47 protein-coding genes, 1 tRNA gene and 1 pseudogene (2 of these 49 cut by a window edge) are annotated in these 57,671 nt (G+C 60.9%); 23 read left to right on the forward strand and 26 right to left on the reverse strand.

The window, feature by feature from the left end; genetic code table 11:
- The 3 genes from KVQ74_RS10460 to KVQ74_RS10470 all read right to left on the reverse strand — a co-directional run.
- Nucleotides 1-1,651: the 5' portion of an ABC transporter ATP-binding protein/permease gene (locus KVQ74_RS10460; protein WP_217830995.1), read on the reverse strand. The gene continues 77 nt to the left of window position 1, outside the view; only the first 1,651 of its 1,728 coding nucleotides appear in the window; the start codon lies at nucleotides 1,649-1,651; its stop codon lies off the left edge, out of view.
- 96 nt (nucleotides 1,652-1,747) lie between these two features.
- Nucleotides 1,748-2,308, reverse strand: a complete 561-nt coding sequence (locus KVQ74_RS10465; protein WP_217830996.1) for a response regulator transcription factor — start codon at nucleotides 2,306-2,308, stop codon at nucleotides 1,748-1,750.
- Entirely contained in the window at nucleotides 2,301-3,563 is a 1,263-nt protein-coding gene (locus KVQ74_RS10470; RefSeq protein WP_217830997.1) for an ATP-binding protein, read from the reverse strand. The genes KVQ74_RS10465 and KVQ74_RS10470 overlap by 8 nt, the downstream gene beginning before the upstream one ends.
- Before the next feature lie 228 nt (nucleotides 3,564-3,791).
- Between KVQ74_RS10470 and KVQ74_RS10475 the strand changes: the two genes are divergently transcribed.
- The 10 genes from KVQ74_RS10475 to KVQ74_RS10520 all read left to right on the forward strand — a co-directional run bounded on the left by KVQ74_RS10475 (nucleotide 3,792) and on the right by KVQ74_RS10520 (nucleotide 17,312).
- Nucleotides 3,792-4,508: an SIMPL domain-containing protein gene (locus KVQ74_RS10475; RefSeq protein ID WP_217830998.1), complete on the forward strand. Its 717-nt coding sequence runs from the start codon at nucleotides 3,792-3,794 to the stop codon at nucleotides 4,506-4,508.
- Nucleotides 4,509-4,693: 185 nt separating this feature from the next.
- Nucleotides 4,694-6,295: an ABC transporter substrate-binding protein gene (locus KVQ74_RS10480; RefSeq protein ID WP_217830999.1), complete on the forward strand. Its 1,602-nt coding sequence runs from the start codon at nucleotides 4,694-4,696 to the stop codon at nucleotides 6,293-6,295.
- A gap of 260 nt (nucleotides 6,296-6,555) precedes the next feature.
- Nucleotides 6,556-8,178, forward strand: coding sequence for an ABC transporter substrate-binding protein (locus KVQ74_RS10485; RefSeq protein WP_217831000.1), 1,623 nt, complete (start codon nucleotides 6,556-6,558; stop codon nucleotides 8,176-8,178).
- A gap of 300 nt (nucleotides 8,179-8,478) precedes the next feature.
- A complete protein-coding gene (locus KVQ74_RS10490) occupies nucleotides 8,479-10,077 on the forward strand; it encodes an ABC transporter substrate-binding protein (protein ID WP_217831001.1) in 1,599 nt (532 codons plus the stop codon).
- Between the two features lie 178 nt (nucleotides 10,078-10,255).
- The gene (locus KVQ74_RS10495; RefSeq protein WP_217831002.1) at nucleotides 10,256-11,671 is read left to right on the forward strand and encodes an OprD family porin; all 1,416 of its coding nucleotides are present in this window, start codon (nucleotides 10,256-10,258) and stop codon (nucleotides 11,669-11,671) included.
- 77 nt (nucleotides 11,672-11,748) lie between these two features.
- Nucleotides 11,749-13,344 (forward strand): ABC transporter substrate-binding protein, encoded by a 1,596-nt coding sequence (locus KVQ74_RS10500; protein WP_217831003.1) that lies wholly within the window; start codon nucleotides 11,749-11,751, stop codon nucleotides 13,342-13,344.
- A 73-nt stretch (nucleotides 13,345-13,417) separates the two neighbouring features.
- Nucleotides 13,418-14,428, forward strand: a complete 1,011-nt coding sequence (locus tag KVQ74_RS10505) for an ABC transporter permease subunit (protein ID WP_217831004.1) — start codon at nucleotides 13,418-13,420, stop codon at nucleotides 14,426-14,428.
- 10 nt (nucleotides 14,429-14,438) lie between these two features.
- A complete protein-coding gene (locus KVQ74_RS10510; RefSeq protein WP_217831005.1) occupies nucleotides 14,439-15,365 on the forward strand; it encodes an ABC transporter permease subunit in 927 nt (308 codons plus the stop codon).
- A gap of 10 nt (nucleotides 15,366-15,375) precedes the next feature.
- Complete coding sequence (locus KVQ74_RS10515) at nucleotides 15,376-16,344, forward strand: ABC transporter ATP-binding protein (RefSeq protein WP_217831006.1); 969 nt, start codon at nucleotides 15,376-15,378, stop codon at nucleotides 16,342-16,344.
- A complete protein-coding gene (locus tag KVQ74_RS10520) occupies nucleotides 16,344-17,312 on the forward strand; it encodes a peptide ABC transporter ATP-binding protein (RefSeq protein WP_217831007.1) in 969 nt (322 codons plus the stop codon). The genes KVQ74_RS10515 and KVQ74_RS10520 overlap by 1 nt, the downstream gene beginning before the upstream one ends.
- A 141-nt stretch (nucleotides 17,313-17,453) precedes the next feature.
- On the opposite strand, the gene KVQ74_RS10525 is transcribed toward KVQ74_RS10520, so the two are convergent.
- Nucleotides 17,454-17,714: a hypothetical protein gene (locus KVQ74_RS10525; RefSeq protein ID WP_217831008.1), complete on the reverse strand. Its 261-nt coding sequence runs from the start codon at nucleotides 17,712-17,714 to the stop codon at nucleotides 17,454-17,456.
- A gap of 332 nt (nucleotides 17,715-18,046) precedes the next feature.
- Here KVQ74_RS10525 and KVQ74_RS10530 point away from each other — a divergent pair, with 332 nt between their 5' ends.
- Nucleotides 18,047-19,042: an Ig-like domain-containing protein gene (locus KVQ74_RS10530; protein ID WP_217831009.1), complete on the forward strand. Its 996-nt coding sequence runs from the start codon at nucleotides 18,047-18,049 to the stop codon at nucleotides 19,040-19,042.
- A gap of 119 nt (nucleotides 19,043-19,161) precedes the next feature.
- On the opposite strand, the gene KVQ74_RS10535 is transcribed toward KVQ74_RS10530, so the two are convergent.
- Nucleotides 19,162-20,745 (reverse strand): peptide chain release factor 3, encoded by a 1,584-nt coding sequence (locus KVQ74_RS10535; protein ID WP_217831010.1) that lies wholly within the window; start codon nucleotides 20,743-20,745, stop codon nucleotides 19,162-19,164.
- A 356-nt stretch (nucleotides 20,746-21,101) separates the two neighbouring features.
- Here KVQ74_RS10535 and KVQ74_RS10540 point away from each other — a divergent pair, with 356 nt between their 5' ends.
- The 6 genes from KVQ74_RS10540 to KVQ74_RS10565 all read left to right on the forward strand — a co-directional run bounded on the left by KVQ74_RS10540 (nucleotide 21,102) and on the right by KVQ74_RS10565 (nucleotide 26,657).
- The gene (locus KVQ74_RS10540; protein WP_217831117.1) at nucleotides 21,102-21,791 is read left to right on the forward strand and encodes an ABC transporter permease; all 690 of its coding nucleotides are present in this window, start codon (nucleotides 21,102-21,104) and stop codon (nucleotides 21,789-21,791) included.
- Between the two features lie 20 nt (nucleotides 21,792-21,811).
- On the forward strand, nucleotides 21,812-22,705 hold the full coding sequence (locus KVQ74_RS10545) for a glycine betaine ABC transporter substrate-binding protein (protein ID WP_217831011.1): 894 nt from the start codon (nucleotides 21,812-21,814) through the stop codon (nucleotides 22,703-22,705).
- Between the two features lie 12 nt (nucleotides 22,706-22,717).
- Entirely contained in the window at nucleotides 22,718-23,410 is a 693-nt protein-coding gene (locus tag KVQ74_RS10550; protein ID WP_217831012.1) for an ABC transporter permease, read from the forward strand.
- 222 nt (nucleotides 23,411-23,632) lie between these two features.
- Nucleotides 23,633-24,790, forward strand: coding sequence for an osmoprotectant ABC transporter ATP-binding protein OsmV (locus KVQ74_RS10555; RefSeq protein WP_217831013.1), 1,158 nt, complete (start codon nucleotides 23,633-23,635; stop codon nucleotides 24,788-24,790).
- Nucleotides 24,791-24,820: 30 nt separating this feature from the next.
- On the forward strand, nucleotides 24,821-25,204 hold the full coding sequence (locus KVQ74_RS10560) for a hypothetical protein (RefSeq protein WP_217831014.1): 384 nt from the start codon (nucleotides 24,821-24,823) through the stop codon (nucleotides 25,202-25,204).
- Between the two features lie 289 nt (nucleotides 25,205-25,493).
- Entirely contained in the window at nucleotides 25,494-26,657 is a 1,164-nt protein-coding gene (locus KVQ74_RS10565; RefSeq protein WP_217831015.1) for a type III PLP-dependent enzyme, read from the forward strand.
- A 77-nt stretch (nucleotides 26,658-26,734) separates the two neighbouring features.
- Here the strand turns inward: KVQ74_RS10565 and KVQ74_RS10570 are convergent, their stop codons facing one another.
- On the reverse strand, nucleotides 26,735-27,436 hold the full coding sequence (locus tag KVQ74_RS10570; protein ID WP_217831118.1) for a tetratricopeptide repeat protein: 702 nt from the start codon (nucleotides 27,434-27,436) through the stop codon (nucleotides 26,735-26,737).
- A gap of 57 nt (nucleotides 27,437-27,493) precedes the next feature.
- Nucleotides 27,494-28,174 carry a Fe2+-dependent dioxygenase gene (locus tag KVQ74_RS10575; protein WP_217831016.1) on the reverse strand — a complete coding sequence of 227 codons (681 nt, stop codon included), beginning with the start codon at nucleotides 28,172-28,174 and terminating at the stop codon, nucleotides 27,494-27,496.
- A 207-nt stretch (nucleotides 28,175-28,381) separates the two neighbouring features.
- On the opposite strand from KVQ74_RS10575, the gene KVQ74_RS10580 reads away from it, so the two are divergent.
- Together KVQ74_RS10580 and KVQ74_RS10585 are read left to right on the forward strand one after the other, a co-directional pair.
- Entirely contained in the window at nucleotides 28,382-30,703 is a 2,322-nt protein-coding gene (locus tag KVQ74_RS10580) for a TonB-dependent receptor (RefSeq protein ID WP_217831017.1), read from the forward strand.
- 157 nt (nucleotides 30,704-30,860) lie between these two features.
- Nucleotides 30,861-33,389: a PepSY domain-containing protein gene (locus KVQ74_RS10585; protein ID WP_217831018.1), complete on the forward strand. Its 2,529-nt coding sequence runs from the start codon at nucleotides 30,861-30,863 to the stop codon at nucleotides 33,387-33,389.
- Between the two features lie 196 nt (nucleotides 33,390-33,585).
- Here KVQ74_RS10585 and KVQ74_RS10590 read toward each other — a convergent pair whose 3' ends face one another.
- The 4 genes from KVQ74_RS10590 to ptsP form a co-directional block, all read right to left on the reverse strand.
- Nucleotides 33,586-35,127 carry an alkaline phosphatase D family protein gene (locus KVQ74_RS10590; protein ID WP_217831019.1) on the reverse strand — a complete coding sequence of 514 codons (1,542 nt, stop codon included), beginning with the start codon at nucleotides 35,125-35,127 and terminating at the stop codon, nucleotides 33,586-33,588.
- A 124-nt stretch (nucleotides 35,128-35,251) separates the two neighbouring features.
- Nucleotides 35,252-36,985, reverse strand: coding sequence for a PTS fructose-like transporter subunit IIB (locus KVQ74_RS10595; protein ID WP_217831020.1), 1,734 nt, complete (start codon nucleotides 36,983-36,985; stop codon nucleotides 35,252-35,254).
- A gap of 11 nt (nucleotides 36,986-36,996) precedes the next feature.
- Complete coding sequence (pfkB, locus tag KVQ74_RS10600; protein WP_217831021.1) at nucleotides 36,997-37,938, reverse strand: 1-phosphofructokinase; 942 nt, start codon at nucleotides 37,936-37,938, stop codon at nucleotides 36,997-36,999.
- Nucleotides 37,938-40,799 (reverse strand): phosphoenolpyruvate--protein phosphotransferase, encoded by a 2,862-nt coding sequence (gene ptsP, locus KVQ74_RS10605; protein ID WP_217831022.1) that lies wholly within the window; start codon nucleotides 40,797-40,799, stop codon nucleotides 37,938-37,940. The genes pfkB and ptsP overlap by 1 nt, the downstream gene beginning before the upstream one ends.
- A 305-nt stretch (nucleotides 40,800-41,104) precedes the next feature.
- Between ptsP and cra the strand changes: the two genes are divergently transcribed.
- Nucleotides 41,105-42,100 (forward strand): catabolite repressor/activator, encoded by a 996-nt coding sequence (gene cra / locus KVQ74_RS10610; protein ID WP_217831023.1) that lies wholly within the window; start codon nucleotides 41,105-41,107, stop codon nucleotides 42,098-42,100.
- 3 nt (nucleotides 42,101-42,103) lie between these two features.
- On the forward strand, nucleotides 42,104-42,880 hold the full coding sequence (locus KVQ74_RS10615) for a TatD family hydrolase (RefSeq protein WP_217831024.1): 777 nt from the start codon (nucleotides 42,104-42,106) through the stop codon (nucleotides 42,878-42,880).
- Here the strand turns inward: KVQ74_RS10615 and KVQ74_RS10620 are convergent, their stop codons facing one another.
- From KVQ74_RS10620 to KVQ74_RS10640, 6 genes and pseudogenes are all read right to left on the reverse strand, one after another.
- Nucleotides 42,881-43,270, reverse strand: a complete 390-nt coding sequence (locus tag KVQ74_RS10620) for a hypothetical protein (protein WP_217831025.1) — start codon at nucleotides 43,268-43,270, stop codon at nucleotides 42,881-42,883.
- A 148-nt stretch (nucleotides 43,271-43,418) separates the two neighbouring features.
- Nucleotides 43,419-44,348 carry a methyl-accepting chemotaxis protein gene (locus KVQ74_RS29510; RefSeq protein ID WP_404822668.1) on the reverse strand — a complete coding sequence of 310 codons (930 nt, stop codon included), beginning with the start codon at nucleotides 44,346-44,348 and terminating at the stop codon, nucleotides 43,419-43,421.
- Nucleotides 44,325-45,416: pseudogene (locus KVQ74_RS29515) on the reverse strand (methyl-accepting chemotaxis protein); the annotation flags it as partial. The pseudogene KVQ74_RS29515 and the gene KVQ74_RS29510, both read right to left, overlap by 24 nt.
- A 236-nt stretch (nucleotides 45,417-45,652) precedes the next feature.
- Nucleotides 45,653-46,492 (reverse strand): regulatory signaling modulator protein AmpE, encoded by an 840-nt coding sequence (gene ampE / locus KVQ74_RS10630; RefSeq protein WP_217831027.1) that lies wholly within the window; start codon nucleotides 46,490-46,492, stop codon nucleotides 45,653-45,655.
- Nucleotides 46,489-47,049: a 1,6-anhydro-N-acetylmuramyl-L-alanine amidase AmpD gene (gene ampD, locus KVQ74_RS10635; RefSeq protein WP_217831028.1), complete on the reverse strand. Its 561-nt coding sequence runs from the start codon at nucleotides 47,047-47,049 to the stop codon at nucleotides 46,489-46,491. The genes ampE and ampD overlap by 4 nt, the downstream gene beginning before the upstream one ends.
- A 64-nt stretch (nucleotides 47,050-47,113) precedes the next feature.
- Nucleotides 47,114-49,291, reverse strand: a complete 2,178-nt coding sequence (locus KVQ74_RS10640) for a DUF1631 domain-containing protein (RefSeq protein ID WP_217831029.1) — start codon at nucleotides 49,289-49,291, stop codon at nucleotides 47,114-47,116.
- A gap of 313 nt (nucleotides 49,292-49,604) precedes the next feature.
- On the opposite strand from KVQ74_RS10640, the gene nadC reads away from it, so the two are divergent.
- Nucleotides 49,605-50,453, forward strand: coding sequence for a carboxylating nicotinate-nucleotide diphosphorylase (gene nadC, locus KVQ74_RS10645; RefSeq protein WP_217831030.1), 849 nt, complete (start codon nucleotides 49,605-49,607; stop codon nucleotides 50,451-50,453).
- 51 nt (nucleotides 50,454-50,504) lie between these two features.
- Here nadC and KVQ74_RS10650 read toward each other — a convergent pair whose 3' ends face one another.
- Nucleotides 50,505-50,810: a DUF6388 family protein gene (locus KVQ74_RS10650; RefSeq protein ID WP_217831031.1), complete on the reverse strand. Its 306-nt coding sequence runs from the start codon at nucleotides 50,808-50,810 to the stop codon at nucleotides 50,505-50,507.
- A gap of 275 nt (nucleotides 50,811-51,085) precedes the next feature.
- Between KVQ74_RS10650 and KVQ74_RS10655 the strand changes: the two genes are divergently transcribed.
- On the forward strand, nucleotides 51,086-51,589 hold the full coding sequence (locus KVQ74_RS10655; RefSeq protein WP_217831032.1) for a hypothetical protein: 504 nt from the start codon (nucleotides 51,086-51,088) through the stop codon (nucleotides 51,587-51,589).
- A gap of 160 nt (nucleotides 51,590-51,749) precedes the next feature.
- Here KVQ74_RS10655 and KVQ74_RS10660 read toward each other — a convergent pair whose 3' ends face one another.
- The 8 genes from KVQ74_RS10660 to infB form a co-directional block, all read right to left on the reverse strand.
- Nucleotides 51,750-52,364 carry an acyltransferase family protein gene (locus KVQ74_RS10660; RefSeq protein WP_217831033.1) on the reverse strand — a complete coding sequence of 205 codons (615 nt, stop codon included), beginning with the start codon at nucleotides 52,362-52,364 and terminating at the stop codon, nucleotides 51,750-51,752.
- Nucleotides 52,294-52,911 carry an acyltransferase family protein gene (locus KVQ74_RS29520; protein WP_217831034.1) on the reverse strand — a complete coding sequence of 206 codons (618 nt, stop codon included), beginning with the start codon at nucleotides 52,909-52,911 and terminating at the stop codon, nucleotides 52,294-52,296. Before KVQ74_RS29520 ends, KVQ74_RS10660 begins: the two co-directional genes overlap by 71 nt.
- Nucleotides 52,912-53,195: 284 nt before the next feature.
- Nucleotides 53,196-53,271 (reverse strand) — tRNA-Thr (locus tag KVQ74_RS10670).
- Between the two features lie 129 nt (nucleotides 53,272-53,400).
- The gene (gene pnp / locus KVQ74_RS10675) at nucleotides 53,401-55,506 is read right to left on the reverse strand and encodes a polyribonucleotide nucleotidyltransferase (RefSeq protein ID WP_217831035.1); all 2,106 of its coding nucleotides are present in this window, start codon (nucleotides 55,504-55,506) and stop codon (nucleotides 53,401-53,403) included.
- A gap of 206 nt (nucleotides 55,507-55,712) precedes the next feature.
- A complete protein-coding gene (gene rpsO, locus KVQ74_RS10680; RefSeq protein WP_003221553.1) occupies nucleotides 55,713-55,982 on the reverse strand; it encodes a 30S ribosomal protein S15 in 270 nt (89 codons plus the stop codon).
- A gap of 140 nt (nucleotides 55,983-56,122) precedes the next feature.
- Nucleotides 56,123-57,040, reverse strand: coding sequence for a tRNA pseudouridine(55) synthase TruB (gene truB / locus KVQ74_RS10685; protein ID WP_217831036.1), 918 nt, complete (start codon nucleotides 57,038-57,040; stop codon nucleotides 56,123-56,125).
- A gap of 4 nt (nucleotides 57,041-57,044) precedes the next feature.
- Entirely contained in the window at nucleotides 57,045-57,446 is a 402-nt protein-coding gene (gene rbfA / locus KVQ74_RS10690; RefSeq protein WP_217831037.1) for a 30S ribosome-binding factor RbfA, read from the reverse strand.
- Nucleotides 57,447-57,606: 160 nt separating this feature from the next.
- Nucleotides 57,607-57,671, reverse strand: partial view of a translation initiation factor IF-2 gene (gene infB / locus KVQ74_RS10695; RefSeq protein ID WP_217831038.1) — the 3' portion only. It continues 2,464 nt past the right edge of the window; only the last 65 of its 2,529 coding nucleotides appear in the window; its start codon lies beyond the right edge, outside the window — the gene reads right to left on this strand; the stop codon is at nucleotides 57,607-57,609.

The following is a 57,671-nucleotide window of genomic DNA, read 5'->3' on the forward strand; positions in this document are numbered from 1 at the left end:
TGCGGTGGCCGACGCTGACGATGCTCAGCCCCGGCAACTGATCGATCAGCGCCTGATACAGCGTCGCTTCGTCTTCCTCGTCCATCGCCGACGTCGCTTCGTCCATGTACAGCCAGTGCGGCGCGTAGAGCAGCGCCCGGGCGAAGGCCAGTCGTTGCTGCTCACCCGGCGACAGCATGCGCTGCCAGTGATTGGCCTCATCCAGACGCGTAACCAGATGCGGCAGGCGGCAAGTTTCCAGCACTTGTGCATAACGCTCCGGCGCGTAGGTGTCGCCCGGCTGTGGATAACTCAGCGCTTCACGCAAGGTGCCGATCGGCAGATAGGGCTTCTGCGGCAAGAACAGGTAGCGCGCCGCCGGCAGCCGGATATTGCCATGCCCCGCCGGCCACAAATGGCCCATCGCGCGCAGCAGGGTGGATTTGCCGCTGCCGGAGCGACCGCTGAGCATGACGCGCTCACCCGCCTCGACGGTCATGTCGGCGTTGGTCAGCAGATGACGACCGTCGGCCAGATCCAGCCCCAGGTTGTGCACCTTCAATTCGCTGCCCTGGTTCTGCACGTCGATGGCCGGTGCGCGCTCTTCATTGTCGCTCATGGCCTGGCGGAAACTCAGCAGACGGTCACACGTGGCACGCCATGCGGCCAGATCCGAATACGCGCTGATGAACCAGCTGAAGTTCTCTTGCACGTTGCCGAATGCCGAGTTGATCTGCATCAGCTCACCCAGTTCGATCTTGCCCGACAGGTAACGTGGCGCGGCGACGATGAACGGGAAAATGATTGCGATCTGGCCGTAGCCGGAGGTGAAGAACGTCAGGCGCTTGGACACCCGCATGATGTCCCAGAAGTTGTGCCAGACCAGCCCGAAGCGGCTGCTCAAGCGGCGAGTCTCATTCGGTTCGCCGTTGTACAGGGCGATGCTCTCGGCGTTCTCGCGCACTCGCACCATGGAGAAACGCAAGTCGGCTTCGAAGCGTTGTTGTTGGTTGTTCAGACCGATCAGGCGTCGGCCGATCAGGTGCGTCAGCCAACTGCCGACCGCCGCATACAGCAGCGCACACCAGAACATGTAGCCGGGAATCTCGACCCCGAACACTTCGATGCTGCCCGACACGCCCCACAGGATGATCGAGAACGACACCAGGCTGACCACGGTGCGGATCAGTCCCAGGCCAAGGCTCAAGGTGTTGGCGGTGAAGGTGTTGAGGTCTTCGGAAATCCGCTGGTCGGGGTTATCGGTGTAACCGCCCTGCTCCAGCTGATAATAGTTTTTGTGACCGAGCCAGCGTTTGAAGTGGTTCTCGGTGAGCCACGCCCGCCAGCGGATGGTCAGCATCTGCGTCAGGTACAGCCGGTACACCGCGCCAAGGATCGCCACCGTGGCGATGCCGCAGAAATACAGGATCAACTGCCAGAACGCTGCCTCATCCTTCTTTTGCAGGGCGTTGTAGAAATCCTTGTACCAACTGTTGATCCACACCGAAATGGCAACGCTGAACAGCGACAGCGCAATCACGGCGATCAGCAGCGTCCAGGCCTTGCCCTTCTCTTCGCTGCGCCAGTAAGGCGTGGTCATCGCCCACACTTTGCGAAAAAACTGCCCGCGCACAGCATCGTTGACCGCGGAATATTCAGCGTTCTGATTCATGGAAAAGGCTCGATAAAGAAAAGAACAGACACGCACCGATCATAGTTGATCGGTGCGTTTTATCGCGAGGGCTGGCGATAGCCGTTCAGCGCAGGTTCAGCGACGAACCGGGCGCTTCTGCAGTTTGCGCTGCAAAGTGCGGCGGTGCATGCCCAGGGCGCGGGCAGTGGCGGAGATGTTGCCTTCGTGTTCGGTCAGCACGCGCTGGATGTGTTCCCATTGCAGGCGATCCACCGACATCGGGTTTTCCGGCACCAGGCTGTCGAGGTCGGCGTGCTCGGAAAGCAGCGCCGCCAGGACGTCGTCGGCATCCGCCGGTTTGCACAGGTAGTTGCACGCACCGCGCTTGATCGCCTCGACGGCGGTGGCAATGCTCGAATAACCGGTGAGGATCACCACGCGCATTTCCGGGTCCAGCTCCAGCAGCTTCGGCAGCAGGACCAGACCGGAGTCGCCGTCCATCTTCAGGTCGAGCGCGGCGTAATCCGGCAGATCGGCCTGGGCCAGCGTCAGGCCCTCCTCGGCGGAACTGGCGGTGCTGACGCGAAAGCCGCGACGGGCCATGGCACGGGCCATCACCCGGGTGAAGGTCGCATCGTCGTCGACCAGCAGCAAATGCGGCAGTTCTTCGCCTTCGACTTGGATTTCGTCACTCATGTTGGTCTCCTCGGGCGCCGTGGGGCAGACGCAGCTCGGTGAGCGTGCCGCCTTCCTCATGACTATAGAGTTTCACTGAGCCGCCGGCGCGTGTCACGCTGGCCTTGCTCAAAAACAGGCCCAGGCCGAAACCTTTGCCCTTGGTGGTAAAAAACGGTTTGCCGATCTGCTCGGCGATGGCCAGCGGCACTCCGGCACCGTGGTCGCGGATGCTGATGGTCAGGTCTTCGGCGCTCCAGTCCAAGGTCACCTGGAGATTTTCCGGACAGGCGTCGGCGGCGTTGTTCAGCAGGTTCAACAAGGCCTGGGTCAGATCCGGTGGCGGCGCCATGCGCGGCACGGTGCCCTGGCCCAGACGCTGGAAGCGGTAACTGGCCTCGGGGCGCATCAGGTGCCAGCGGTTGAGCGCCTCGTCGAGCCAGTCGGTGACGTCCTGCATTTCCACCGCCAGACGCCGGTTGGCCTCGGCGGCACGCACCAGTTGCTGCAGGGTCTGCTTGCACAGCTTGACCTGATCCTGCAGCACCTTCAGATCGTCTTGCAGCATCGGGTCGGGATGATCCTGCTGCATCTCTTTGAGCAGCACGCTCATGGTCGCCAGCGGCGTACCCAGTTCATGGGCGGCGCCGGCGGCCTGGGTGGCAACGGCGAGCAACTGCTGATCGCGCAGGCCTTCTTCGCGGCGGATCGCGCGCAACTCTTCCTGACGGCGCAGTTCCTCGGCCATGCGCGCGGCGAAAAACGTGATCACCGCCGCCGCGAGGGCAAAGCTCAGCCACATGCCGTAGATCTGCAGATTCTCCCGAGCGACCGGCAAGGTTTCCAGCGGATAGAAGTGCGTCAGCATCAGGGTATACAAGGCCAGCGCGATACCGGACAGAATCACCGAATAGCGCCATGGCAGCGTCACCGCAGCAATGGTCAGCGGCACCAGATAATACGAAACGAACGGGTTGGTCGAGCCGCCGGAGAAATACAGCAGGGCACTGTGGATAAACAGATCGCAGGCCAGTTGCAGCGCGTATTCGAGCTCGGTGACCGGCCATGAGGTGCGCAGACGCACGGCGGTGAACACACAAAGCAGAATCGAACAGCCGAGGGTCATCACCAGTTGCACCCACGGCAACGGCAACAATTGCAGCCAGTAGGCCAGGCCCACGGAACCGGCCTGCGCGGCCAGCACCAGCGTGCGGATAAAAGTCAGCCGCCAGAGGTTCTGGCGAGTGGCGGAAGTCAGTTGTACGGGGGCGAGCATGAGCTCTCCTGATGAGCGCTCCAGGCGGATCGCACGGAGTATAACCAAGCCGCGCGCCCGAGAGGCGAAAGTGCGTCAAACGACCACACCGGCGTGTGCAAGGAAAAAGCACGGCGCTCGCCATCTGTATAGAAGTTGTAACTGGGCGAACCGGATCATAGACGCTAGAGTCTGATGGTTTCACGCAGGCCCCCGAACCATCACCTGCGCCCATATCAAGGAGCTTTCATGCACACATTTCGCCGCAGCGCCGCCCTTCTCGCCCTGACCGTCGGCAGCGTCGCCAGCCTGCCGGCCCTGGCCGCCGATGATCTGCACTACAACCAGATCGCCCTGCGCGCCGAAGTCAGCAAGGAAGTGGCCCGCGACCTGATGATCGTGACCCTGTACACGGAAGAGCAAAACGCCGACCCGGCCAAACTCGCCGCCGACATCAGCACCACCATGAACAAGGCGCTGGCCCAGGCCAAGCAGGTTAAGGACATCACCCTGCGCCAGGGCAGCCGCAACAGCTACCCGATCTACGACACCAAGGGCCAGAAAATCACCGGCTGGCGCGAACGCGCTGAACTGCGTCTGGAAAGCGCCGACTTCGCCGCCCTGTCGAAACTCACCGGCGAACTGCTGACCGACCTGAAGATGGGCGGCATGGACTTCGCGATCGCCGACCCGACCCGCAAATCCAGCGAAGACGCCCTGCTCAAGGAAGCCGTGACCGCCTTCAAGGCCCGCGCTCAACTCGCCACCGACGCCCTCGGCGGCAAGGGCTACAAAATCGTCAGCCTGAACCTCAACAGCAACGGTTATCCACAACCCTACATGCGTGCCCCCATGATGATGAAAGCGGCGGGCATGGACGCAGCCCCGGTGACACCGGATGTAGAAGCCGGCACCAGCCAGGTGAGCATGACCGCCGACGGCTCGATTGAAGTGCTGATGCAGTGAGTTGATTCGAGGTGAATGAAAAACCGGCGATCCGCGAGGGTCGCCGGTTTTTTTGTGGCCTTGGGAAGCGGCTCTCCCCCACACATATACCGAGATAGACACTCCCCCAAGAAAAACGATATTTCCGCCCGCCCCGAAATCCCCGCTACTCTCAAAAAAAACCAACACCAAAACCCGGGGACTCAATGGAAAGCTTCACCCTGAAATCGCTGCTACTCGCCCTCGCCTTCACCGCCATGACCCCTCTGGCACACGCCGCCACAACCCTTGTGTACTGCTCGGAAGCCAGCCCCGCCGGCTTCGATCCCAGCCAATACACCAGCGGCACCGACTTCGATGCCTCCGCCGAAACCGTCTTCAACCGTCTCACCCAATTCAAACGTGGCGGCACCGACATCGAACCCGGCCTGGCAACCCGCTGGGACGTCTCCGCCGACGGTCTGCAATACACCTTCCACCTGCGCCAGGGCGTGAAATTCCACACAACGGACTACTTCACCCCGACCCGCGAGTTCGACGCCGATGACGTACTGTTCACCTTCCAGCGCCTGCTCGATCCGGAAAACGCCTTTCGCAAGGCCTACCCCGCCGAGTCGCCGTACTTCACCGACATGGACCTGAACACCACGATCAAATCCGTGGAAAAAATCGACGACCACACCGTGCGCTTCAACCTGAACAACGTCGACGCCGCGTTCGTGCAAAACCTCGCCATGAGTTTCGCCTCGGTGCAGTCGGCCGAATACGCCGCGCAACTGCTCAAGGAAGGCAAGGCCGCCGATCTCAACCAGAAACCGGTTGGCACCGGCCCGTTCGTGTTCAAGCGCTACCAGAAGGATTCGCAGATCCGCTATGCGGCGAACAAGGCCTACTGGAAACCCGAGGACGTGAAGATCGACAACCTGGTGTTCTCGATCACCCCGGACGCCGCCGTTCGCCTGCAAAAGCTCAAGACCGGCGAATGCCAGGTCAGCGGCTACCCGCGCCCGGCCGACATTGAAGTCATGGAGCAGGACCCGAACCTGCGCGTGTTGAAGCAGGCCGGATTCAACCTCGGCTTCCTCGCCTACAACACCACCCATCCTCCGCTGGATCAGCTCAAGGTCCGTCAGGCCCTGGACATGGCCATCGACAAACCGGCGATCATCAAGGCCGTCTATCAGAGTGCCGGCCAGTTGGCGCAAAACGCCCTGCCGCCGGCGCAATGGTCGTTCGATCCGAACATCAAGGACGCCCCATACGACCCGGTGAAGGCCAGGGCGCTACTCAAGGAGGCCGGGGTTGCACCGGGTACAACCATCAACCTCTGGGCGATGACCGTGCAGCGCGCCTCGAACCCGAATGCGCGGATGTCGGCGCAGATGATCCAGCAGGATTGGGAAAAGATCGGCATCAAGGCCAACATCGTCAGCTACGAATGGGGCGAGTACATCAAGCGTGCCAAGAACGGTGAACACGACGCGATGATCTACGGCTGGACCGGTGACAACGGCGACCCCGACAACTGGCTGGGCGTGCTTTACAGCTGCGCGGCGGTGAAAGGCAGCAACTACGCCAAATGGTGCGATCCGGCCTACGACAGACTGGTGCAGCAAGCCAAGGTCTCCACCGATAAAGCGCAGCGGGTAAAACTGTATCAACAGGCGCAACTGATCCTTAAACAACAGGTGCCGATCACGCCGATCGCCAACTCCACGGTGTTCCAGCCGCTGCGCAAGGAAGTCACCGACTTCCGTATCAGCCCGTTCGGTCTCACCCCGTTCTATGGTGTGGGTATAAATAAGTAACACCCAGCCCCAACCGGGAGCATTTCGCGTCCCGGTTGCACCTTTTTAGGGCACTGCTTGCACCGTAAAAACCGTCCGCAAACGGTTAAATGCGTCAAAAGTTATACAGATGCGACATTAAGGTACGTTCGTGCCACGGTTTAGGGCCACCAGTCGCTCTGGATCTTGCATTGGGTATAGCCCCTGCATAAGTATCCGCAGGCACGACTCACGAGGTCGTACCTCACTATTAAAAAATGACAACAAATCATGAGGCCAACATGCTTAAACACGCGGTCATTCCGTTCTTAGTCGGCGCAGGCTTGTTAGCCTCCGCACCTTTCGCCACCGCCGCGACTAACCTGGTGTTCTGCTCCGAAGGCAGCCCGGCCGGTTTCGACCCAGGCCAGTACACCACCGGAACCGACTTCGACGCCTCCGCCGAAACCATGTTCAACCGTCTGACCCAGTTCGAGCGTGGCGGCACCGCCGTGATTCCTGGGCTGGCGACCAGTTGGGACATTTCCCCGGATGGCCTGAGCTACACCTTCCACCTGCGTGAAGGCGTCAAGTTCCACACCACCCCGTATTTCAAGCCGACTCGTGAGTTCAACGCCGACGACGTGCTGTTCACCTTCAATCGCATGATTAACAAGGATGACCCGTTCCGTAAGGCGTACCCGACCGAATTCCCGTACTTCACCGACATGGGGATGGATACCAACATCACCAAGATCGATAAAGTCGACGACCACACCGTCAAGTTCACCCTCAAGGAAGTTGATGCCGCGTTCATCCAGAACATGGCCATGAGCTTCGCCTCCGTCCAGTCCGCCGAATACGCTGCCCAACTGCTCAAGGAAGGCAAGGCTGCCGACATCAACCAGAAGCCGATCGGCACTGGTCCGTTCGTGTTCAAGAGCTATCAGAAAGACTCGAACATCCGTTACACCGGCAACAAGGACTACTGGAAGCCTGAAGACGTCAAGATCGACAACCTGATCTTCGCCATCACCACCGACCCGTCGGTGCGTATCCAGAAGCTGAAGAAGAACGAGTGCCAGGTCACCCTGTTCCCGCGTCCGGCCGACCTCGCAGGGCTGAAAGCCGATCCGGCGCTGAAGATGCCTGACCAGGCCGGTTTCAACCTGGGCTACATCGCCTACAACGTGATGGACAAGGTCAAGGGCAGCAACGAGCCGAACCCGCTGGCTGACCTGCGCGTTCGCCAGGCAATGGACATGTCGGTCAACAAGCCGCAGATCATCGACTCGGTTTACCAGGGCGCCGGCCAACTGGCCGTCAACGCCATGCCGCCGACCCAGTGGTCCTACGACACCACCATCAAGGACGCCAAGTACGATCCTGAGAAAGCCAAGGAGCTGCTCAAGGAAGCCGGCGTCAAGGAAGGCACCGAGATCGTTCTGTGGGCGATGCCGGTACAGCGTCCGTACAACCCGAACGCCAAGCTGATGGCCGAAATGCTCCAGTCCGACTGGAAGAAGATCGGTCTGAACGTGAAGATCGTCAGCTACGAGTGGGGCGAGTACATCAAGCGCTCCAAAGGTGGCGAGAACCAGGCCATGATCATTGGCTGGAGCGGTGACAATGGTGATCCGGACAACTGGCTTAACGTGTTGTTTGGTTGTGACGCGCTGAGCGGCAACAACTTTGCCAAATGGTGCGACAAGAAATTTGACGGCCTCGTCAAAGACGCCAAGCGCACCACCGATCAGGCCAAGCGCACCGAGCTGTACAAGCAGGCGCAACACGTCCTCAAAGATGCTGTTCCATTCACACCTATCGCTCACTCGACGGTGTATCAACCCATGCGCGCCAACGTGCAGGATTTCAAGATCAGCCCATTCGGCCTGAACTCCTTCTACGGCGTCAGCGTCAAGTAAAAGAGGCAGCGGCGACGCTCTCAACGTCGCCGCTGTTTTTTGCCGATCTGTTAGGAATTTACTTACATCCTTTTCCACTCGATCTGACCGAGTCGGTATAGGACGTGTTGCCTTTTCCTACGAGTCTTTAGGACTCAGCGCATTTACTGCCAGCCCCACGGCCCCTACCGTCGGGAGTCTGACCAGTCACTGCGTGGACTATCGGTTTTCGCCGTGCGTATCGGTTTGAATTCGCTGCAGCCACAACGTCCCCGGAAGGGACCGCGGTGCATCGAAAAACACTAAAAAAGAGGGAGCGTCATGCGCCATACCTTGATTTGTTCCGCATTGCTGGGCGCCGGCCTGTTGGCCGCCACGTCCGCCAGTTTCGCCGCCGGCAAAAGCCTGGTGTTCTGCTCCGAAGGCAGCCCGGCCGGGTTCGATACCGCGCAGTACACGACGGCGACCGACAACGACGCCGCCGAGCCGCTGTATAACCGCCTGGCAGAGTTCGAAAAAGGCGCGACCAATGTCGTACCAGGCCTGGCAACGCGTTGGGATATTTCCGAGGATGGCCTCACGTACACCTTTCACCTGCGTGAAGGGGTGAAATTTCATACAACGCCGTACTTCAAGCCTACACGCGAATTCAACGCCGACGACGTGCTGTTCACGTTTAACCGCATGCTCGATCCGCAACAGCCATTCCGTAAGGCTTATCCCACCGAGTTCCCGTATTTCAACGGGATGAGCCTGAACAAGAACATCGCCAAGGTCGAAAAGACCGGGCCGCTGACCGTGGTAATGACGCTCAATACCGTCGACGCCGCGTTCATCCAGAACATCGCCATGAGCTTCGCCTCCATCCTGTCCGCCGAGTACGCCGACAAGCTGCTGGCTGAAGGCAAGCCGAGCGACATCAACCAGAAACCGGTCGGCACCGGCCCGTACGTGTTCAAGAGCTACCAGAAAGACTCGAACATTCGTTACACCGGCAACAAGCACTACTGGGACCCGAGCCGGGTCAAGCTCGACAACCTGATCTTCGCGATCAACACCGATGCGTCGGTGCGCGTGCAGAAACTCAAGGCCAACGAGTGCCAGATCACCCTGCACCCGCGTCCGGCCGATATCGAGGCGCTGAAGAACGATCCGAAGCTGCAACTGATCACCAAGCCTGGGTTCAATCTGGGCTACATCGCCTACAACGTGCGCCACAAACCCTTCGACCAGCTCGAAGTGCGTCAGGCGCTGGACATGGCGGTGAATAAACAAGGGATTCTCAACGCCGTTTACCAGGGCGCCGGTCAGTTGGCAGTCAACGGCATGCCACCGACCCAGTGGTCCTACGACGACACGATCAAGGACACCGCCTACAACCCGGAAAAGGCCAGGCAGTTGCTCAAGGCCGCCGGCGTCAAGGAAGGCACCGAGATCACCCTGTGGGCGATGCCGGTGCAACGTCCGTACAACCCCAACGCCAGATTGATGGCCGAAATGCTCCAGGCCGACTGGGCGAAGATCGGCCTGAAAGTGAAGATCGTCAGCTACGAATGGGGCGAGTACATCAAGCGCATCAAGAACGGCGAGCACGACGTCAGCCTGATCGGCTGGACCGGTGACAACGGCGACCCGGACAACTGGCTCGGCACGCTGTACAGCTGCGACGCCATTGGCGGCAACAACTACTCCATGTGGTGCGATCCGGCTTACGACAAGCTGATCAAGCAGGCCAAGGTCGTGACCGACCGCGACCAGCGCACCGTGCTCTACAAACAGGCCCAGCAGTTGCTCAAGCAGCAAGTGCCGATGACGCCTGTCGCTCACTCGACGGTCAACCAGCCGCTGAGCGCCAAAGTCGAAGGGTTCAAGGTGAGCCCCTTCGGCCGCAACGTTTTTTCGGGTGTCAGCATCGATTAAACAAAAAACCGATTAGCCGCAACGCTGAGGGGGCCGTCTACCCCCTCACGCAAGCGCTTTGCCGAAATTCGCCAATCAGGCATTTTGCAAACGTTTGCGATGTGTGAATGAGTTCTAAACCAAATAGCCGGGCAATCAAAAAAGACCGGTATAAAAAGAAAGTAAAGGAGCTTCACCCATGAAACTGAGCAGCACCGCGATATTGGCCTTGGCCATCAGCAGCATCACCGCCACGGCTTACGCGGAAAACCAGAGCCAGGCGTTCACCCCGGTGACCGTCAACGACAAGAGCGCCCAGGCCGAAGCCACCGGCTTCCTCGAAGGTCAGTCGATCAGCGGCACGACCCGTAACTGGTACGCCAACGAGCAACTCAAGCGCGGCGGCAAGTTCACCTACCGCAAGGACGGCGTAGCCACTCCAACCGATCGCCGGATCAACTGGGTGCAAGGCACCATCGTCAAGTACAACTCGGGCTTCACCGAAGGCACCGTCGGTTTCAGCACCGAAGTGGCGGCGTACAACGCCATCGCCCTGGAGCGTGATCGCGAGAACCTGGCTTCCAACAACGGCGGCGCGCCGGGCACCCGTCCAGGCGCCGGCAACAACCGTACCCTGACCAAGGAAGGCGGCGACGCTCAAGGCCAGTGGAGCAAACTGGGCCTGGCCAACGTCAAGGCCCGTATCTCCAACACCACCCTGACCGCCGGCCGCATGAACTTCAGCAGCCCGCAGGTCGACGTGATCGGCAACCGTGCGCTGCCATCGAGCTTCGAAGGTATCGCGATCCACAGCGAAGAGCTGAACAACCTGTCCTTCGACCTGGCCACCTTCGACCGCGTCTCGCCACGTACCGAAGAAAGCCTGAGCAAGTTCCGCTCCGAGTACGGCAACATCGACGCTGAAGCCGACCATGTGAACACCGCCGGTATCTCCTACCAGCCACTGGAAAGCCTGAAAACCAGCCTGTGGGCGACCCAGGCCGAAGACCTGTGGAACCAGTACTACTTCGGCGCCACCCACGAGCTGGGTGACAGCCAGGTGCTGAGCCTGACCACCGGCCTGAACTACTACAAGACCGTCGACGAAGGCAAAAAGAAGCTGGGCGAAATCGACAACGACACCTACTCCCTGTCGTTCGGCCTGACTCACCAGGCCCACAGCCTGACCTTCTCGTACCAGGAAGTGAACGGTAACGAGTACTTCGACTACCTGCACGAAACCAACGGCATCTACCTGGCCAACTCCCTGCTGTCGGACTTCAACGGTCCAAACGAGAAGTCCTTCCAGGTGGCTTACGGTCTGAACATGGCCGAATACGGCGTGCCGGGCCTCAAGTTCAACATCTACCAGGCTCGCGGCTGGGGCATCGACGGCACTCACTACAAGGGTGGCGGCTATGACGGCGTGCAGGCGATGGACGGCGAAACCCACTACGAATACGGCATCGGTGCTTCCTACGCCGTACAGAGCGGCCCTCTGAAGGCGACCACCGTGCGCGCGACCTACACCGCCCACCGCGCCAGCGAGAACCAGGCTGACGGCAGCATCAACGAGTTCCGTCTGGTGACCACCGTTCCATTCAACATCCTGTAAAAACCCACGCCGACGGCTGACTCAGTGACGAGTCGGCCGTTCGGCTTTTGTCTTCAACCGATTGCAGAGGGTTCTTGATGAAAATGCTTCCCCTACGTGCGGCCATCGCGGCCGCGTTGCTGAGTGTCGCCGTCGGCGTCTCGGCCAAACCCTTGGTGGTCTGCACCGAAGCCAGCCCGGAAGGCTTCGATATGGTCCAGTACACGACTGCAGTCACAGCCGATGCGGTGGCCGAAACCATCTTCAATCGACTGGCGGACTTCAAGCCCGGCACCACTGAGGTGATTCCGGCGCTGGCCGAATCCTGGGACATCAGCGATGACGGCCTGACCTACACGTTCCACCTGCGCAAAGGCGTCAAGTTTCACACCACCGAATATTTCAAGCCGACCCGCGACATGAATGCCGACGACGTGGTCTGGAGCTTCCAGCGTCAACTGGACCCGAATCACCCGTGGCACAAGCTGTCGAGCGTGGGCTTCCCGTACTTTGAAAGCATGGGCTTCAAGGAACTGCTGAAAAACGTAGAAAAAGTCGACGACAACACGGTCAAGTTCACCCTGACCCGCCGCGAAGCGCCATTCCTGGCCGACATCGCAATGGCGTTCTCCTCGATCTACCCGGCCGAATACGCCGACCAGTTGCTCAAGGCCAACAAGACCGGCGACCTGAACAACAAGCCGATCGGCACCGGCCCGTTCGTCTTCCAGCGTTACAACAAGGACGCCCAGGTACGGTTCAAGGCCAACCCGGACTACTTCCGTGGCAAGCCACCGGCCGAGGCGCTGATCCTGGCGATCGCCACCGACAACAACGTGCGCCTGCAGAAACTCAAGGCCAACGAGTGCCAGATCGCCCTGTATCCGAAGCCGGATGATATTCCGAGCATCAAGAAAGACAGCAACCTGAAAGTCGCCGAGCTGGACGCGATGACCGTCTCGTACATCGCGATGAACACCCAGCACAAGTACATGAGCGACGTGCGCGTGCGCAAAGCCATCGACATCGCCTTCGACAAGGAAGCCTATGTCAACGCGCTGTTCGGCAAGGGCAACGCCACCGTGGCGGTCAACCCGTACCCGCCGACCCTGCTGGGCTACAACCACGAGCTGAAAAACCCGCCACGCGACCTCGACAAGGCACGCGCGCTGCTCAAGGAAGCCGGGGTTCCGGACGGCACCGTGTTTACCCTGTTTACCCGTAACGGCGGCGGCCCGACCAACCCGAACCCGATGCTCGGCGCGCAGATGATGCAGGCCGACCTGGCGAAAGTCGGGATCAAGGTCGACATCCGCGTCATGGAATGGGGCGAGATGCTTAAACGCGCCAAAAACGGCGAACACGATATGGTGTCGGCCGGATGGGCGGGCGATAACGGCGACCCGGATAACTTCCTGACGCCTATGCTCAGTTGCGAAGCCGCGAAGAACGGCGAAAACTACGCTCGCTGGTGCAACGACAAATTCCAGGCACTGCTGGATGAAGCACGGGCTAAAGTAGATCCGGCCGAACGCGCCAGTCTCTACGAACAGGCCCAGGTGCTGTTCAATCAGGACCAGCCATGGATCAGCATGGCCCATACCCGGATGTTCACTGCAATGCGCAACAATGTAGAGGGCTACAACATCAGCCCTCTGACAACCAATAACTTCGCCACTACCCAGGTGAAGTAGATAAGAAACTCCCGGCCTCCCTGACCCCAGGGTCGCCGGGCACGCCTAACCGGCTGATGAGGTAGCACACAAGATGTTTAGTTTTATTGCCCGCCGACTGGGGTTGTTGATCCCCACGTTTTTCGGCATCACCCTGCTGACCTTCGCGTTGATTCGCATGATTCCCGGCGACCCCGTGGAAGTGATGATGGGCGAACGTCGGGTCGACCCCGAAATGCACGCTCAGGCAATGGAACGCCTTGGTCTGAACAAGCCGCTGTACGCCCAGTACCTGGACTACATCGGCAAACTGGCCCACGGCGATCTCGGTGAGTCCCTGCGTACCCGCGAGAGCGTATGGACCGAGTTTACCTCCCTCTTCCCCGCGACCCTGGAACTGTCCATGGCCGCGCTGCTGTTCGCCGGCGTCATCGGCCTGCTGGCCGGGGTGATCGCGGCACTCAAGCGAGGATCCCTGTTCGACCATGGGGTGATGGGCATCTCCCTGGCGGGATACTCGATGCCGATCTTCTGGTGGGGCCTGATCCTGATCATGTTCTTCTCGGTCAGCCTGGGGTGGACCCCGGTTTCCGGACGGCTCGACCTGCTCTACGACATCGAGCCACGCACCGGTTTCATGCTGATCGATACCCTGCTGGCCGATGACGCCGGCGCGTTCCTCGACGCCCTGCATCACCTGATCCTGCCGGCCATCGTGCTGGGCACCATTCCGCTGGCGGTGATCGCGCGGATGACCCGTTCGTCGATGCTCGAAGTGCTGCGCGAAGACTACATCCGCACCGCCAAGGCCAAAGGCCTGTCGCCGTCGCGCGTGGTGTTCGTCCACGGCCTGCGCAACGCGCTGATCCCGGTACTGACCGTGGTCGGTCTGCAAGTCGGCACCCTGCTGGCCGGCGCGGTCCTGACCGAAACCATCTTCTCCTGGCCCGGCATCGGCAAATGGCTGATCGAAGCCATCGGCGCCCGGGACTACCCTGTCGTGCAGAACGGCATCCTGCTGATCGCCTGCCTGGTGATCCTGGTCAACTTCGTAGTGGACATCCTCTACGGCTTTGCCAACCCACGCATCCGTCATCAGCGCTGAGGTCAATACCATGAGCACTCCAACATCCTCAGTAGCCACCGCCGCCCCGAGCGCGGATCAAAGCCTGCTGTACCCATCGCCGTACAAAGAGTTCTGGCAAGCCTTCGCGAAGAACAAGGGCGCGGTTGCCGGCCTGCTGTTCATGCTGCTGGTGGTTTTCTGCGCGATCTTCGCACCGTGGGTCGCCCCGCATAACCCGAGCGAGCAATACCGTGACTTCCTGCTGACGCCACCGGCGTGGCTGGAAGGCGGTCAGATGCAGTTCCTGCTCGGCACCGATGAACTGGGCCGTGACCTGCTGTCGCGGCTGATCCAGGGTTCGCGCCTGTCGCTGCTGATCGGCCTGTCGTCGGTGGTGATGTCGCTGATTCCGGGGATCCTGCTGGGTCTGTTCGCCGGTTTCTTCCCGAAAATGCTCGGCCCGACCATCATGCGCCTGATGGACATCATGCTGGCCCTGCCGTCGCTGCTGCTGGCCGTGGCGATCGTCGCCATCCTCGGCCCAGGCCTGATCAACACCGTGATCGCGATCGCCGTGGTGTCCCTGCCGTCCTATGTACGTCTGACCCGCGCCGCCGTCATGGGCGAACTGAACCGCGACTACGTGACCGCCGCGCGCCTGGCCGGCGCCGGTCTGCCACGCCTGATGTTCATCACCGTGTTGCCCAACTGCATGGCACCGCTGATCGTTCAAGCGACCCTGAGCTTCTCCTCGGCGATCCTCGATGCCGCCGCCCTGGGCTTCCTCGGCCTGGGCGTCCAGCCGCCAACCCCTGAGTGGGGCACCATGCTGGCCTCGGCCCGCGACTACATCGAACGCGCCTGGTGGGTCGTGAGTCTGCCTGGTTTGACCATTTTGCTCAGCGTGCTGGCAATCAACTTGATGGGCGACGGCCTGCGCGATGCGCTGGACCCGAAACTCAAGAACGCCGCCTGAGGAGATTCCCATGTCATTGCTAGAAATCAAGAATCTCAACGTTCGCTTCGGCGACAAGAACGCCACCCCGGTGGTCGACGGCCTCGACCTGAAAGTCGACAAGGGCGAAGTGCTGGCCATCGTGGGCGAGTCCGGTTCCGGCAAATCCGTGACCATGATGGCGCTGATGGGCCTGATCGAGCACCCTGGGATCGTCACCGCCGACGCCCTGAGCTTCGATGGCAAGAACATGCTCAAGCTGAGCAACCGCCAGCGTCGGCAGATCGTCGGCAAGGACCTGGCGATGGTGTTCCAGGACCCGATGACCGCGCTGAACCCGAGCTACACCGTCGGTTTCCAGATCGAAGAAGTGCTGCGCCTGCACCTGAAAATGTCCGGCAAGCAAGCGCGCAAACGCGCCATCGAACTGTTGGAAAAAGTCGAAATCCCGGGCGCCGCCAGCCGTATGGACGCCTACCCGCACCAACTGTCCGGCGGCATGAGCCAGCGCGTGGCGATTGCCATGGCGATTGCCGGCGAGCCGAAGCTGCTGATTGCCGACGAACCGACCACCGCACTCGACGTAACGATCCAGGCGCAGATCATGGATCTGCTGCTGGCCTTGCAGAAAGAGCAGAACATGGGCCTGGTGCTGATCACCCACGACCTCGCCGTGGTGGCCGAAACCGCCCAGCGCGTGTGTGTGATGTATGCCGGGCAGGCCGTTGAAGTCGGCCAGGTGCCGCAACTGTTCGACATCCCGGCGCACCCGTACAGCGAAGCGCTGCTCAAGGCGATTCCGGAACACAGCCAGGGCGCTGAGCGCCTGGCAACGCTGCCGGGCATCGTTCCCGGCCGTTACGACCGCCCGCAAGGCTGCCTGCTGTCGCCGCGTTGCCCGTACGTGCAGGACAGCTGCCGCGCGCAGCGTCCGACCCTTGACCCGAAAAGCCACAGCCTCGCCCGCTGCTTCTACCCGCTGAACCAGGAGGTGGCGTAATGGCCGTCGTACTTACCGCCCGCGACCTGACCCGTCACTACGAAGTCTCACGTGGCCTGTTCAAGGGCCACGCGACCGTGCGCGCCCTCAACGGCGTGTCGTTCGAACTGGAAGCCGGCAAGACCCTCGCCGTCGTCGGTGAGTCGGGCTGCGGCAAATCCACCCTGGCCCGCGCGCTGACCCTGATCGAGGAGCCGTCGTCCGGCTCGCTGAAGATCGCCGGCCAGGAAGTCGCCGGCGCCGACAAGGCCCAGCGCAAGCAACTGCGCAAAGACGTGCAGATGGTGTTCCAGAGCCCGTACGCCTCGCTCAACCCGCGGCAGAAAATCGGCGATCAACTGGCCGAGCCGCTGCTGATCAACACCAACCTGAGCGCTGCCGAACGTCGCGAGAAAGTCCAGGCGATGATGAAGCAGGTGGGCCTGCGTCCCGAGCACTACCAGCGTTATCCGCACATGTTCTCCGGCGGTCAGCGCCAGCGGATCGCCCTGGCCCGCGCGATGATGCTGCAACCCAAGGTGCTGGTGGCGGACGAACCGACCTCGGCGCTGGACGTGTCGATCCAGGCGCAGGTGCTGAACCTGTTCATGGACATGCAGCAGGAGTTCAACACCGGTTATGTGTTCATCTCCCACAACCTGGCCGTGGTGCAACACGTGGCCGATGATGTGATGGTGATGTACCTCGGTCGCCCGGTGGAAATCGGCCCGAAGGAAGACATCTACGCCCGTCCTCTGCATCCGTACACCCAGGCGCTGCTGTCGGCGACCCCGACCATCCACCCGGATCCGGACAAGCCGAAAATCAAGATCGTCGGCGAGTTGCCCAACCCGCTGAACCCGCCGCCAGGTTGCGCGTTCCACAAGCGCTGCCCGTACGCGACCGAGCGTTGCAGCAGCGAAGTGCCGGAACTGCGCTCGCTCGATACTCGTCAGGTGGCTTGCCACTACGCCGAGCAGTTCCTGTAGGAACCGGGCAAAAAAATGTGGGAGCAAGGTTGCTCCCACAGATGAGGATTGTGTTGTTTCAGTGATTCAAGCGTTAACCAAACCCCTGCTCCGCCGATTGCGCATCAGTCGAGGGAGCGGGGGTTTTCTTTTGCCTGGAATCTAGGTCTGGCTGTCGCCGTCATCCGGATCATCGGTGTCCGGCTCATCGGTGGTGTCATCGTCATCGCCGGAACTGCCGCCCTGCCCCTTGTCGCCTGGTTCAGCTTCAGAAGCGGCAATCATCAATCCACCGTGTCCGGCCTGCCCATTGAACGCCTGGGTATCGTGACTCTCGCATTCAGCCCACGCCGTCGCGGTGCCGAGGGACAGCATGACCATCACTTTCAACAGCAATAAAACCCGTAGCAGCCTGTTCTTCATAACCGTTTCCATCCTTTTGCAGGTGAAACACAAGTGCCTGGCTGGTGCTCTTGAAATCTAGCGCCGATCAGCCCGGTTCTCCAGATAGGACGCTGACGGATGCGCAGAATTGCCCTCGGTGGACAGACCGCTTTCGAATAACGGCCATAACTGGATCAGCTAAGTGAGGGATCCCACGCGACCAACAGCGTGACCCTGAACAACAATGCCAGCCCCACCGCTCATCGAAAACCCATCGTTACCTGTTACTTCTGACAGTAGACAGCTTATTGGCTTCATCTCTAAATAACGCCATCGACCTCGCCTTTTTCCGTTTGACCGGAGTGCTGATCATGCCGACTCAACGCCCCCATAAGCTCAACCCTAAAGCTCTGGTACAGCCGCAAACTCCCGGCAGCGTCCAACCGATCCTGTCGGCTGAAGAGAGGGACAGCGACGTGAGTGCCATAGCAGATCCTGGCGACGGCTTGAAAGCTGATCCTCCCGTCGACACCGGGTCCCCCACGACGGCCCACGACTCCCTGGATGAGACGAAAGTAAATGGCCTGCAGATCGAGTTGTTCGACGGCAACGTTTCTAAAGGCATAGCCACCGTCAACCAATCGACGGGGATCTGGAGCCTTGCAGTTCATGGTCTGGCGCTAGGGACCCACAGCCTCACAGCCAAAGCGTTGTACGGCGCGGGAGAGTCTTCCGAGGTGTGGAGATTTACGGTCGTGCAGCCATTTTCGATTGATACATCGCTGATGGAGCTCGATGGCGTGAAGCTTCTCCAATCCTATGGATTCGCCACTAGAGAAGTTCCACGCAACACCATGGTCCGGCAACCGACAGGCGGCGTCCCGAGCGTGACCTACTCGTCTTCGAACCCATCAGTCGCACAAGTGGACGCCTTCGGAAAAGTATATGGATTGCGCAGCGGGACGGCGAACATCACCGCCAGAGATGGCGCTGGCGCCCAGGTTTCATATCCTGTGAGAGTGTCCAAAATCTACACCCTGATCTTGTCCCCTATCACCGACAGAATGTCCTTTGCCCAGATTCATGCATGGGGACTGGCACAGGGTGGCATCGTTTTACCTGGCGCGACTGATTCGACGCCGGTCAGTCGAGCGTTCAGGGAAAACTTTTCCAATTATCATCAATTTTTCAGGCAAATCACGCCTGGTATGGACCCACGCTACAAGGCGGTATGGCAGGCCCCCACCCAAAACAACATCGTAGCGGCACATTACATCAAGGAAGATAACGATCTCCATGCAATTGCCTGGGGGCCGGAAGGAGTAATCGGCTTCGAAGGTCCAGCGTTCACACTTGTTCCGACCTAGTGAAAACTGTCGAATAACGAAACAGGCGAAGCGGATAAGAGTGTCCCCGTTGAAGGGTCGCCTCCAAATAAAAAACCCCGCAGCTCGCGCTACGGGGTTTTCGGTACAACGTTCAGCGCTTAGTGATGCTCACGGGTCGCGCGGAATTTCACGTCCGGCCAGCGTTCTTCCATCAGGGCCAGGTTGACGCGGGTCGGGGCGAGGTAGGTCAGGTGACCGCCGCCGTCGATCGCGAGGTTTTCCACCGCCTTGTTGGAGAATTCCTCGAGCTTCTTCTTGTCGCTGCAATCGATCCAGCGCGCGGAGTACACGGTGATCGGCTCGTAGGAGCACTCGACCTTGTATTCCTCTTTCAGGCGGCTGGCCACCACATCAAACTGCAGCACACCGACGGCGCCAAGGATGATGTCGTTGGTGCGTTCCGGGAAGAACACCTGGGTCGCGCCTTCTTCGGCCAGTTGCTGCAGGCCCTGGCGCAGTTGCTTGGATTTCAGCGGATCACGCAGGCGCACGCGGCGGAACAGTTCCGGGGCGAAGTGCGGGATACCGGTGAAGCCCAGGGCCTCGCCTTCGCTGAAGGTGTCGCCGATCTGGATGGTGCCGTGGTTGTGCAGACCGATGATGTCGCCGGCGTAGGCCTCTTCCAGTTGCTCACGCTCGGAGGAGAAGAACGTCAGGGCGTCGCCGATGCGCACGTCCTTGCCGGTGCGCACATGGCGCATCTTCATGCCTTTTTCGTACTTGCCCGAGCAGATGCGCATGAAGGCGATGCGGTCGCGGTGCTTCGGGTCCATGTTCGCCTGGATCTTGAAGATGAAGCCCGAGAACTTCTCTTCCACCGGCTCCACGGTGCGCTCGTTGGCGACACGCGGCAGCGGACGCGGCGCCCAGTCGACCACGGCGTCGAGGACGTGATCGACACCGAAGTTACCCAGCGCCGTACCGAAGAACACCGGCGTCAGTTGACCGTCGATGAACTCCTGCTGGTTGAACTCGTGGCAGGCGCCCTGCACCAGCTCAAGCTGTTCGAGGAAACGCTCGTACTCGTCACCCAGATGCGCGCGCGCTTCGTCGGAGTCGAGCTTCTCGATGATCTTGGTTTCGGTGCGTTCGTGACCGTGGCCCGGGGTGTAGACAATGATGTAGTCGTCGGCCAGGTGGTACACGCCCTTGAAGTCGCGGTAGCAACCGATCGGCCAGGTGATCGGCGCGGCCTTGATCTTGAGGACCGCTTCGATTTCGTCGAGCAGTTCGATCGGGTCGCGGATGTCACGGTCGAGTTTGTTGATGAAGCTGACGATAGGCGTGTCACGCAGACGGCAGACGTCCATCAGGGCGATGGTCCGTGGCTCGACACCTTTACCGCCGTCGAGAACCATCAGCGCCGAGTCCACGGCGGTCAGGGTGCGGTAGGTGTCTTCAGAGAAGTCTTCGTGGCCCGGGGTGTCGAGCAGGTTGATCATGTGTTCGCGATACGGGAACTGCATGACCGACGTGGTAATGGAAATACCCCGCTGCTTCTCCATCTCCATCCAGTCGGATGTCGCATGGCGGTCGGACTTACGGGATTTCACCGTACCGGCCACCGCAATCGCCTTGCCCATCAGCAAGAGCTTTTCGGTGATGGTGGTTTTACCGGCATCGGGGTGGGAAATAATGGCGAAAGTGCGGCGTTTCGCGACTTCGGCGGCCTGTCTGGTCATGGGAAATCGCCTGGCGGTGATTCAAAAAAGGGCCGCGATTATAGCCCAAGTCGATGCAATAACCGAACCGTTGAGCACATTAAGGGTGGCCAAATGCTGCCTCAGATGGGAACCTTTTAAAGCACGGAGACGTCCATCCCCTGTTACGAATTTTCGTCAGGGGCTGAAAAATCAGCAAGTTAGCCTGACGAGGCTGCGCTCATGGCCCGCTTTCAGACAGCAATGCCTGCTCTGAAAAACGGCTGCTTCTCGCGAACGACTTTCCCGGCGTCCAAGTACGGCATGCCACACGGGACAGCGTGCGCCGACTGAAAAAAAGGAGTCCGCCTGTGGCTATCCGCTATGGCAAAGGGCTGATGGGAGGTGCGGTGGTGATCGCGCTCCTGGCCCTGCTGGTTCACTGGATCGGCATCAACACCATCGAGCATTACCGCGACGATTTGTTGTTTTACCTGCAAGCTCATCTGATTCTCGTCCTCGCTTCCATGCTGGCCGCCCTCGTCGTGGGCATCCCCGCCGGTATCTTCCTCAGCCGCCCGACCATGGTCGGCCGCGCCGAACGCTTCATGCAGATCTTCAATATCGGCAACACCGTGCCACCGCTGGCCGTACTCGCGATTGCCCTGGGGATTCTCGGCATCGGCAGCGGCCCGGCGATCTTCGCTCTGTTCCTCGCCTCGTTGCTGCCGATCGTGCGCAACACCTACGAAGGCCTGAAAAACGTCCAGGGTTCGCTGAAAGAAGCCGCCACCGGCATCGGCATGACCCCGCGCCAGGTGCTGTGGAAAGTCGAACTGCCCAACGCCGTGCCGATCATCGTCGGCGGCGTGCGTGTGGCGTTGGCGATCAATGTCGGGACGGCGCCGCTGGCGTTCCTGATCGGCGCCAACAGCCTCGGCAGCCTGATCTTCCCCGGCATCGCCCTGAACAATCAGCCGCAGTTGCTGCTCGGCGCCGCGTGTACCGCGCTGCTGGCCCTGCTGCTCGATGGCGTGGTCACCCTCGCCAGCCGTCTCTGGCTAGAACGCGGTTTGCGCCCGTCTTAAGGCTTCGGAAGGACATTTTCATGAAACGACTTAGCTTGATTCTAGGCTGCGCCCTGCTATTCGCAGGATTGGCCCAAGCCGCCGAAAAACCGCTGATCCGCATCGGCGCCCGGGTGTTCACCGAACAGACCCTGCTCGCGGAAATCACTTCGCAATACTTGCGCAGCAAGGGTTACGACGCGCAGATAACCGGCGGTCTGGGCAGCAACCTGGCCCGCAGCGCCCACGAGAGTGGACAACTGGACATGCTCTGGGAATACACCGGCGTCTCCCTGGTGGCCTACAACCATGTCAGCGAAAAACTCGACAGCGAACAGTCCTACGCCCGGGTGAAAGAACTCGACGCGAAAAAGGGACTGGTCTGGCTCACCCCGTCTAAATTCAGCAACACCTACGCCCTCGCCCTGCCGCAAAAAGTCGCCGAGCAATATCCGCAGATCCACACCATCAGCCAATTGAACGATGTGCTCGAGGCCGAAGCCGATACCCATCATCTGGTAGCGCTGGATACCGAGTTCGCCAACCGTTCCGATGGCCTGGACGGCATGGTCAAGCTCTACGACATGAACCTGACGCGCAAAAACATCCGGCAGATGGATGCGGGCCTTGTTTATACGGCGCTGCGCAATGGCCAGGTGTTCGCCGGCCTGGTCTACACCACTGACGGGCGCCTCAACGCGTTCGGCCTGAAGCTGCTCGAAGACGACAAGCACTATTTCCCGGACTACACCGCCGCGCCGGTCGTGCGTCAGGCCTTCCTCGACCAGCACCCGCAATTGGCCGAACAGCTCAAGCCCCTGGCGGAACTGTTCGACGACGAAACCATGCGCCGGCTCAACGCCCGGGTCGATGTCGATCACCAGAGTCCATCCGCCGTGGCCGCTGATTTCCTGCGCCAGCATCCACTCAACTAAGGAGGAAAAGTCATGGAATTCTTCAACGCCTTTTCCCATCTCGACTGGCAGCAGGTGATGCACCTGACCTGGCAGCACATCACCTTGGTCGGCATCGCTGTCAGCCTGGCGATCTGCATTGGCGTGCCGCTGGGCATTCTGATGACGCGCTTTCCAAGCCTCGCCGGTCCGTTGCAGGCCAGCGCTACGGTGCTGCTGACCGTGCCGTCGATTGCGCTGTTCGGCCTGCTGCTGCCGTTCTACTCGAAGTTCGGCCAGGGCCTCGGCCCGATGCCGGCAATCACCGCCGTGTTCCTTTATTCACTGCTGCCGATCATGCGCAACACCTACCTCGCGTTGACCGGCGTCGAACCGGGCATTCGTGAAGCCGCACGCGGCATCGGCATGACCTTCGGTCAGCGCCTGCGCATGGTCGAACTGCCGATCGCGGTGCCGGTGATCCTCGCCGGGGTGCGTACCGCCGTGGTGATGAACATCGGCGTGATGACCATCGCCGCCACCATCGGTGCCGGCGGCCTCGGCGTGCTGATCCTCGCCTCCATCAGCCGCAGCGACATGTCGATGCTGATTGTCGGCGCACTGCTGGTCAGTCTTCTGGCGATTTTTGCCGACCTTGTTCTGCAGTGGCTGCAACGCTCGTTGACCAGTAGGGGGTGTTCGCCGGAAATGGCGGGCGCGCCGCCGCCCCACAAAGCGCAAGACTAGGCGCGAGGAGAGAGATTTGGTTTCTTCAAATGAACGACGAGTAACGACGTATTGCGCTTTGTGGGGCGCGGCCCTCCGGGTTGGAGCTGTGATGCCGCCGGGCTGCGTTGTGGGACTTGAAAAGGAAACGACATTTCCTGCGTCCCACGCCTTGCCCGGCGGCATCACAGCTCCAACGCGCCCGCCATTTGCGGCGAACACCCCCTACACAGGACTCCTCAAATGATCGAACTTCAAAACCTCAGCAAAACTTTCCAAAGCAACGGCAAAGACGTGAAAGCCGTGGACTCGGTGAGCCTGACCGTCAATGAAGGCGAAATCTGCGTGTTCCTCGGGCCATCGGGTTGCGGCAAAAGCACCACGCTGAAAATGATCAACCGTCTGATCAAGCCGACTTCGGGCAAGATCCTGATCAACGGCGAAGACACCACCGGCCTCGACGAAGTGACCCTGCGTCGCAACATCGGCTACGTGATCCAGCAGATCGGCCTGTTTCCGAACATGACCATCGAGGAGAACATCGTCGTCGTGCCCAAGCTGCTCGGCTGGGACAAACAGAAGTGCCACGACCGTGCCCGCGAATTGATGAGCATGATCAAGCTGGAACCCAAGCAATATCTGCATCGCTATCCGCGCGAGTTGTCCGGTGGCCAGCAACAGCGCATCGGGGTGATCCGCGCACTGGCGGCGGATGCGCCGCTGTTGCTGATGGACGAGCCGTTCGGCGCGGTCGATCCGATCAACCGCGAGATGATCCAGAACGAGTTTTTCGAGATGCAGCGGGCGCTGAACAAGACCGTGATCATGGTCAGCCACGACATCGACGAAGCGATCAAACTCGGCGACAAGATCGCGATTTTCCGCGCCGGCAAACTGCTGCAGATCGATCACCCCGACACCCTGCTCGCCCACCCGGCGGACGATTTCGTCAGTAACTTCGTCGGCCAGGACAGCACACTCAAGCGTCTGCTATTGGTGAAAGCCGAAGACGCAGCAGACAACGCCCCCTCGGTGAGCCCGGAAACTCCGGTGGCCGAGGCGCTGGAACTGATGGACGAACATGACCGCCGCTACGTGGTGGTCACCTGTGCCGAGAACAAGGCACTGGGTTATGTGCGTCGTCGCGACCTGCACCGGCAGACCGGCACGTGCGGGCAATTCCTGCGCGAGTTCAACGCCACCGCCGCGTACGACGAACACCTGCGGATCCTGCTGTCGCGCATGTATGAGTTCAACCGCGCATGGCTGCCGGTGATGGATGCCGAGCGGGTGTTCCTTGGCGAGGTGACTCAGGAGTCGATTGCCGCTTACCTGAGTTCGGGGCGTTCGCGGGGGATGAAGACCCATATCGTGTCGCCGGCCGAGATCGCCGTCGCCTGACCGGGCACCTTCGCGACAGGGTGCGCGGACTTGCTCGCGAAAGCGGTCTGTCAGTTGATGAAAGCAGTCGACTGGCACGACGCCTTCGCGAGCAAGCCTGCTCCCACAGGCTTTTGTACATTTTTTGAGCAGCGCACGCACCGGAAAGAAATATCAACACCAGCACGCCAGAAGTGCCACCGAAAACACCTCGGCCATGAGCCAAATTCCCCCTCGACAAACCTTCTCGCCGCCAACGTCGCCGATGTTGCCGCTATCGTAGTTATCCGCGATCCAGCGCAGAAAAGCGTCGAACGTGCAGGTATTTTTAACACTTCAAAATTGTCGGGGAACATCTGGCCGTCATCTCTGTCGGCTACAAAGAGTGATGTTCGCGACGCACGTCAGAAGAGTGCAAAAACGCGACATTTTTAGTTGATCTCAGGCCCCCCACGCCCTAAAGTTCGCGCCGAACGTCCATGCTGGAAACGATCCATCCGGCTCAAGTACTGACGACGAGACAGCAAGGCCAAGGGAAAGAAGCTGAATTTTCCCATGGCCTTTTTGCTTTCGGCGACATGCCTTGGGAAGTAGGCGAACCAAAGTGGGGATACGGAGGGCGTTCAGGAGGGTGTGTCATCAATGAATTCACAAGTGCGAATTCATTGATGACACACCCTCGCACCCATTGTTTTTTACGAGTTTGCCCATAGGAGCTACCAGCATGTCGATCCAGGTCGAAGACTATTTCGCGCGCGAAACCTTTCAGAAAATGAAGGCATTCGCCGACAAACAGGAAACCCCGTTCGTGGTGATCGACACCGCGATGATCGCCCAGGCCTACGATGACCTGCGCGCCGGTTTCGAATTCGCCAAGGTCTACTACGCGGTCAAGGCCAACCCGGCCGTCGAGATCATCGACCTGCTCAAAGAGAAAGGCTCGAGCTTCGACATCGCCTCGATCTATGAGCTGGACAAAGTGCTGAGCCGTGGCGTGCGCCCGGACCAGATCAGCTACGGCAACACCATCAAGAAGTCCAAGGATATCCGCTACTTCTACGACAAGGGCGTGCGCCTGTACGCCACCGACTCGGAAGCCGACCTGCGCAACATCGCCAAGGCCGCGCCGGGTGCGAAAGTTTATGTGCGGATCCTCACCGAAGGTTCGACCACCGCTGACTGGCCGCTGTCGCGCAAGTTCGGCTGCCAGACCGACATGGCGATGGACCTGCTGATCCTCGCCCGCGACCTGGGCCTGGTGCCTTACGGCATCTCGTTCCACGTCGGCTCGCAACAGCGCGACATCAGCGTCTGGGACGCCGCGATCGCCAAGGTCAAAGTGATTTTCGAACGCCTGAAAGAAGAAGACGGCATCCACCTGAAGCTGATCAACATGGGCGGTGGCTTCCCGGCCAACTACATCACCCGCACCAACAGCCTGGAAACCTACGCTGAGGAAATCATCCGCTTCCTGAAGGAAGACTTCGGTGACGACCTGCCGGAAATCATTCTGGAGCCGGGCCGTTCGCTCATCGCCAACGCCGGTATTCTGGTCAGCGAAGTGGTACTAGTCGCGCGCAAATCCCGCACCGCCGTCGAGCGCTGGGTCTACACCGACGTGGGCAAGTTCTCCGGCCTGATCGAAACCATGGACGAAGCGATCAAGTTCCCGATCTGGACCGAGAAGAAAGGCGAGATGGAAGAAGTGGTCATCGCCGGCCCGACCTGCGACAGCGCCGACATCATGTACGAAAACTACAAGTACGGCCTGCCGCTGAACCTGGCGATCGGTGATCGTCTGTACTGGCTGTCGACCGGTGCGTACACCACCAGTTACAGCGCGGTTGAGTTCAATGGCTTTCCACCGTTGAAGTCGTTCTACGTGTAAGCGCTCGCGCTGAAATGCAAAAAGCCCATGACGTGTCATGGGCTTTTTTGTGTCTGGCCTGGGGGGTGTGGTGGGTTTCAGATCCGCTGCAATTCCAGACAACGCCGCGCGTAATCCCCCGCCAACGCCTGGATCCTCGGATCTGTCGCCCCCGCCAGCGCCTCGCTCGCCACCCGCAAGAAATTCAGATTACCGCCGGCCAGCGCCTTCTCCAGCCAGACGACCGCATCCTCGACCTGCCCCGCATCCGCCAGCACCGCCGCATAACTGAACTGCCCGCGAAAATCCCCGCCCTCGGCCGAACGCCGATACCACTCGCGGGCCGTTGCCGGGTCCGCCGGACATACCTGCCCTTCTTCCAGATAACGCCCCAGCAGGTTCATCGATTTGGCATGTCCAATACCCGCCGCCCGCTGATACAGCGCCAATGCCTGAAGATGATCCACCGCCACGCCGCGCCCGGTCGCCAGCAGGTTGGCGAGGTTGTACATCGCCCAGTCCAGCCCGGCCTCGGCGGCGATCCGGTAGTGTTGCGCGGCAATCCCGGCGTCCGCCGCGCAGCCCCAGCCATGTTCGTGACAGCGGCCGAGCATGTTGCGCGCCATCAGATGGCCGTGCCCGGCGGCGATCCCGAACCAGCGCAGCGCCAACGGTTGATCCTGGGCGATGCCGTGGCCATCGAGCAGGATCTGCCCAAGCAATGCCTGGGCTTCAGGCACGCCCTCGCCGGCCGCGAGCAAAATCGCCTGGGCGGCGCGGGCCGGGCTTTCTTCGAGCATGGCGTTGAGACGCTGGCCGTCGAGGACTTCCTCGCGGCGTAACCGGAAATCCGCCACTTACACCTCGACCCAGCGCCGCAGCAGATTGTGATAGGTGCCGGTGAGGCGGATCAGCGACGGGTGATCGGGAACGTCGCGGGTCAGTTGCTGGATCGCCCCATCCATCTCGAACAGCAGCGCGCGCTGACTGTCTTCGCGCACCAGACTTTGGGTCCAGAAGAACGACGCGTAACGCGCGCCACGGGTGACCGCGTTGACCTTGTGCAAACTGGTGCCGGGGTACAGCACCATGTCACCGGCCGGCAGTTTCACCCGCTGGGTGCCGAAGGTGTCCTGGATTTCCAGCTCGCCGCCGTCGTAATCCGCAGGTTCGCTGAAAAACAGCGTGGCCGACAGGTCGGTACGCACCCGCTCGATACTGCCCTTGGGCTGGCGCACCGCGTTGTCGATGTGGAAGTCGAAACTGCCGCCCGCCGTGTAACAGTTCAGTAACGGCGGGAAGACTTTGTGCGGCAGCGCGGCAGACATGAACAGCGGATTTTTCCACAGCCGCTCGAGCATCGCGGCGCCGATTTCCTTGGCCAGCGGATGGCCTTCGGGCAGTTGCAGATTGTGCTTGGCCTTGGCCGATTGGTAGCCGGCAGTGATCTTGCCGTCCGCCCAGTCGGCCTCTTCCAGCGCCTGGCGAATGCGCTGCACTTCGTCTTTTTCGAACAGACCGGGGATGTGCAGCAGCATGGCAATGTCACCTGATGGCAAAGAGGCGGCAATGGTATTGATTCTTATTGACTGTGTAAAACCCGGCGGACGGATGAACTGGCAAAAACCGTAAGGTTAAATTGTAAAGAATGTAAATTCGTCGCGAATAACAATGTTTCGCAATTGATACGAATACCTGTTTACCCTATATTCCGCCGCCTCAAATCCTTGGGGAGGGGAATAAAAATGGCACGTCAACAAGCACAATTACCGGTCAGCACACCTCGTCTGCTCGCTTCCGCAATTGGTGTGGCAATCACCGCCGGCTCCGCCGGACACATGGTGTTCGCCGCCGAAAAAACCGACAGCAAAGCCTCCGGCAATGCCATCGCCCTGGATGCCACCGCCATCACCGGCGAAGCCCAGGACTCGACGTCCTATCAGGTCGAGAAAGCCTCCTCGCCCAAGTACACCGCGCCGCTGGTCGACACGCCGCGCTCGGTCACCGTCATCCCGCAACAAGTCCTGAAAGACACCGGCGCCCTGAACATGCAGGACGCTCTGCGCACCGTCCCGGGCATCACTTTCGGCGCCGGTGAAGGCGGCAACCCGCAGGGTGACCGTCCGTTCATCCGTGGCTTCGACGCCCAGGGCGACACCTACCTCGACGGCGTGCGCGACACCGGTTCGCAGAGCCGCGAGATCTTCGCCGTGGAAAACATCGAAGTCAGCAAAGGCCCGAACTCGGCCATCGGCGGTCGCGGCGCAGCCGGCGGCAGCATCAACCTGGTGAGCAAGAAAGCGCACCTGGGCAATTCGTTCGACGGTGGTTTCACCTGGGGCTCCGACCAGACCCAGCGCTACACGATGGATGGCAACTATCAGTTCAGCGACACCGCGGCCGGCCGTCTGAACCTGATGAGCCACGAAAGCAACGTCGCCGGTCGCGACAAGGTCGACTACGACCGTTGGGGCATCGCACCGTCCCTGGCCTTCGGCCTGGGCACCGACACCCGCGTCAACCTCGACTACTACCACCTCGAAAGCAATGACACCCCGGACTCGGGCATCCCGTACACCATCCCGGCCGGCGGTTCGGCAGCCCGCACCAAGTCCAATCCGGACAAGCCTTACGCCGGTGGCGATCACAGCAACTTCTACGGTCTGGATCGTGACTTCCGCAAGGGCCGCACCGACACCGCGACCTTCGCCATCGAGCATGACCTGAGCGACTCGCTGACGATCAAGAACACCCTGCGCCACGGCACCAGCATGCAGGATTACATCCTGACCCAGCCGGATGACAGCAAGGGCAACGTCAACAACGGCAGCGTCTGGCGTCGTGCGAACACTCGGGTGAGCAACACCGAGACCACCACCAACCAGACCGACCTGTTCGGCAACTTCTACGTCGCCGGCTTCAAGAACAGCTTCTCCACCGGTGTCGAATACACCCGTGAGGAAAGCCAGAAGTCCTCGTACAACGTCAACACCGACACCACGCCGCGCACCACCGCCGCGACCACCAACTGCACCCCGGCGATGATCGGCGCACCGAGCGGCTACAACTGCACCTCGCTGTCGAACCCGAACCCGAACGATCCGTGGAACGGCGCGATCTCGCGCAACTACGCCGGCACCGACACCCAGTCCGACACCTACGCCCTGTACGTGTTCGACACCCTGGAGTTGTCCCAGCAATGGCTGGTGAACATGGGCCTGCGTTACGACCACTTCGAAACCGGCTACAACACTTACAACAACGCGGGTCGCACCACCTCCAAGGGCAGTGACACCAGCGAGTTCGTGACCGGCCAGTTCGGCGTCGTCTACAAGCCGGCGGAAAACGGCAGCATCTACGCGTCCTATGCCACCTCCGCCACGCCACCGGGCAACACCCTGGGCGAAGGTCAGGAAGGCAACCCGCTGGGCGGCACGCCGGATCGCAACGGCAACCTGCTCAAGAGCGACCTGGAGCCGGAAACCACCAAGAACTACGAAATCGGCACCAAGTGGGATCTGCTGAACGATCGCCTGTCGCTGACCGCTGACATCTTCCGCACCGAGAAAGAAAACGCTCGCGTACAAGTCGACACCACGTCGTACGAAAACGCCGGCAAGACCCGCGTGCAAGGTATCGAGCTGTCGGCCAGCGGCAAGATCACCGACAAATGGCAAGTGTTCGCCGGCTACGCCTACATGGACAGCGAACAAGTTGACGGTGGTGACCTGCCGGCCAACAAGGCCAACAACGGTAACGAACTGCCTAACACGCCGAAAAACAGCGCCAGCCTGTGGACCACTTACCAGCTCACGCCGAAGCTGACCATCGGTGGCGGCGCGTTCTACGTCGACGACGTGTTCGGCAGCGTGGCCAACACCACCATGGTCGATTCGTACGTTCGTTACGACGCGATGGCGGCCTACAAGCTGAGCAAGAACGTCGACCTGCAACTCAACGTGCAGAACCTGACCAACGAGGTCTACTACGACAAGGCCTTCTCGACCCACTTCGCCAACCAGGCGGCGGGCCGTACGGCGCTGTTGAGCACCAACTTCCACTTCTAAGCAAACCGCAGGAGCCGGCGCCAGCCGCTCCTGCACAGAAACAGGCCCCGTTCATTCGATTGAACGGGGCTTTTGTGCGTAATAAAGAACGCTTCTCGATAACCCACGGCATAATGCGCGCCGTGAAGACAATTTTCGAACGGACAAGGCGAGCGACGTGTTGAAGAAAACCCTGTTCCAGTTGCACTGGTTCTTTGGCATCACGGCCGGTCTGGTGCTGGCCCTGATGGGCATCACCGGCGCGGCCTACTCGTTTCAGGATGAAATCCTGCGGGCGCTGAACCCGTCAGTGTTGCAGGTGGAAAAACAGGTCGCCGGGGTGCTGCCGCCAGCGGAGCTGGTGGAACGCATCGAAGCCGCGTCCGGCAAGAAAATCGCCATGCTCTGGGTCGAAACCGACAGCGGCAACGCCGCGCGGGTGTACTTCACCCCGCCCAAGGGTGAGCGCCGTGGCGAAATGCGCTACTTCGATCCGTACACCGCCGAGTTCAAGGGCGATGCCACCGGCCAGGACTTCTTCGGCCTGATGCTGCAACTGCACCGCTTCCTCGCCATGGGCGATACCGGGCGCAACATCACCGGCGCCTGCACCCTGATGCTGCTGTTTTTCTGCCTCTCCGGCCTGTACCTGCGCTGGCCGCGTCAATGGAACAGTTGGCGCGTATGGCTGATGCTGGACTGGAATAAAAAGGGCCGCAGCTTCAATTGGGATCTGCATTCGGTGGCCGGAACCTGGTGTCTGTTGGTGTATCTGCTGCTGGCACTGACCGGGCTGTCCTGGTCCTACGAGTGGTACAACAAGGGCCTGACCCGACTGCTCTCCGACGCCCCGCAAAACGAGCGCGTGCGCGGCGGTCGCGGCCCGGCGCCCGAAGGCCCGGCACCGGTCGCCGATTACGCGGCGATGTGGAGCAGCATCTACAGCAGCGCCGGCCCGGGCCTGTCGGCCTACAACATCCGCATGCCGCCAGTGGCCGGCCAACCGGCGACGGTGTTCTACCTGCTCGACAGCTCGCCTCATGATCGCGCGCTGAACCAGATCACCCTCGACCCGGCCACCGGCATCATCAAACGCGTCGACCGCTATGCCGACAAGAGCTTCAAAGAGCAACTGCTGACCAGCATTTATGCACTGCATGTCGGCAGCTATTTCGGCCTGGCCGGACGGATCATCGTCACCCTCGCCGCCGTGTGCATGCCGCTGTTTTTCATCACCGGATGGCTGCTGTACCTCGATCGCCGTCGCAAGAAAAAGCAGATCCGGGACGCACGCCAGGGTCTCGCACAACCGGCCGGCGATGCTTCGGCGTGGCTGATCGGTTTCGCCAGCCAGAGCGGTTTTGCCGAACAACTGGCGTGGCAGACCGCCGGCCAGTTGCAGGCCGCCGGCCTGCCGGTGAAGGTGCAGCCGCTGGCGAATGTCAGCGAGCAGGATCTGCGTGAATCGGACAACGCCCTGTTCGTGGTCAGCACCTTCGGCGACGGCGAAGCACCGGACAGCGCTCGCGGTTTCGAACGCAAAGTGCTGAGCCACGCCTCGCAACTCGACCGCCTGAACTTCGCCGTGCTGGGGCTGGGGGATCGCCAGTATCAACACTTCTGCGGCTTCGCCCGGCGCCTGCATCAATGGCTGGGCGAGCACGGCGGCAAGTCGCTGTTCGCGCCGGTGGAAGTCGACAGCGGCGACCCATACGCCCTGCGCCACTGGCAAACCCAGCTCGGCCTGATCACCGGACAGGCGCCGGTCGATAGCTGGCAGGCACCGAGCTACGAAAACTGGACGCTGGCACGTCGCGAACTGATGAACCCCGACAGCAGCGGTTCCCCCGTGTACCTGCTGGGTCTGAGCGCACCGAACACCAGCAGTTGGCTGGCCGGTGATCTGGTGGAAGTGCTGCCACGCAACTGCCCGTGGGCCATCGAGCACTTCCTCGACGGCCTCGGCATCCGTGGTGAAACCCCGGTCAAGGTCAACGGCCTCGAAGAGTCGCTGGAACTGGCCCTCGCCACCCGCCAGTTGCCCGAACACCGCGCCCATCTGGTCGGCCTGCACGCCCAGGCACTGGTCGATGCCATGGTGCCGCTGGCGATGCGCGAGTATTCGATCGCCTCGATTGCCGCCGACGGCGTGCTGGAGCTGATCGTGCGCCAGGAACAACACAACGATGGCAGCCTCGGCATCGGCTCCGGCTGGCTGACGGAGCACGCTCCGGTGGGCAGCGGCATCAGCATGCGGGTACGACGCAACAGCGGTTTCCACCTGCCGAACGAAGCGCTGCCGATGATTCTGCTCGGCAACGGCACCGGGCTGGCCGGATTGCGCAGCCTGCTCAAGGCACGGATTGCCGGCGGGCAACAGCGGCACTGGCTGCTGTTCGGCGAACGCAACCGCGAGCACGATTTCCTCTGTCGTGCAGAGCTGCAAGAGTGGTTGATCAACGGTGATCTGGAGCGATTGGACCTGGCGTTCTCCCGGGATCAGATAGAGAAAATCTACGTGCAGGATCGCTTGCGCGAATCCGCTGCCGAGCTGAAGAAATGGCTGGCGGACGGTGCAGTGATTTACATCTGCGGCAGCTTGCAGGGGATGGCTTCGGGGGTGGATCAAGTGCTGAATGAGGTGCTTGGGGCTGCCGAGGTTGAACGGTTGATCGAGCAGGGGCGGTATCGTCGGGACGTTTATTGATCGACTTGAGTCAGTCGCCCTCACCCTGGCCCTCTCCCAAGGGAAGAGGGGACTGATCGCACCGTTTGAGAGAGCTGCATCGACCTGCAAGTGCCAGGTCGAACGCAGGATATGAAAAGCACGAAGATCGACTCCCTTTCCCCCTCTCCCCCAAGGGGAGAGGGTTGGGGTGAGGGGGCTTTTGATCTTGAGCCATTCAAACCGGCTGCAACCTCTGCTCGAACACCGCCACCCCATCCAGGTCCCGCAACACCACACTCATCTCCCCGCTCTGCCCTTCGATATTCACCTCGCCAAAAAACTGAAACCCGGCAAACGGCGATGTGTTCTGCGCCGGTGGTGCCTTCTCGAAGACCACCTCCGGGCCAAAGGTTTTATCCAGCGGATTAGGCCCGAAACTCCCGGCATTCAACGGGCCGGCGACAAACTCCCAGAACGGTTCGAAATCCTGGAACGCCGCACGATCCGGGTGATAGTGATGCGCCGCGCAGTAATGTACGTCCGCCGTCAGGAATACGAAATTGCGCACCTGTTGCGCCCGCAGGAAACCGAGCAATTCGGCAATCTCCAACTCGCGTCCCTGAGCCGGCCCGGGGTCACCGTTGGCTACCGCTTCCCAGCGCGCAACACCGGGGCTGACCTCACCGTCCGGCACGCCGAGGCCGATCGGCATGTCGGCGGCGATGACTTTCCACTGGGCTTTCGATGCTTTCAAACCGCGCTTGAGCCAGTTCAGTTGCTCGCGCCCGAGGAACGGTTTTTCCGCGCCGAGATTGTCGTCGTTGGCGCCGCGATAACTGCGCATGTCGAGCACGAACACATCGAGCATCGGCCCGTAGCTGAGCTTGCGATAGATCCGCCCGCCGCCATCGGCAGCCTGCAAACGCATCGGCGAATATTCGAGCCAGGCCTGACGCGCACGGCCGACCAGGGTGTGGATATTTTTTTCCTGATAGCGCTCGTCGAGTTGCTTGCCCGGCGACCAGTTGTTGACCACTTCATGGTCGTCCCACTGCCAGATCTGCGGCACTTCGGCGTTGAAGCGGCGGATGTTTTCGTCTATCAGGTTGTAGCGATAGTTGCCGCGATAGTCGTCGAGGGTTTGCGCAACCTTGCTCTTGGCTTCAGTGGTGATATTGCGCCACACCCGACCGCCCTCGGTGGTCAGTTGCGCCGGCACCGGGCCGTCGGCGTAGATGGTGTCGCCGCTGTGGATAAAGAAGTCCGGCAAACGCATGCGCATGGCTTCATAGATGCGCATGCCGCCGATATCGGGGTTGATGCCGAAGCCCTGGCCGACGGTGTCGCCGCTCCAGACAAAACGGATATTGCGCCGCGCGGTCGGTGCGCTGCGCAAATGGCCCAGCCACGGTTCGCTGGCGACGCCGGTGCGGGCATCCTTGAAGTACACACGGTAGAAAATCGCCTGATCGGCCGGCAACCCGGTGAGCTCGACGCGGGCGGTGAAATCGCTGCGGGCATCGGCCAGCGCGGAGACGACACGGCGCGGATGGCGGAACTGGCTGCGGGTGTCCCACTCCACCACCATTTGCGCCGGGCGGTCTGCGCGGCTCCAGATCATTGCCCGGTCGCCCTGCAAGTCGCCGGATTGCACGCCGTCAGTGAGTTGCGGTCGATCCTTGACCGAAGCAATCACCGCCGGCGCCAGCCCCGGCATCAGCAGTCCGGCGCCGACCGCCTGCATCACGCGCCGGCGACCGAGGTTGAAATCGCTCATGGTGTTCTCCCTGAAAAAGGAAAACTTAAGCACGGGTTTGTGAATCGGGAGTGACACCGGACAAATGATTGCCGGCAGAGAAAGCGCCTTGTGGGAGCAAGCTTGCTCCCACAAGGCGAGGGCGTCAGGCCTTGGCCGGTTCCAGCGCCAGTTCCACCGACTCCGGCCGTTTGACCAGCGCATACACCACCGCCGTCAGCAGACTGCCCGCGACAATCGCCAGCAGATACAACAGCGCATGGTTGATCGCGTTCGGAATCGCCAGCACAAACAGGCCACCGTGGGGCGCCATCAGTTTGCAGCCGAAATACATCGACAACGCACCGGTCAGCGCACCACCGGCAATGCTTGCCGGAATCACCCGCAGCGGGTCCTTGGCGGCAAACGGAATCGCCCCTTCGGAGATAAAGCACAGCCCCAGCACCAGCGCCGCCTTACCGGCCTCGCGCTCAGTCTGGGCAAACTTGCGTCGGGCAATGAACGTGGCGATGCCGAGGCCGATCGGCGGCACCATGCCGGCGGCCATGGTCGCGGCCATCGGTGCGTAACTCTGTGAGGCCAGCAGCCCCACCGAGAACGCATACGCGGCCTTGTTGATCGGCCCGCCGAGGTCGACGCACATCATGCCGCCGAGCAACACGCCCAGCAGAATCGCGTTGGTGGTGCCCATGCTGTCGAGGAAATGCGTGAGCGCCGCGAGCATCCCGGCCACCGGTTTGCCGACCACGTAAATCATCACCAACCCGGTAAACAGACTGGCGAACAACGGAATGATCAGGATCGGCTTCAGCGCTTCCAGACTCTGCGGCAACGCCACATAACGACTGATCGCCTTGGCCGCATAGCCTGCGATAAACCCGGCGACGATCCCGCCGATGAAACCGGCGCCCAGCGTGCTCGCCAACAAGCCACCAATCATCCCCGGCGCCAGCCCCGGACGGTCGGCGATCGAGTAGGCGATGTAACCGGCCAGCAGCGGCACCATCAGCTTGAACGCGGTCTCGCCGCCGATCTGCATCAACGCCGCCGCCAGTGTGCCCTCTTCCTTGAACGCGGTGATGCCGAAGACGAACGACAGGGCGATCATCAAACCGCCCGCCACCACCATCGGCAGCATGAACGAGACACCGGTCAGCAAGTGTTTGTAGACCCCGGTTTTCTCTTGCTTGGCCGGCGCCTTGCCATCGCTGGCGGCGCTTTCCTGCTGACCTTCGGCCAACGCTTTGTTGAGTGTCGCTTCCGATTGCTTGAGGGCGATGCCGGTGCCGCACCGGTAGATTTTCTTGCCGGCGAAACGCTCGGTGGCGACTTCGATGTCCGCTGCCAGCAGCACCACGTCAGCCTCGGCAATCGCCGCCGCGCTCAACGGATTGCGCGCGCCGACCGAGCCCTGGGTTTCCACTTGCAGCTCATAGCCCAGGCGCTTGGCCGCCTGCTGCAACGCCTCGGCGGCCATGAAGGTGTGAGCAACGCCAGTCGGGCACGCAGTGACGGCGACAATGCGTGGCGCGGTCTGTGCGACGACAGCAGGCGCAGCCTCGGCAGCCACGTAGATGGCCGCGTCCTGCGCGCCGCGTTGCAGCACCTCTTCGACGTCTTGCAGAGCTTGCGCCGGAGCAATCCGGAACACGCGCTTGCCGACGAAACGGCTCATGTCCACCGCCCCGGTGGTCACCAGCAACACCCATTCGGCGGCCTCGATCGTCGCCGCCGACAACTGTCGCTCGGGGTGCGCCGCGTCCATCACTTCGACACTGGTGCTCCAGCCCTGACGCTGGGCCGCCGCATCCAGCAGCCGGGCGCACAGCACACTGGTGACCATACCGTTCGGGCAGGCCGTAACAATGGCTAATTTCATGACAAACCCTCTTATTGTTCTGTCAGGGGGCGCACGCGCACGCCCTGTTCAAGCGGCGCCAGTTGCGCGGCGTCCTGGATACCGAAACCGATCTGCGTCACCGCCAGCGCGGCAATCGCCGTGGCCGTGCGCAGGGTTTGCTCTGGCGTATCGGTGCTGAGCAAACCGTGCAGCATGCCGGCCAGCAGCGAATCCCCGGCACCCACCGTGCTGGCGACGCTGACCTTCGGCGGCGTGGCATGCAGCGCCGCGCCGACACTGAACCAATTCACCCCGTCGGCCCCGTGGGACACCACCACATGCTCGATACCCTGAGCATGCAAGCGGGTGGCCGCCTCGGCTTCCGCGACCGGGGAAGTCACCGCGCAACCGAGCGCGTCGGCCAACTCTTCGGTGTTGGGCTTGATCAGCCACGGACCCGCCTTGAGCGCCTCGCGCAGCGCTTCACCGCTGGTATCCAGGGCGACTTTCAGACCCAGCGCTTTAAGGCGCTCGATCAACTCGCGCAACCATTTGGCACTGACCCCACGCGGCAGACTGCCGGCAACCACCACTGCATCATGCCCCGGCGCAATCTGCGTCAGACGCTCGAGCAACGCCTGTTGTGCCTGCGCGCTGACTACCGGTCCCGGGCCGTTGATGTCAGTGATGCGGCCGTCATGTTCGGCGACTTTGATGTTGGTGCGGGTCTCCCCCGGCACCCGGACAAAGGCGTCGACGAAACCACGTTTGGCGAACAGGGTTTCGAACGCTTGCAGGTTGTCTTCGCCGAGAAAACCGCTGACCGTCAGTTGATGGCCGAGGTCGGCCAGCACTTGCGCGACATTCACCCCCTTGCCGGCGGCATGGGTATGCATCTCGTCGCTGCGGTTGACCTGACCGAGTGAAAGCAGCGGCAGTTGCACCGTGAGGTCCAGCGCCGGGTTGAGGGTCAGGGTGAGAATCTTGGCCATTACAGGGCCTCCACTAATGCGCGCACTTCGTTGGCGCTGCCCACGGCCAGGGCGTGTCGGGCAAGGGTTTGAGCCTGGGTCAGACTGAGTTCGCGGATGCGTGCCTTGACCTCGGGAATGCTGCGTCCGGACACGCTCAACTCATCGACGCCGAGGCCGACCAGCACCGGCACCGCCAGCGGGTCCGCCGCCAGTTCGCCGCACACGCCGACCCATTTGCCATGGGCATGAGCGGCGCGCACGGTGATGTCGATAAGTTGCAGCACCGCCGGATGCAAGCCGTCAGCCTGGGCGGACAGCGTCGGGTGACCACGGTCGATGGCCAAGGTGTATTGGGTCAGGTCGTTGGTGCCGACGCTGAAGAAGTCCACTTCTTTGGCGAGTACCGGCGCCAGCAATGCGGCGGACGGCACTTCGATCATGATCCCCAGTTGCAGATCGGCGACCGGGATTTCCTGGCGCAGACGCTCGGTCATGTCCCGGGCCTGACGCCATTCTTCGACACTGCCGACCATCGGGAACATGATCCGCAACGGCCGGTTGTCCGCCGAACGCAACAACGCGCGCAACTGCGCTTCCATGATCTGCGGACGTTGCAGGGTCAGGCGAATGCCGCGCACGCCGAGGAACGGGTTTTCCTCCTTGGCGATCGGCCAGTACGGCAGCGGTTTGTCGCCGCCGACGTCCAGCGTGCGCACCACCAGCGGCCGCCCGGCGAGGCCGTCGAGAACACGGCGGTATTCGGCTTCCTGGGTGGCTTCGTCCGGCGCCTGCGGGTGGGCCATGAAAATCAGTTCGGTGCGCAGCAGACCGATGCCTTCGGCGCCCTGCTCCACCGCGCTGGTGACACCGGCGCTTTCGCCGATGTTGGCGAACACTTCCACGGCATGGCCGTCAGTGGTGTGCGCCGGTTGATGGCGCTGTTCGCCAGCAGCTTTGAGGCGTTGTTCGCGGGTGTCGCGCTCTTCGGTGGCGCGTTGCAGGGTCGCGGCGTCCGCGTCCACATGCAGGCGACCGCGCTGACCGTCGAGCAGCAACGGCGTGCCCGGCGCCAGCAGCAACACCGCCGCACCGGCACCGACCAGCGCCGGAATTCCCAGGGCACGAGCGACGATGGCGCTGTGAGCGGTGGCGCCGCCACGGGCGGTGAGAATCCCCGCAACTCGCGCCGGATCGAGCCGCGCGACATCCGACGGGCCAACCTCATCCATCACCAGAATGTACGGTTGCTCGGGTTCGCTCGGGGTCTGCACGCCACACAACTGCGCCAGCACCCGGCGACCGATGTCGCGCAAGTCCGCTGCCCGCTCGGCGAGCAATGCGTCCTGCAAGGACTCCTGCTGTCTGGCCGCCGCTTCGATCACCGCCATCCACGCCGCTTCAGCGCTTTCGCCCTGCTTGAGACGGGTGTCGACTTCGTCGGTGAGTTCCGGGTCGTCGAGCATTTCCTGATGGGTGATGAAGATTTCGCGGATCGCCTTCGCCTTGCTGCGCTCGATCAACCCCTGAATATCGCCGCGCACATCCGCCAGCGCTTGCTTGAGGCGCTCGCGTTCGATGGCGGCGGACTCACCGCGCAACGGATAATCGAAGGCTTGCTGCACCTGAACGTGCGCAGGACCGATGGCGATGCCCGGTGCGGCGGGAATCGCTTGCAGCACGCTGCCAGAAGCCGGAGCGATCAGCACTTCGGCAATCTCGGCGATCGGTTCGCGCGGCTGGCTCACGGCCGGCAGCGGCTCGACGTCTTCACCGAGGCCTTCTTCAATGGCCGCCAGCAAAGCCGGCAAGGCGTCGTCGGCGATGCTCGGCTCGGCGATCAGCTCCAGCACTTGACCGCGCCGGGCGCCGAGGCTGAGCAACTTGCTCAGGCTCTTCACCGACACCGCGCTGTCCGGGCCGTCAACGATGCGCAGACGAATCTCACCCTCGAAGCTCTTCGCCAGTTGCGCGAGAACTTTCGCCGGCCGTGCGTGCAGGCCATGCGCGTTAGCCAGGGCAATCCGCGCGCTCGGCCAATCGGCGGGCAGTTCGCCGCCGAGCACTTCGAGGACTTTGCGGCTGCTGGTGGCGCGGCCCAGTTCGTGGCCACGCCCTTCGATCAGCAACGCACACAGGCGTTCGAGCAAAGCCTGATGCGCCTCACCGAGGCTGGCGAGGCAGAACAGCCCGCTGAGCGGCTGGCCGAGGTAGCGCATTGGCTTGTCCGGGGTGACGAAGGCCAGGCCGGGACGCTTGACGGTCTGTTCGCTGTGCAGCCACCACAGGCCATCGCCCAGCGGCAGCGCTTCGACCTGCTGCAGGATTCCGGCGAAACCGTTGCTCACGCAATCGGCCTGACGCAACAGCCGCGCGCCACGCCAGACCAGTTCTTCGAAATCGTCGGCGGAGACGCCGAGGCCGATCATTTGCGCATCGAGGGCCAGTTCCTGCGGCGCTCCTTGCAGCAGCTTCAACAACGCTTCGGGAGAACTGGCGCGGCGCAGGGCCTGGCCCAGATCCGTCTCGCCGAGGGCGCGGGTCAGCAATTGCAGCAGGCGCAGGTGCTCGTCGGATTTGGCGGCGATACCGATTGCCAGGTAAACGATCTGACCGTCGCCCCAATCCACGCCGTCGGGGAACTGCATCAGGCGCACGCCGGTGGTGAACACCAGCTCGCGGGTTTCCGGTGTGCCGTGGGGGATGGCGATACCCTGGCCAAGAAAGGTCGAGCCCTGGGCCTCCCGGGCCTGCAACCCGGCGAGATAACCGTCGGCGACCAGGCCATCGGCCACCAGATGACTGGCCAGCAATTGCAGGGCGGCGGGTTTATCCACGGCCGACTGGCCCATGGATATCTGCTCTACAGTGAGCTCGAGCATGCGATCTCCTTTTTGGCGCGTGAGCACGCCAGGTATTGTTTTGAATGGTTGCAGCTTAGGCGCTGGCCTGCTTCCCTTTCAGGGGCAGTTTTGGCGGTTTCACGGCAGAACCGGCAAAAGGCCTCAGAAGTGCAGAAAATACGCTTGCTGAAACGTTTAATCTAGATTGTTCGGCACGTTACTCGATAATGTCTCATCCTTGAAGTCCAACTTGTCGGATGCGCTGCGACAATGGTCGCCTGCCCGAATCGGGTAGGATTGACGAAAATGTCGGGGCAAGCTCGAAAAACAAAGGAAATCCCGGGTTGAAACTCAGTGATATTGCGCGATTGGCCGGCGTGTCCGTGACCACCGCCAGCTACGTCATCAACGGCAAGGCCGAACAGCAACGCATCAGCAACGCCACCGTCGAGCGGGTGCGGGCGGTGGTCGATCTGCACGGCTTCACCCCCAATCCACAGGCCGCCGGCTTGCGCAGCCGCCACACCCGCACCCTGGGTTTTATCCTGCCGGATCTGGAAAACCCCAGTTACGCGCGGATCGCCAAGCTGCTGGAACAGGGTGCGCGGGCTCGCGGTTATCAATTGTTGATCGCCAGCTCCGACGATGCGCCGGACAGCGAGCGGCAATTGCTGCAACTGTTCCGCGCCCGGCGTTGCGATGCGTTGATCGTCGCCAGTTGCCTGCCGGCCAGTGACGACAGCTACCGCCAGTTGCAGGCCAAGGGTCTGCCGATCATCGCCATTGACCGGGTGATGGAGCCGGAGCATTTCTGCTCGGTGATCAGCGACGACCGCGAAGCCAGTCTGCACCTGACCGAAAGCCTGCTCGACCCACAGCCGAAACAGATCGTGCTGCTCGGCGCCCGCCCCGAACTGAGCATCAGCCAGGAGCGCGCCGCCGGCTTCAGACAGGCCCTCGCCGGGTTCAAGGGGCAGGTGTTGGTCGAGCACGCCGAATCGTTCAGCCGCGAATGCGGCCAACAACTGATGGAAGAACTCCTGCAGCGCCTCGGGCATTTGCCGGATGCGCTGGTGACCACGTCCTACGTGCTGTTGCAGGGGGTGTTCGACGCGCTGCATGACTTCCCGCTGAAGTCGCGACCGCTGCGCCTCGGCACCTTCGGCGATACCCAGTTGCTGGACTTCCTGCCGCTGCCGGTCAACGCCATGGCCCAGCAGCATCAACTGATCGCCGACAAGGCGCTGGAACTGGCGCTGGCGGCGGTCGAGCAATCGGATTATCAGCCGGGCGTGCAAGCCATCCCGCGTACCTTCAAGCAGCGTATTCACCGGAACTGAACCGTGGAGCTGATCGACAGCCACACCCACCTGGATTTTCCCGACTTCGACGCCGACCGCTCGGCGTTGCTGGCCGAGAGCCGTGCCCTCGGGGTGCGGCGGATGGTGGTGCTGGGTGTCTACGAAGGTAACTGGCAGCGGGTGTGGGAGCTGGTGCAGGCCGATGCCGACCTGTATGCAGCTTTCGGCCTGCATCCGGTCTATCTCGATCAGCATCGCCCGCAGGATGTGCAGCGCCTCGGCGAATGGCTGACCCGGCTGCGCGGTCATCGGCAACTCTGCGCGGTGGGCGAGATCGGCCTGGATTACTTTATCGAAACCCTCGACCGCGACCGCCAGCAGGCACTCTTCGACGCGCAACTGCAGCTGGCGGCGGACTTCGAGTTGCCGGCGCTGATCCACGTGCGCCGCAGCCATGCGGCGGTGATCGCCACGCTCAAACGCTTCAGGCTCAAGCGCGCGGGCATCATCCACGCCTTCGCCGGCAGCCGTGAAGAGGCGCGGGAGTACATCAGGCTCGGGTTCAAACTGGGGCTGGGCGGCGCACCGACCTGGCCCCAGGCATTGCGTATGCATCGGGTGCTGGCGGACTTGCCGCTGGCGTCCGTGGTGCTGGAAACCGACTCCCCGGACATGGCGCCCGCCATGTTTCCCGGCGAGCGCAACACCCCGGCGCATCTGCCGGCGATCTGCACCGCACTGGCCGAACGGATGAACATCAGCCCCGACCAATTGGCCGCCGCCAGCACGGCCAACAGTTGCGAAGTGTTCGGCTGGTAATCAGTCGCCGTGGGCGCGGGCAGCTTCGAGCAGCAGCGTCAGGTGCTGGCGTCGACGCACGTAGTCGATCATCGCAAAGAACAGGAACACCGCGATCAACGAGAAATTCAGCTGTTCCGTGACGCTGATCATCCCCACCCACTCCAGCACCAGTGCCACCAGCAGCGCGGTACATATCGTCACCACTGCGCTGGCGCGCAACATCGCCAACGAATCAAGCGACTTGAAGCGTTTGATCTGTTCGGGGCTGCGCAACTCCAGCGTCTTCTGACAGTTCGTGCAGGTGAAGGCTTCGTTGATCGCAATCGCATTGAGCTGCCAGGGCTTGAGCAGCAGCGTGGTCTGGCAATGGGCACAACGGCCCTGGACTCCCAGGGTTGCAGCGGACATGAGCGGTCTCCTCCTGGTGGTGTGTGACAGGGATCTTGATTGATTGAAGACGAAAATCCAGCGCTCACATGAAAACAAGATCCGACTGACATGCACAGCCCCAAAAAGCCTACAAATACTTCAGATAAAACTTGTGGTCCGTGTTTCTTCAAACACGGAAGGCGCTGATCAGTTGTTTGAGCTCGACCACCTGCGCCGAGAGCGCACGACTGGCGTCTTCGGTCTGGTGCGCGCCCTGGGCCGTGCGCTCACCGGCGCGATTGATCTCGACGATGTTCTGGTCGATGTCATGGGCCACGGCGGTCTGCTGCTCCACCGCAGCGGCAATCTGTTGGTTCTGGTCGACGATCATGCCTACGGCGCCGAGGATGTTTTCCAGGGCCTGCTGGACTTTTTCCGACTGCCCGACGGTGCCATTGGCCATCTGATGGCTGACACCCATGGCCTTCACCGCCGCACCGACTCCGCCATGCAGCCGGTCGATCATCTGCTCGATCTCTTCGGTCGATTGCTGGGTACGCTTGGCCAGGGTACGCACTTCGTCCGCCACCACCGCAAACCCTCGCCCCTGCTCACCGGCCCGGGCGGCTTCGATGGCCGCGTTGAGCGCCAGCAGGTTGGTCTGCTCGGCGATGCTCTTGATGACCTCCAGCACGCGGCTGATCGACTGGCTGTCGCTGGCCAACTGGTTGATCACCAGCACCGACTGGTCGATCTCGCCGGCCAGTGCCGCGATGCTGCCCTGCTGCGACTCCACCAGTCCGCGCCCACTGATGGTTTCGTCATTCACGCTGTGGGCGCTGCTGACCGCCGCCGCCGCGCTGCGAGCCACCTCCAGTGAAGTCGCCGACATCTGGTTCATCGCCGTCGCCACTTGTTCGATCTGGCTGCGCTGCCCGGCCACGGCCTGATTGCTTTGCGCCGAGACGCTTTCCACTTGCCCGGCCTGACGTTCGACTTCGCCGACGGTATGGCCGACGCGCTCGATCAGGTCGTGGATCTTGCGCACGGTGCCGTTGAACACCTCGCCCAATTCGCCCAGTTCATCGCGGCTGCTGGCTTTGAAATTGACCGTCATGTCCCCCGCCGCCACTTTGTCCATCATCGCGCCGAGGCGTTTGAGGGTGGTGCGGGTCGAGGCGTAGAAACCGCCGTAGAGATAGAAAATCAGCACGAACACCACCGACAGCGCCGAAGCCTGCAAGACCATGTGCGTGCGGTTTTGCGTCAGGCGCTGTTGCAACTGGCTGTCGAGGAATTTCAGGGTCGCTTCGTTGAGCTGGTAGGTCTGCGCCATCAGTGCAGTGACCTGGTCGTAGAAGCCCTGCCACGGAGCGTCGAGGGTGTCGGCCATCACCACTTGCTCCTCGAACAGCTCGCTGGCCTGCTTCAACGAAGCCTTGCTGGCGTCCGCCGGAGCGCTGAGGGATTCACGGGCGGACTTGCTCGAACCGAGGGCGTCCTGAAGTTTCAGGCCGTACTCGGCCTGGAGTTTTTCGATCTGTACCAGCAACTCATCGAAACGGGTGCTGGAGGCACTGTTGAGAAAACCCTGGCCCAGGGAATACGAGCCCATGGCCCGGCCCTCGCCGATAAGCTGGGTCACCGCCGGGGTGACGTTGGTGACCAGCTCGCTGAGTTGGCGGATGTCGCCCTGGTTGTCGCGGCTCAGACCGGCCTGGCTGGCGACGATCTGGCTGAAAATCTGCGCGCTGCCCAGCAGCTTGGCGATCAGCGCACTTTTGCTTTGCAGGGAGTTTTCCGCTTGCTGGGCCTTGAACGCGGCGATCATCTCGTCGCGCTTGCCGTCGAACACCTTGATCTGCTCCGGGTCCTCGGTCATCGCCGCCAGCCCTTGCAGCCGCGTCAATACACTTTGTTCAAGGGTGGTGATGTTCGCTTCGACATTGCCGGCCTTGCCGGACTGGCCGAGGGTGACGTTGATCTGCACCAGATTGTTCAGGGTTTCCAGATCCCGGCGCAGGGTCAGGCTGCTGCCCAGCAGGTCGAGGCTTTGCAGTTCAACGCGGGTGCCCTGGAATTCGCGGTAGGAATCGCGAACCAGATAGAAGTTGGTCACCAGCATCGGCACCAGGAACAGCACGCTGATCAGGCTGAACTTCATGCCGAAGCTCAAGCGGTTCATCAGCGAGACGGCGGGATAGAGCAAGCTCTTCACTGGAAGTCTCCCTTGGTTTTTCTTGTTTTTTTATTGGCAGGCGCGGGGCGACAGCAGATAGCCACTATCGGGCGCCATCTCTGTATAGCTCAAATCGAAGGGAGGTTTTGTAACTTAAGGTTAACGGCCGGGGGCGGGGCGATGACTGGAGCCGGCCGTGACGAGGGAGTTGCTCCCCCGCCACCATGAATGGCACTTCGAACTCAGTGAACCAGCACCGTCCACAAGGCAAACCCGGCATACCACAGCACCGCCGCGCGCAGCAGCAGCTCCCACAGGCAATCGAGGGTGTAGATGCCATCCGGCCCGACCACCGGAGGCGGGATCTCCCCCGCCGCCAGCCCGACCTTGTTGATCAGTTGCCCGGCGCTGATGTTCCAGTTCAGCAACTCGTGCAGCATCACCCGGCTGACCGCGACGAAGTTGCCGACCAGCGCGAGACTTGCCGCCAGCAAGCGCACCGGCACCCAGTCGAAGGCGTGGCGCAGTTGCCCGGCCCGTTCGACCACCGCCGGGTTGCGCGCATGTTCCTCGGCCAGCGCGAGCAGGCGATAACTGAGCGCCGCGACCGGGCCGAGCAGGAAGTACCAGAAAATCACCGCGAAGAAGCTTTGGTACGCCTGCCACAACAGATGCGCTTGCACCCGCTCCAGCAGTTGCTCGCCGCTGTCGGCGCAGATGTCCAGATCGCGCTTGGCGACATGCGCGGCGGCTTGCAGGTCTTCCCGGCGCCAGGCATCGCGGAACGGCCCGAGGCCACCCAGCAGATCGCCGCGTCCCAGGCTGTAAATCACCACCAGCAGATGCACCGGCAACGCCAGCAAGCCGTAGGCCACCGGTTCCAGCACCAGCAGCAACAATCCGAGCAAAGCCACCGGCAGCAACACCAGAATCACCAGCACCAGCCACGGCTGCTGTTTCAGGCGCTGGCTGTTTTCAAGCTTGTGCAGTTCGCGGATCCATCCGCCATCGCGTTGAACCCGATGACGCAGGGCCGAGAACTTCTCGATCCACAGCGCCAGCAGTAACACCAGAAAACTCATTGTCCTTCCTCTTGTGCCAGGGCCGCGCGGTAGCGTGCCCAGTCAAATGCAGGTCCCGGATCGGTCTTGCGCCCGGGTGCAATGTCGCTGTGTCCGCAGATGCGCTGACCGGTGATCGCCGGAAACCTCGCCTGCAACTGGCGGGTCAGCGCGGTCAACGCCAGATACTGCGCATCAGTGAACGGCAGATCATCGGTGCCTTCAAGTTCGATGCCCACGGAAAAATCGTTACAGGTTTCCCGCCCCTCGAAACTCGAAACGCCGGCGTGCCACGCCCGCTCAAGACAGGAGACAAACTGGGTGACCTTGCCGTCACGTTCGATCAGAAAGTGCGCCGACACGCGCAGGTCGGCGATCCCTGCAAAGTAGGGATGCTCCGTGACATCCAGACGATTCTGGAAAAATTCCTGCACCTTGCCGGTGGCGAATTGCGCGGGTGGCAGGCTGATGTTGTGGATCACCAGCAGGGAGACTTCGCCCGCCGGGCGTTCATTGAAGTTGGGCGACGGGCAGACCTGCACCCCCTGACACCACCCGCTAGCGGGATCCAACTGCATACCGATTCCTTCAACGCCGACTGTGTTGGCGCCCAGTATGCCGTGATCGGCCCCCGGCGCGCGATCACTTGCCGCGATTGAGCCGCCGCAGATTGCCCAGCACCGACTCCAGAGCCCGGTCGAACAGCAAGGTGTCGTCCAGCGCCCGCGCCGCGCCGCGACGGAACGCCTGGGCCAGGCCAATGCGGCTGTGCTCCAGCACTTTCATCCCGGTGCGATCGACGAACACGTATTTGCCGGTGGCTTCGATGATCGCCGCCAGTTTGCAGCGCAGGGTATGTTCCTCGTCTTCCTCGAACGCCACCCAACTGCCCAGACGTAGCTGATCGACCTGACGCAGACTGGCGTCGTCCTCGGGCAGGCGCGCCGCCGACAGCGTCTGCGCGCCCTCGTCGGCAATCGGCAAGACGATCCGCTGCGACACCTCGACCAGATGATCCGCCTCTTGCGAAGGCTCCAGCACCCGCACATGCAGGGCTTCCAGTTCACCGAAAAATTCGCTGGTGGCAAACGGATCGAACGCCGAACTGCTCAAGCCGTTACGCAGGGACTTCAGCAGCCCCGGCACCAGATTCAGCAGCCGCAGGGCGAATTCGGGATCGTCCTGGCGCTGCACGCTCCAGATCAGTTGCTCCATGGTCTGGACGTCAGCCTGCCACTCGGCGCATTGGTCGCCGTGCTTGAGGCAGGTCAACAACAGCACTTTGCTCCAGGCATCCCGGACAAAAGCCACCACCGACGGCGGCAGGACTTTGCCCAACAGCGCCTGATTCAGCGCCCGCTCGACACGGCGCCGGGCCAGTTCGGTTTTCGCCCGCCCCTCTTCCGCGTCGCGCAGACGTTGCTCGAGCAATTCGCTGCGCCGACGCTCGTCGCCGGTGAAGGCCAGGAAGTCCGCCAGCAGTTCGGAAAATATCGCCGGATCGTCGACGAAATCGTTGAGCAGACGCTGCACCACTTGTTCGATGCGCAGGTACAGACTGTCTCGCGCATCACCGTCGCAATCGCCCCAGCCCATGGCGGCGTCGGCGATTTCATTGAGCAGGCGCCGCGCCGGGTGGCTGCTGCGACTGAAGAAACTCTTGTCCAGCACCGCGACTTTCAGCATCGGAATCTGCAACCGGGCGATCAACGCTTTGAGCGAATCCGGCAGGTTGCGGTCGTCGAGGATGCATTCGAAGACCATGGCGATCAGGTTGATCACGTCCTCGTCCGCACCGCCGACGAAGCGCGATTTACCGCTTTTCACGCTGACGCGGGTCAGCAGTTGTTCGAGCTGATTGCGCAGGTCGAAATCATCCTGCGCAGCGGTCAGGGCCGGCACGTATTGCTGCAAGTGCGAGAGCAGGCGCAGCAGGTCGCGGGTGGAAATCGGCTGGGCGACGACGCTGGGCTCCAGGGTCGGCGCGACACTGCCGCGCACATGCAGGAGCAACTCCTGCAAGGCCGCGAACACTTCCTGAACACTGTCGTCCGCCGGCAAATGATCGCTTTCGCGCGCTTCACTGCGCACGCTGGCGGCGGCCTGGTCGGTGGCCCGCCGCGCCGGTGCCGGTTTCAGTTCGGGCAACACGCCGGTGGCGCTCAGCAGTTGATTGGCTTCGGCATAGAGTTGATCGGTGCTGGCCAGCACATAACGCTCGAACAGCTTGAGCAAGATCAGCTTGACCTTGATCTCCACCCCCAGGTTGCGCCCGGCCTGCAGGAAGTATTCGCAGAGCATCGCCGGCCCCAGCGGGTTGTGCAGGTCGTCGCGGCTTTCGCCAAGCAGCGCATTGAACCGTGCGGTCAATTGACCGAGGGCGAAGCCGTCGCGGTTCAGCACCCGGCCGACCATGGTTTCGATCGCGACGCTGCGCTCCATGTCGTCGGTGCGCGGCGCCTCCTCTTCGTACACGAGGGCGTGGGGCAAGGTGCTTTGCGCGGGATCGTATTGAGTGAGGCCGACGAACGCCTCGAAGAACAGTTCGAGAAAGCCGCGCTCGATATGTTTGCGCTTGAGGCGCAGGTCGCGCATGGCTTCGAAAAAGATGTTCTGTTCGACGTCGTTGCGCGCGCGATCAGCCATCTCGAACAACGTGTCGTCGGCGTTATCGAACAGATCCTGCAAGCCCTGACGCAACTGCTGGGCAGCCTTGTCGCGAACCTGAAGCAGAATCACAGGCAGGCGGGCGAGCGGCGAGTGGGTCGCCTGATCGGTAGCAGCCTTGTGCAAAGGCACTACTTTCCCGTCGTTGTGCATCCTGCCTCCTGAAGCGGTGATTCTTTCGGTCAGTTTCAACTCACCCCTTGTGAAAGCGGGCTTTGCAAATCGAGAACTCGAGAGATACGTCAAAGACATGACGTCAAATGCAAGGCGGATTATCTTGCAAAAGATATCCCCGGCGCCATAGGCGTCAGGGTTTCCCCTATACGTAAACTCCCGTTAATGACCACGGTCGAACGGCGTTTGCTCAAAGAAAATCGACCAGATGCAGTCAAGCTCGCGAGTTCTCGCCTTGGGTTGGCCGATGCCATGCCCCTATAATCGGGCCACTTAGTTTGTGGAGCCCGTTATGCCGAATCTACGTCTCGCCGACTTGACCGCCGAAATCGAAGCCAACGTGCGCCGTGCGTTGCTCGAAGACATCGGCAGCGGCGACATCACCGCGCAACTGATCCCGGCCGAACGCCTGGCCAAAGCCACCATCATCACCCGCGACCACGCCGTCATCAGTGGCACGGCCTGGGTCGATGCGGTGTTCCGTCAGCTCGATCCGCGCGTGGCCGTGCATTGGCAGGTACGCGACGGCGAGCGGGTCACGCCCAACCAGCCACTGTTTCACCTGGAAGGTCCGGCCCGTTCGCTGCTCACCGGTGAACGCAGCGCGCTGAACTTCCTGCAATTGCTGTCCGGCGTGGCGACCCGCGCGCAGTACCTGGCTGATTTCGTCGCCGAAACCCAAGTCAAACTGCTCGACACCCGCAAGACCCTGCCGGGGTTGCGTCTGGCGCAGAAGTACGCCGTGACCTGCGGCGGTTGCCACAACCACCGCATCGGCCTGTATGACGCCTTCCTGATCAAGGAAAACCATATCGCCGCCAGCGGTGGCATCGCCCAGGCGATTACCGCCGCGCACCGGATTGCCCCGGGTAAACCGGTGGAGATCGAAGTGGAAAACCTCGATGAGTTGAAGGAGGCCCTGGAGGCCGGCGCCGACATCATCATGCTCGACGAATTGAGCCTGGACGACATGCGCGAAGCCGTGCGCCTGAACGGCGGCCGGGCGAAACTGGAGGCCAGCGGCGGCATCAACGAAAGCACGCTGCTGCCGATCGCACAGACCGGGGTGGACTACATTTCGATCGGCGCGATGACCAAAGATGTGAAAGCGGTGGATCTGTCGATGCGCCTGAGCCTCTGAATCCGGCAGGCAATAAAAAACGCCAGCCCGGTCGGGGCTGGCGTTTTTGTTTCAGACCACCAGATTGTTCATCTCGCAGTAAGAATCCCAGTCGACGCCGAGCACCTCGGCGGCTTCCTTGTGTAGTTCCAGGCGCTTGGCCTCGAACTCCTCTGGCGTACTGGTGTACTTGAACGTCAGCTCCCACGGCTGCAGACCCTGGGCTTCGGCTTCGTCTTCGAAGGCCCACTGGATCTGGTCCTGCTGATCATCGGGACTCAAGTCCTTGATCTCGTCCATCAACTCCGTGGCGTCGAGCTTGTACTTCTCCAGCGCCTGTTCGTGTCTTTGCTCTTGGGTCAATTCTTTCACGGTCATGTCGTTCTCGCAGATCATGGGAATGGAAGATGGATCTGGATCTTCAAGGATCTCTCTGACGCGGTTAGTCCGGCCTTCAGAACCATTCGGGATCATCTGAAAACTGCTGGGCGATGCTCATGCAGGCCTCGAATATAGGTGGTTTGGATGACGAATGACACGGGACTTTACATCTCTCGCACAAAAAGCTGACCACGGGAACATAAATCCGGATTGTGAGTCATAGCGATGTGCCATATCGGCACTCCCTTCGCTGTTCACAAGGAACCCCAGTGATGCGCAGCCTTTCGAAGATTTCTTCTGTTGTGTCCACTACCGCAATGACCGCCCTGCTCGGCGTGCTGGCCCTGCCGGGAAGCGCCATGGCACTCGAGCTCAGCAACAGCAGCCCATCCTACGGAGACAAGATTCCCGCCCTCCACGATGACTATGGCAACAAGGTGATCATCAGGACCAATATCGGCGTCGATGACCTGGAAAAGATGCGTGCCACCGTCAATGAGCATTCTCAGCAGCTCGAAGACCTCAAGCGCGGCAGCAGTTCCAGCTCAAGCTCCAGCAGCCGGGAAATCGACGAGTTGAAGAACAAGGTCAAGGAACAGGATCGCGAACTCGATACGCTCGGGCGTCAGGTCGAAGACCTCAAGCGCAACAGCGGATCAAGCTCCAGCTCCAACAGCAGCGAGATTTCCAGTCTGAAGCAGAAGATCAACGATCAGGATCGGGCGATGGATCAACTCAAACGCACGGTCGAGGACCTGAGTCGCAAGGTGAAGTAAGGGAGTGGGCACCCATACATGAACCACATTTGGCCTTCACACCGTTCAGTAAATATTGAGCGGCGTGAAGCCAGCGAACTGACCAATGTACTTTTCGGAACAGACTGGTCCTCGATCTGAGGACCAGTAGACCCGCTAGAACTTCGCCGAAACTATTTCATCAGTTCACATGCTGGAACGACGGTGCGAGCGTGGCGCCATCTTTCGAAGTAACTTTTTTCTTTGATCTGAGCAGGCGTTGAGCAGGTTTCTCGATCATAAAATAACTGGCCGATGCCAAGAATAGCAGCGCAGAGAAATACATGAGCGGTGTGACCTGAAAATCTTTTGAGAACGAATAGGCGAACACCTTCAGTAGAATCTGGTGAATCATGTAAATTGAGAAGCTGATTTCGCCGAGATAAACAAGAACTCGATTACCCAGAACTGACCCAACAACTCCACGACCAGAGGCTGAGACCCCAATAAGTATTGCAAACACCCAGCATGAGCCCATGGTATTTACCATAAGTCTCAGAGACTCTAACTCCACATAGCCAACCGCATGTGCGGCGCCATAGTAAATCCACCATGCGGTAAACAATACCGCAACTATCTCGATGGCACTCCAGAAAAAATATGATGCCTCGTAGTTTCGAATATACCTATCCCACACCACCCAAAGCGACATACCCAGCACAAACTCAACTCCACGAAACAGAGGATTAGAGTAAGCCGCATAAAACATATCTATCCCAATGTCCTGCCCTGCTTGTGTCTTGGAAAAGGCGGTCATTGAGAAGACAAAAAGCAGTCGAAACCAGAGCTGCGACCAAGAGTTTTATGGCCCAGTTCTTTTTTATCCCTATTACCAAAAATGGAAACGCGAGATAGAAAAATACTTCGGTAGAAATACTCCACGACACGGAGTTCCACGAAAACATGACCTTTTGAAAGGGGAATATCGACTGCATCAGCGTCAGGTTCAGCCCTAACTGAACTGACTTGTCAAAAAAACCCTCCCCATTGAAGGTAATGGCATCTGGACGCACGAACGTTACTAGAAAACATAATGCGAATACGTGAACTGGCCAAAGCCTGGCAAGGCGATCACGGATAAACCCGAAATATCCTGATTGTTTTTTTGATGTATAGACGTGCGTCAGAATAAAACCGGATAAAACAAAGAAAAAACTTACTCCATGAGTTAAGAATGATGGCACTCCTGAGAACCACGGGTAAAACATGACTGAGTGCCAAATGACAATCATGAATGCTGCGAAGAATCTGAGACTCGTCAACGGCTTAAGGTTTTCAATGGGTTTACTGTTGGCAGATAGCATCTGTTTTCTCTTTTTTATCCGGCTCCGAAGAACCTCATCACTGAGTGCGCGTCCAGCACACACACTTCCATGCGAAAAACGAGCGAATAATATCCGCTTGTCTCATTTATCGGTAGCAAAAAGAAAACCTTTTACTGAATGATTAAGCTACTGAATCCCGCCGATTCAATGAGTAAACGATGCTATCTGCGAGAAATGGGAAAAGCCCCGAAGGGAAAAAGGCCGCTCAATGCGGCCTAATCTGCTGGGTGGGGAGACTCACCGAACGCCGGTGAAAGTAGATCTGGTGCCCGAGACAGGAATCGAACCTGCGACCTTCGCGTTACGAGTGCGCTGCTCTACCGGCTGAGCTACACGGGCGGTGGGCTAAACCTAGCACCGGTCTTGAAGTCCGGCAACTACGCAGGATGTCTCGATATTTCGCAGGCAAAAAAATGCCCCGCCGTTTTCACGGCGGGGCATTTTCATTGCGCTGAAGCGTCGGGGTGATTAAACGCCCGAAGCCTTGGCCGCTGCCACGTCTTTGATGGACAGCTTGATACGGCCGCGGTTGTCCACGTCCAGTACCAGCACTTCCACTTCCTGGCCTTCTTTCAGGATGTCGGTCACTTTCTCTACGCGAGCGTCGCTCAGCATCGAGATGTGAACCAGACCGTCCTTGCCCGGCAGGATGTTGACGAATGCGCCGAAGTCGACGATGCGCTCAACCTTGCCGACGTAGATCTTGCCGATCTCGGCTTCGGCAGTGATGCCCAGAACGCGCTGACGTGCAGCTTCAGCCGCTTCCTTGGTTTCGCCGAAGATCTTGATCGAGCCGTCGTCTTCGATGTCGATCGAAGCCTTGGTTTCTTCGCAGATCGCACGGATGGTCGCGCCACCTTTACCGATAACGTCACGGATCTTGTCGGTGTCGATCTTCATCGCGATCATGGTCGGAGCGTTGGCCGACAGCTCGGTACGCGACTGGCCAATGATCTGGTTCATCTGGCCGAGGATGTTCAGGCGCGCTTCCAGGGCTTGGCCCAGAGCGATTTCCATGATTTCTTCGGTGATGCCCTTGATCTTGATGTCCATCTGCAGCGCGGTCACACCTTTGGCGGTACCGGCTACTTTGAAGTCCATGTCGCCCAGGTGGTCTTCGTCACCCAGGATGTCGGTCAGGACAGCGAACTTCTCGCCTTCTTTAACCAGACCCATGGCGATACCGGCAACCGGTGCCTTCATCGGCACACCAGCGTCCATCAGCGCCAGGGAAGCGCCGCAAACGGAAGCCATCGAGCTCGAACCGTTGGACTCGGTGATTTCCGAAACCACGCGGATGGTGTACGGGAACACGTCAGCGGCTGGCAGCATGGCCGAAACCGAACGGCGGGCCAGACGGCCGTGACCGATTTCGCGACGACCGGCGCCACCCATGCGACCACACTCGCCCACCGAGAACGGAGGGAAGTTGTAGTGCAGCATGAACGGGTCTTTTTTCTCGCCTTCCAGGGTGTCCAGCAGTTGTGCGTCACGGGCAGTACCCAGCGTCGCGACGACCAGAGCCTGGGTTTCGCCACGGGTGAACAGTGCCGAACCGTGGGTCTTCGGCAGAACGCCGACTTCGATGTTCAGCGGACGTACGGTGCGAGTGTCGCGGCCGTCGATACGTGGCTTGCCGTTTACGATGTTTTCGCGAACGGTGCGGTATTCGATTTCGCCGAAAGCGGCTTTGACTTCGCTGGACGAAGGCTGACCTTCTTCACCGGACAGCTTGGCAACGACCTGGTCACGCAGCTCGCCCAGACGCGCGTAGCGGTCGGCCTTGATAGTGATGGTGTAGGCCTGGGAGATTGCGTCGCCGAACTCGGCACGGATCGCACCCAGCAGTTCGGTGGCTTCTGGAGCCGGAGCCCAGGTCCAGGTTGGCTTGGCAGCTTCAGCGGCCAGTTCTTTAACGGCGTTGATCACCACCTGGAACTCGTCGTGAGCAAACAGTACCGCGCCCAGCATCTGGTCTTCGGTCAGCTCTTTGGCTTCCGATTCAACCATCAGCACGGCGTCCGAAGTACCGGCAACGACCATGTCCAGGCTCGAGGCAGCCTGCTGCTCGTAAGTCGGGTTCAGCAGGTAGCCGGTGCTTTCGTGGAAAGCAACGCGGGCGGCGCCGATCGGGCCGTCGAACGGGATGCCCGAGATAGCCAGGGCAGCCGAAGTACCGATCATCGCAGCGATGTCCGGATCGGTCTTCTTGCTGGTGGAAACGACGGTGCAGACAACCTGCACTTCGTTCATGAAGCCTTCAGGGAACAGTGGACGGATCGGACGGTCGATCAGTCGGGAAGTCAGGGTTTCTTTCTCGGAAGGACGGCCTTCGCGCTTGAAGAAACCGCCAGGGATCTTACCGGCAGCGTAAGTCTTTTCCTGGTAGTGAACGGACAGAGGGAAAAAGCCTTTGCCTGGATCGGCTTGCTTGGCACCGACGACGGTCACCAATACGCTGACGTCGTCGTCAACGGTGACCAGCACTGCGCCGGAGGCCTGACGGGCGATACGGCCAGTCTCGAGGGTAACGGTCGACTGACCGAACTGGAATTTCTTGATTACCGGGTTCACGGTGTCCTACCTTCTTTGTGGCTCTTGGGGGAACTGGTTTCTTGCGAAATTCTTGGGCAATGTCGGGAATCGGCCCGATGCGGATTGTCCGGGGTGTTCGAGTAAATCAGGTGTCGCAGATAAAACTAGAGGCTGGGAGCCTGCCGGACGCCGGCGGAAAACCGCTGACGTCTGACAGACCACCAACCTCATAGCGCAATCGCTGATTAGCGACGCAGACCCAGGCGGCCGATCAGAGCGCTGTAACGGCTCAGATCTTTGCCTTTCAGGTAGTCCAGCAGCTTACGGCGCTGGTTAACCATGCGGATCAGACCACGACGGGAGTGGTGATCTTTACCGTTGGCCTTGAAGTGACCTTGCAGTTTGTTGATGTTGGCGGTCAGCAGTGCAACTTGCACTTCTGGCGAACCAGTGTCACCAACAGCTTGCTGGTAGTCAGCAACGATTTGAGCTTTTTCTTGAACGTCGAGAGCCATGAGGCAATCCTTTTATCAGGAAACTGTTTCAAAAACAGTTTCAACAGGCCAGGGACAAATCCCTGTATCTATAAATGAGAAGTGACCGTGCCTGTTGACAGCCACCCTCGCCAGCCTGCTGTTACACAGACCGGTTTCGGTCATTCCGACCGAATCAGTCGACGCGGCGCGATGCGCCCGTCTTCGCTCACTTCACCGATACCGATGAAGCGACCATTGTGATCCTGTACCCGCACCATGCCGAACTTCGGAGCATCCGGGGCACGTACCGGCTGGCCGTTGAGCCAGTAGAACGCGCTCGCTTCCGAGAAGTGCAGCAGTGGCCAATCCTGCAGGCCGCTGTCCGATGGCATCAGGAAGCGGTCGACCGCTTCGTTGCCGCCTTCGGCATGTGCCGCTTCCAGCTCTTCGAGCGTGACGGTCTGCGCCAGGGTGAAAGGCCCGGCCTGGGTACGGCGCAATTCAGCGACGTACGCACCACAACCGAGTTGCTCACCGATATCCTCCACCAGGGTGCGGATATAGGTGCCTTTGCTGCAATCCACCGCAAGTCGCGCAGTATCGCCTTCGAAGGCCAGTAATTCCAAGCGCGCAATAGTAACAGAACGCGCTTCACGCTCCACTACTTCGCCTGCACGAGCCAGCTTGTACAGCGGCTGGCCATCACGCTTGAGCGCCGAGTACATCGGCGGTATCTGGCTGATTTGCCCACGAAATTTCGGCAATGCCGCTTCGACATCGGCGCGACCAACGGTCACCGGGCGCTCCTGCAAAACCTCGCCCTCGGCGTCCGCCGTGGTAGTGGTTTTGCCCAGTTGCGCCAGGGTTTCATAACCCTTGTCGGAATCGAGCAGGTACTGCGAGAACTTGGTCGCCTCGCCGAAGCACAGCGGCAGCACGCCGGTGGCCAGCGGATCAAGGCTGCCGGTATGACCGGCCTTCTCGGCATTGAGCAGCCAGCGAACCTTCTGCAACGCGGCGTTGGAGGTGAACCCCAGCGGCTTGTCGAGCAGGATGATACCGCTGACGTTACGACGGATACGTTTGACCTGAGCCACCGAGTTACTCCTTGGTGTCTTCAGGTTCGGCCGCATCCACGTGCTGGCTGTCTTCAGCCACGGCACGCTCGATCAACGCCGACAAGTGCGCACCACGGGCGACGCTTTCGTCGTAGTGGAAGTGCAGCTGAGGCACACTGCGCAGCTTCATTTCACGACCCAGTTGCATGCGCAGGAAACCGGCGGCAGCGTTGAGCACCTTGATGCTTTGTGCGATGTCGGCGGTGCCTTCCTGCCCCATCACGGTGATGAAAATCTTCGCGTGACCCACGTCACGGCTGACATCCACAGCGGTAATGGTGACCAGGCCGACACGCGGGTCTTTGACTTCACGACGGATCAGCTGGGCCAGCTCACGCTGCATCTGATCGCCGATACGTTGGGTACGGCTGTATTCTTTTGCCATGATTTTGTTACCTGTTACTGCCCTGCGGTGAAACCCGCAAGGTCTGAAAGCGGCAAACGCCCGGCCTGACAAATGCCAGACCGGGCGTTGCGTTTAGAGTCCGCGTGATGGACTGCGCAGCTCACTGCGCCAGGCCATCACGGCTCTTGAAGTGCGCGAGTCAGAGGCTGCGAGCAACCTGAACCTTCTCGAAGACTTCGATCTTGTCGCCGACCTTGACGTCGT

It is taken from the genome of Pseudomonas botevensis, from assembly GCF_019145475.1.
Taxonomy (GTDB): Bacteria; Pseudomonadota; Gammaproteobacteria; order Pseudomonadales; family Pseudomonadaceae; genus Aquipseudomonas; species Aquipseudomonas botevensis.

Excerpts from the sequence above, each read along its gene's own strand:
- KVQ74_RS10540 (WP_217831117.1), top strand. The coding sequence starts at position 21,102 with ATGGGAGGTGCGGTGGTGATCGCGCTCCTGGCCCTGCTGGTTCACTGG.
- KVQ74_RS10650 (WP_217831031.1), bottom strand. The coding sequence starts at position 50,810 with ATGACCGTGAAAGAATTGACCCAAGAGCAAAGACACGAACAGGCGCTG.
- KVQ74_RS10565 (WP_217831015.1), top strand. The coding sequence starts at position 25,494 with ATGTCGATCCAGGTCGAAGACTATTTCGCGCGCGAAACCTTTCAGAAA.
- KVQ74_RS10485 (WP_217831000.1), top strand. The coding sequence starts at position 6,556 with ATGCTTAAACACGCGGTCATTCCGTTCTTAGTCGGCGCAGGCTTGTTA.
- KVQ74_RS10655 (WP_217831032.1), top strand. The coding sequence starts at position 51,086 with ATGCGCAGCCTTTCGAAGATTTCTTCTGTTGTGTCCACTACCGCAATG.
- KVQ74_RS10590 (WP_217831019.1), bottom strand. The coding sequence starts at position 35,127 with ATGAGCGATTTCAACCTCGGTCGCCGGCGCGTGATGCAGGCGGTCGGC.
- pfkB (WP_217831021.1), bottom strand. The coding sequence starts at position 37,938 with ATGGCCAAGATTCTCACCCTGACCCTCAACCCGGCGCTGGACCTCACG.
- KVQ74_RS10580 (WP_217831017.1), top strand. The coding sequence starts at position 28,382 with ATGGCACGTCAACAAGCACAATTACCGGTCAGCACACCTCGTCTGCTC.
- nadC (WP_217831030.1), top strand. The coding sequence starts at position 49,605 with ATGCCGAATCTACGTCTCGCCGACTTGACCGCCGAAATCGAAGCCAAC.
- KVQ74_RS10495 (WP_217831002.1), top strand. The coding sequence starts at position 10,256 with ATGAAACTGAGCAGCACCGCGATATTGGCCTTGGCCATCAGCAGCATC.
- ptsP (WP_217831022.1), bottom strand. The coding sequence starts at position 40,799 with ATGCTCGAGCTCACTGTAGAGCAGATATCCATGGGCCAGTCGGCCGTG.
- KVQ74_RS10640 (WP_217831029.1), bottom strand. The coding sequence starts at position 49,291 with ATGCACAACGACGGGAAAGTAGTGCCTTTGCACAAGGCTGCTACCGAT.
- KVQ74_RS10660 (WP_217831033.1), bottom strand. The coding sequence starts at position 52,364 with ATGACCGCCTTTTCCAAGACACAAGCAGGGCAGGACATTGGGATAGAT.
- KVQ74_RS10525 (WP_217831008.1), bottom strand. The coding sequence starts at position 17,714 with ATGAAGAACAGGCTGCTACGGGTTTTATTGCTGTTGAAAGTGATGGTC.
- KVQ74_RS10480 (WP_217830999.1), top strand. The coding sequence starts at position 4,694 with ATGGAAAGCTTCACCCTGAAATCGCTGCTACTCGCCCTCGCCTTCACC.
- KVQ74_RS10520 (WP_217831007.1), top strand. The coding sequence starts at position 16,344 with ATGGCCGTCGTACTTACCGCCCGCGACCTGACCCGTCACTACGAAGTC.
- KVQ74_RS10530 (WP_217831009.1), top strand. The coding sequence starts at position 18,047 with ATGCCGACTCAACGCCCCCATAAGCTCAACCCTAAAGCTCTGGTACAG.
- KVQ74_RS10595 (WP_217831020.1), bottom strand. The coding sequence starts at position 36,985 with ATGAAATTAGCCATTGTTACGGCCTGCCCGAACGGTATGGTCACCAGT.
- KVQ74_RS10505 (WP_217831004.1), top strand. The coding sequence starts at position 13,418 with ATGTTTAGTTTTATTGCCCGCCGACTGGGGTTGTTGATCCCCACGTTT.
- KVQ74_RS10470 (WP_217830997.1), bottom strand. The coding sequence starts at position 3,563 with ATGCTCGCCCCCGTACAACTGACTTCCGCCACTCGCCAGAACCTCTGG.
- KVQ74_RS29510 (WP_404822668.1), bottom strand. The coding sequence starts at position 44,348 with ATGACGGTCAATTTCAAAGCCAGCAGCCGCGATGAACTGGGCGAATTG.
- KVQ74_RS10465 (WP_217830996.1), bottom strand. The coding sequence starts at position 2,308 with ATGAGTGACGAAATCCAAGTCGAAGGCGAAGAACTGCCGCATTTGCTG.
- KVQ74_RS29520 (WP_217831034.1), bottom strand. The coding sequence starts at position 52,911 with ATGCTATCTGCCAACAGTAAACCCATTGAAAACCTTAAGCCGTTGACG.
- KVQ74_RS10555 (WP_217831013.1), top strand. The coding sequence starts at position 23,633 with ATGATCGAACTTCAAAACCTCAGCAAAACTTTCCAAAGCAACGGCAAA.
- KVQ74_RS10570 (WP_217831118.1), bottom strand. The coding sequence starts at position 27,436 with ATGCTCGAAGAAAGCCCGGCCCGCGCCGCCCAGGCGATTTTGCTCGCG.
- KVQ74_RS10535 (WP_217831010.1), bottom strand. The coding sequence starts at position 20,745 with ATGACCAGACAGGCCGCCGAAGTCGCGAAACGCCGCACTTTCGCCATT.
- KVQ74_RS10515 (WP_217831006.1), top strand. The coding sequence starts at position 15,376 with ATGTCATTGCTAGAAATCAAGAATCTCAACGTTCGCTTCGGCGACAAG.
- KVQ74_RS10510 (WP_217831005.1), top strand. The coding sequence starts at position 14,439 with ATGAGCACTCCAACATCCTCAGTAGCCACCGCCGCCCCGAGCGCGGAT.
- ampD (WP_217831028.1), bottom strand. The coding sequence starts at position 47,049 with ATGCAGTTGGATCCCGCTAGCGGGTGGTGTCAGGGGGTGCAGGTCTGC.
- KVQ74_RS10545 (WP_217831011.1), top strand. The coding sequence starts at position 21,812 with ATGAAACGACTTAGCTTGATTCTAGGCTGCGCCCTGCTATTCGCAGGA.
- KVQ74_RS10620 (WP_217831025.1), bottom strand. The coding sequence starts at position 43,270 with ATGTCCGCTGCAACCCTGGGAGTCCAGGGCCGTTGTGCCCATTGCCAG.
- rpsO (WP_003221553.1), bottom strand. The coding sequence starts at position 55,982 with ATGGCTCTCGACGTTCAAGAAAAAGCTCAAATCGTTGCTGACTACCAG.
- KVQ74_RS10575 (WP_217831016.1), bottom strand. The coding sequence starts at position 28,174 with ATGCTGCTGCACATCCCCGGTCTGTTCGAAAAAGACGAAGTGCAGCGC.
- ampE (WP_217831027.1), bottom strand. The coding sequence starts at position 46,492 with ATGAGTTTTCTGGTGTTACTGCTGGCGCTGTGGATCGAGAAGTTCTCG.
- KVQ74_RS10475 (WP_217830998.1), top strand. The coding sequence starts at position 3,792 with ATGCACACATTTCGCCGCAGCGCCGCCCTTCTCGCCCTGACCGTCGGC.
- KVQ74_RS10500 (WP_217831003.1), top strand. The coding sequence starts at position 11,749 with ATGAAAATGCTTCCCCTACGTGCGGCCATCGCGGCCGCGTTGCTGAGT.
- KVQ74_RS10490 (WP_217831001.1), top strand. The coding sequence starts at position 8,479 with ATGCGCCATACCTTGATTTGTTCCGCATTGCTGGGCGCCGGCCTGTTG.
- KVQ74_RS10550 (WP_217831012.1), top strand. The coding sequence starts at position 22,718 with ATGGAATTCTTCAACGCCTTTTCCCATCTCGACTGGCAGCAGGTGATG.
- rbfA (WP_217831037.1), bottom strand. The coding sequence starts at position 57,446 with ATGGCAAAAGAATACAGCCGTACCCAACGTATCGGCGATCAGATGCAG.